Source organism: Pseudomonas sp. SWRI18 (assembly GCF_014268345.1).
Taxonomy (GTDB): Bacteria; Pseudomonadota; Gammaproteobacteria; order Pseudomonadales; family Pseudomonadaceae; genus Aquipseudomonas; species Aquipseudomonas cedrina.
Window position 1 is genome coordinate 285,896 of sequence record NZ_JACCQQ010000001.1, and the last position, 55,496, is coordinate 341,391.

The following is a 55,496-nucleotide window of genomic DNA, read 5'->3' on the forward strand; positions in this document are numbered from 1 at the left end:
GCGAGCCACAATAAATGTACTCGCGACGTTTGCGTCGCTGTTTATCCAGGTAACGGGCGAAATCGTCCATTAGCTTGAACTTCTGGTTCAAGTCTTCATCGCCGTTCTGCCCCGAAGGAAGCAGCAAGGTCGCGATGCTGACCTTGTCGAAATCGGCTTGCAGGTAGCGCCCGTAGCGGTCGGCTGTCTCGAAGCCGAGGCCGCTGATGACCGCCTTGGGTTGCAACCGCGAATACAAAGCCACGCCACCTTGGGCGGGTACTTCGGCATCGCAGGCATAAAGGAAGTAGCCATCCAGTTGGAAGGCTGGGTCGTCCAGTTCAAAGGCGGAGGCGCGGGTATCCTGCAGGCAGATGACGTCGGCATTCTGGGCTTGCAGCCAACTGAGCAAACCACGCTCGACTGCAGCCTGAATACCATTAACGTTCACACTGATGATCCGCATAAATGGCCCCAAAAATCGCGTGCGTGTATGATACACGCCGTCCACCTAATTAGCTAAATCCGTGGTATCTGAGGCTTTTTTCATGCAGGCGTATCAACGCGATTTCATTCGTTTCGCCATCGATCGCGGGGTTTTGCGCTTCGGTGAGTTCACCCTCAAGTCCGGGCGCACCAGCCCGTACTTCTTCAATGCAGGCTTGTTCAACTCGGGTTCGGCCCTGGCTCAGCTGGGTCGTTTCTACGCGGCCGCCATTGTTGAAAGCGGTATTTCCTTCGATGTTCTGTTCGGCCCGGCCTACAAGGGTATTCCCCTTGCCGCCGCGACTGCCGTGGCCCTGGCCGAGCACCACGGGAAGGACCTGCCGTGGTGCTTCAACCGCAAGGAAGCCAAGGCCCATGGCGAAGGCGGCAGCCTGGTGGGCGCGCCGCTCACTGGCGACGTGCTGATCATCGACGACGTGATCACCGCCGGCACCGCCATCCGCGAAGTGATGCAGATCATCGCCTCCCAGGACGGTGCCAAGGCCGCCGGTGTGCTGATCGCCCTGAACCGCCAGGAGCGCGGCAATGGTGAGTTGTCGGCCATCCAGGAAGTGGAGCGCGATTTCGGCATTCCGGTGGTGAGCATTGTCTCGCTGAACCAGGTGCTGCAGTTCCTGGAAGACGATCCACAGCTCAAGCCGCACTTGCCGGCTGTGCGTGCGTACCGCGAGCAATTCGGCGTCTGATACAACAACTTTTGCAGGAGTGGGCTTGTGTGGGAGCGGGCTTGCTCGCGAAGGCTTCCATTCAGTGATATATGCGCTAACTGACACTCCGCTTTCGCGAGCAAGCCCGCTCCCACAGGGGATCTCCACTTTTCTGAAAAAATCAGCGTACACAAAAAAGCCCCGCTCAATTCGATTGAGCGGGGCTTTTCGATTGCAGCGTTTAAGGACGCTTGCGGTTACTGATCAGCGTGCCCATGCCGGTATCCGTGAAGATTTCCAGCAGTACCGCATTCGGTACCCGGCCGTCGATGATCAGCGAGCTGCCGACGCCGCCTTGCACCGCTTCGAGCGCGCAACGGATCTTCGGCAGCATGCCGCCGTAGATGGTGCCGTCGGCGATCAGATCGTCCACCTGTTGAGTGGTCAAGCCCGTCAGTACCTTGCCTTCCTTGTCCATCAGGCCGGCGATGTTGGTCAGCAACATCAGCTTTTCAGCTTTCAGTGCCTCGGCCACTTTGCCCGCCACCAGGTCGGCGTTGATGTTGTAGGACTCGCCGTTGGCGCCCACGCCGATCGGCGCGATCACCGGGATGAAGTCGCCCTTGACCAGCAGGTTCAGCAGGTCGGTGTTGATGCCGATCACTTCACCCACTTGGCCGATGTCAATGATTTCCGGCTGTGTCATCTCCGGCGTCTGGCGGGTCACGGTCATTTTTTTCGCGCGAATCAGCTCGGCGTCTTTACCGGTCAGGCCGATGGCGCTGCCGCCGTGGCGGTTGATCAGGTTGACGATGTCCTTGTTGACCTGGCCGCCGAGCACCATCTCCACCACATCCATGGTCTGCGCGTCGGTGACGCGCATGCCATCGATGAAATGACTCTCGATCGACAATCGCTTGAGCAAGTCGCCGATTTGCGGGCCGCCGCCATGCACGACGACCGGGTTGATCCCCACGGCTTTCATCATCACGATGTCGCGTGCGAAGCCGGTTTTCAGCTCCTCGCTTTCCATGGCATTGCCGCCGTACTTGATCACCAGCGTCTTGCCGACGTAGCGTCGAATGTAAGGCAACGCTTCGGACAGGACCTTGGCGGTGTTGGCAGCGGCTTCGCGTTCGAGGGTCATTCAGGGCTCCGGTAGAAAATCAGAACGGTAATTGGAGATCAGGGGCAACACGTTTCAACTGGGCGTGGAACACGTCCTTGATGCGCTGCAACTCGGCCTCGGTATCCGCCTCGAAACGCAGGACCAGCACCGGCGTGGTGTTGGACGCGCGAACCAGGCCCCAGCCTTTGGCGTAATCGACTCGCACACCATCAATGGAAGTCAGCTCGGCGCCTTCGCCCCATTGCGCATCGTGCAGTGCGTCAATGATGCTGAATTTGCTCTCTTCGGTCACATGGATATTGATCTCTGGCGTGGAAATATCGTTCGGGAAGGTCTGGAACAGCTCCTCGCACGTCGATTTTTCCTTGCTGAGGATCTCCAGCAGGCGCGCGGCGCTGTAAATACCGTCATCAAAGCCGAACCAGCGCTCCTTGAAGAACACGTGGCCGCTCATTTCACCGGCCAACAGCGCGCCGGTTTCCTTCATTTTCTTTTTGATCAACGAGTGACCGGTCTTCCACATCAGCGGGCGACCGCCATATTCCTTGATCAGCGGCGTCAGGCGGCGGGTGCATTTCACGTCGAAGATGATTTCGGCGTTGGGGTTGCGCGCCACCACGTCGCGGGCAAACAGCATCAGCAGGCGGTCCGGGAACACGATTTCGCCGGTTTCGGTCACCACGCCCACGCGGTCGCCGTCGCCATCGAAGGCCAGGCCCACATCAGCCCCGGTTTCCTTGACCTTGGCGATCAGGTCCACCAGGTTTTCAGGTTTGCCCGGGTCCGGGTGGTGGTTGGGGAAATTGCCGTCGACGTCGCAGAACAAGGGGATCACTTCGCAGTTCAGGGCCTCAAGCAACTGCGGGGCGATTACACCGGCCGCCCCGTTGCCGCAATCGACCACCACCTTGAGGCGGCGCGCGAGTTTGACGTCGCGGGTGATTTCGTCAGAGTAGCGCTGCAGGATGTCGACTTTGGTGACGCTGCCCTGGCCGCTGGTCAGGTCGTTGGTTTTGAGGCGCGTGTGCAGGGCCTGGATCTGTTCATTGGCCAGGGTGTCGCCCGCGATGACGATCTTGAAACCGTTGTAGTCCGACGGGTTATGGCTGCCGGTGAGCATCACCCCGGATTTGCCGGCCAGTACGTTGGCGGCGTAGTACAGCGCCGGGGTAGGCACCAGGCCCACGTCGCTGACGTGGCAGCCGCTGTCGGCCAGGCCCTGGATCAGTTGTTCCACCAGCTCGGGGCCGGAAAGGCGACCGTCACGGCCGACCGAGACGTTGGGCTCGCCCTGGGCCAGGCTCTGGGAGCCGATGGCGCGGCCAATCCAGTAGGCGGTTTCGGCGGTCAGCGTCTTGGGCACCACGCCACGAATGTCATAGGCGCGAAAGATGCTGTCGGGGAATGTCGGGGCTACTCGGGCTGCGGTACTCATCGCGGGGGGAAACTCCATCTGAAGGGGGCAAGGCTGGCCTTAATGACTGACCGGCAGGCTCAAACTGAAGGGTATGACGGTGTTTTCGGCAGAGAGTTCGTGGTGCAAAAATGCCATCGGAGCACGGGCTCCTTCTTGATGATTGCGTAACGCTTTGATTTTTAACGGAAAATATCACTGATAAAATCCACGCATTCTTCGTCCTGAAACGCCCGGAGGTGGCGTAAGGCCGGACTACGTCGTCCGGCCTGACTCAGCTCAGTCAGTGGCTGCCGGAATGCCCGAAACCGCCGGCGCCGCGTTGGGTTTCATCGAATTCCTGCACCAATTCGAAGCGCGCCTGCACCACCGGCACCAGCACCAACTGGGCGATGCGTTCACCCACGGCGATGTTGAACGCGGTCTGGCCACGGTTCCAACACGACACCATCAGCTCGCCCTGGTAGTCCGAGTCGATCAGGCCCACCAGGTTGCCCAGCACGATGCCGTGCTTATGGCCCAGGCCGGAGCGCGGCAAAATCAGCGCCGCGAGGCCAGGGTCGCCCACGTAGATCGACAGGCCGGTCGGAATCAGCAGGGTCTGGCCCGGCTCAAGGATGGTGTCTGCCTTGAGCATGGCGCGCAGGTCGAGGCCGGCGGAGCCTGGAGTGGCGTAGGCGGGCAGCGGGAATTCGGTACCGATGCGGGGGTCGAGGATCTTGGCTTGCAAAGCGTGCATGGAGATTAAACCTGGTTCAGCCGTTGGGCGATAAAAGAGATCAGTTGGCGGGCAATCTTGCCTTTGCTGGTCTGGGCGAAAAGGGTGGCGTGCAGCTCGCGGTCGATCACGCTGCAGGCGTTTTCCTCGCTGTTGAAGCCGATGCTCGGGTTGGCGACATCATTGGCAACGATCAGGTCGAGGTTTTTGTCTTTCAATTTGCGTGCCGCGTAGTCCAGCAAATGCTCGGTCTCGGCAGCGAAACCGACACTGAACGGACGGTCCGGACGCGTGGCGATGGTGGCCAGGATGTCCGGGTTGCGCACCATTTGCAGGAGCAGGCCGTCACCGCTTGTAGGGTCTTTCTTGAGTTTGTGCGGGGCGACAACTTCAGGTCGGTAGTCCGCAACCGCTGCCGAGGCGATAAAGAGGTCGCACGGAATGGCCGCCTCACAGGCCGCCAGCATGTCGCGGGCGCTGACTACGTCGATTCGCGTAACCCGGTCCGGGGTCGGCAAATGCACCGGGCCGGTGATCAGGGTCACGCGTGCGCCTGCCTCGACCGCCGCTTCGGCCAGGGCGAAGCCCATTTTCCCTGAGCTATGGTTGGTGATGTAGCGCACCGGGTCGATGTTCTCTTGGGTCGGGCCCGCCGTGATCAGCACGTGCTTGCCGGTCAGGGCCAGGTGCTGGAAGCATTCGGCGGCGCACAGCGCCAGGTCGGTGGCTTCGAGCATGCGGCCCATGCCGACATCGCCGCAGGCCTGGCTGCCGGACGCCGGGCCGAACACCTTCAGGCCACGACTTTGCAGCAGTTGCGTGTTGGCCTGGGTGGCCGGATCGCGCCACATGGCCTGGTTCATGGCCGGGGCAATGGCGACGGTGGCGTCGGTGGCGAGTACCAGGGTGGTCAGCAGATCGTCGGCGATGCCCTGGGCCAGGCGCGCGATCAGGTCGGCGGTGGCCGGGGCGATCAGCACCAGGTCGGCCCATTTGGCCAGTTCGATATGGCCCATCGCGGCTTCGGCTGCCGGGTCCAGCAGGTCCAGGTGAACCGGATGCCCGGACAAGGCCTGCATGGTCAGTGGCGTGATGAACTCACTGCCGCCGCGAGTCATGACCACGCGCACCTCGGCGCCGTGGTCGAGGAGCCTGCGGACCAGCTCTGCGCTCTTGTAGGCGGCAATGCCGCCGCCAACGCCGAGAACGATGCGTTTCCGATACAGACGCTGCATTGGTTTGCCTTTCCAGTTCAGTGATGCCGGTTCAGTGACGCCTGCGATGCCCCCTCCCCAGGGGAAATCACATGCAAAAAAGAGGGCCTACGATAACACAGCGTCCGTGAGGCAACAGCGCTGCACGTGGCGCATAGGGAGAGGGAGTCAGGATGAGTATTCGCGATTGGCCGGTGGCAGAGCGGCCGCGAGAGAAACTTTTGGAGTGGGGAGCGGCAAGTCTGTCGGATGCCGAGTTGCTGGCGATTTTCCTGCGCACGGGGGTTTCTGGCAGGAGCGCGGTGGACCTGGCGCGTCACCTGTTGGCGCAATTTGGCGGTTTACGCCCGCTGCTGGAGGCCAGCCAGACGCTGTTCAGCCAGCAATTGGGGCTGGGGCCGGCGAAGTTTGCCCAGTTGCAGGCGGTGCTGGAAATGTCCCGACGCCATATGGCCGAACGCCTGCGCACCGATTCGGTGTTGGAAAGCCCGGTGGCTGTGCGCGATTATCTCAAGGCATTGCTGCGCCATGAACCCCACGAGATCTTCGGTTGCCTGTTTCTTGATTCAAAGCATCGGGTGCTGGGTTTCGAGGCGTTGTCCCAAGGCACCATCGACGCCGCCGTGGTCTACCCTCGACAGGTGGTCAAGCGTGCCCTGGCGTATAACGCCGCGGCGTTGATCCTGTGCCACAACCATCCTTCCGGCAGCGCCGAGCCCAGTGCAGCTGATCGAAAATTGACCAAGGTGCTGCAGAAGGCCCTGGAAGTGGTGGATGTGCGGGTGCTGGATCACATTATCGTCGGGGATGGCGACCCGTTGTCGATGGCGGAATATGGCTGGATGTAGGCCCGCCCCGAAGGCGGGCCTGGTGCTCAGGGCTTGACGCTGACTTTCGAAAAGTCCTGGCGCCCGAACGGGCTCACCTGATAGCCCTGGACACTCTTGCGCGCCAGGGCAAACGCCGTTGGGTGTGCCAACGGCAGCCACAGCGCCTGCTGCTGGATCTGTGCCTGGGCCTGTTGATACAGCTTGCTGCGCACCCCTTGCTCGCTGGTGGTCTTGCCGGCGCTGATCAGCTTGTCCAGGGCCGGGTCGCAGTAACGGGCAAAGTTGGTGCCGGACTTCACCGCCGCGCACGAGAATTGCGGGGTGAGGAAGTTATCCGGGTCGCCGTTATCGCCGGCCCAGCCCATGAACAGCAGGTCGTGTTCGCCGGCCTTGGCGCGGCGGATAAGCTCGCCCCATTCGATCACGCGAATCTCGGCCTGGATGCCGACCTTGGCCAGGTCAGCCTGCAGCAGCTGTGCGCCCAGGTTCGGGTTGGGGTTCAGCAAGCTGCCGGTGGGACGGGTCCAGATAGTGGTCTTGAATCCCTCTTTGAAGCCGGCACGGTCGAGCAGTGCCTTGGCCTTGGCGATGTCCTGTGGGTAACCCGGCAGGTCCTTGGCGTAGCTCCAGGTGTTGGGCGGGAACGGCCCGTTGGCCGCTTCGGCAGTCCCTTCGAATACGGCCTTGAGGTAGCTGCCTTTGTCGAAGGCCAGGTTGATTGCCTGGCGCACTTCGGGCTTGTCCAGGGGCGGGTGCTGGCTGTTGATGGCCACGAAGGCCGTCATGAACGCGGCGGTTTTTTCCACCTTGAGCGCCGGGTCCTTTTCGGCCGCGCCCACATCCAGCGGCTTGGGCGACAGGGCGATCTGGCATTCGTTGCGGTGCAACTTCTGCAGGCGCACGTTGGCATCCGGAGTGATGGCGAAGATCAAGTTATCCACAGCCGGTTTGCCAGCGAAATAGTCCGGGTTGGCCTTGTAGCGCACCACGGCATCTTTCTGGAAACGGCTGAAAATGAACGGCCCGGTGCCGATCGGCTGGCTGTTGAGCTTCTCCGGCGTGCCGGCCTTGAGCAGCTTATCGGCATATTCCGCCGGATAGATCGAGGCAAAGCCCATGCTCAGGGCCGCGAGGAAGGTAGAGTCGGCGTGATCCAGGGTGAAACGCACGGTCAGCGGGTCGAGGGCGTCTATTTTCTTGACCAGGGTGGGCAGCTGCAGGGACTGGGCGTGAGGGAAACCGCTCTGGGCGATTTTGTGCCACGGGTTGGCGGGGTCGAGCATGCGTTCGAAGCTGAAGCGCACGTCTTCGGCGGTGAGGGTACGGCTTGGCGTGAAGTAGTCGGTGCGGTGGAATTTCACATCCGCGTGCAGCTTGAAGGTATAGGTCAGGCCATCCGGCGAGACTTCCCAGCTGTCGGCCAGGCTTGGCACCAGCTTGCCGCTGGCTGCGTCATAGTCCACCAGGCGATTCATCAGCACATCGGCGGAGGCGTTGGTGGTGGTCAGCGAGTTGTATTGCACCACATCGAACCCTTCCGGGCTGGCCTCGGTGCAAACGCTCAGGTTGGTGGCCGCAAACGCCGCCGGAGCGATAAATAGAGGGGCAAGCAAGAGCGGTAGGGCAGCGAGGCGCATATTCGGTTTCCTTTGCAGATCGAAGGCCCATCTGCGAGTGCAGTCTGGAAAAGTCCTACCGTAGTGGTCTGATTGCTAAATGACTAGCCCATTTTTGCCTGTGCTTTTGCCTCAAATGCTGTTTTGATGGCGCCTCAGCGCGTTTGGTCGCGCACTTCACCGTGCACGCAGGCGCTGTAAATCATTCTGTGCGACGAGCGGTCGGCTGCGACAGCGGCCCCTCCTGGCAACGGCTCAGGCGTCTATCGCCAAGATTTACGCCAGTAAAAACACACGGGCTGTTGTTGCACCTGGGTCTTTCTGGTATAAAGCAGCGCTCTTTTCTAGGGGCCCGGTTCCTTCGCTTGTAGGTGTAGCCGGTAAGACCCTAAAGAAACGCGGCGCCTGGCGCCAAATGACTGAGAGATTAAGCGGCCAACCCATGCCGGGTTGGGCATGTGGTTTTAGAGGGCTGAGGCATGTCGAGAGTCTGTCAAGTTACCGGTAAGGGTCCGGTGACTGGGAATAACATTTCCCACGCAAATAACAAAACCCGTCGTCGTTTCCTGCCGAACCTGCAGCATCACCGCTTCTGGGTTGAAGAAGAGAAACGTTTTGTTCGCCTGCGTGTATCTGCCAAAGGCATGCGTATTATCGACAAGCGTGGCATCACTGTCGTGCTGGCCGAAATTCGTGCCGCCGGCAAGATCTAAGGAGCTCTATCATGCGTGAATTGATTCGAATGATCTCTAGCGCCGGTACTGGTCACTTCTACACTACCGACAAGAACAAGCGTACTACCCCGGACAAGCTCGAAAAGAAAATGTTCGACCCGCGCGTTCGCAAGCACGTGATCTACAAAGAAGGCAAAATCAAGTAATTGATTTTCTTCCTTGTGAAAAAAAGCCCGGTTCTCACGATCCGGGCTTTTTTTTGTCTGATGGTTCCCACGCTCTGCGCGGTAACCCCGCCCCGGACGCTCTGCGCCCCGCTGTAACCTCAGGCTTTCTGTTCGAACACTACGTAGATCTTGCGGCAGGGCTCCAGCACCTCCCAGGTGCCGCTGAACCCGGCGGGGATCACGAAGCGGTCGCCGGCGCGCAAGGTCTTGGCATTGCCGCCGGCATCGCGCAGCACGGACACGCCTTGCACAATCTCGCAGTACTCATGCTCGGTGTAGTTGACCGTCCATTGCCCGACCTCACCTTCCCAGACGCCGGCATTCATCTGACCGCACGGACTGTTGTAGTGGTTGTAGACGGTTTGCTCGGGATCGCCCTTGAGGATTTTTTCGGCATCAGGGCGGTAGCGTTCGGGGGCGGTGTTGGCTTGGCTGAAGTCGACGATATCCTGGATGCTCATGTGCGTGTCCCGTCTGGCCTGCGATTGGAGAGCCCAAAGTCTATGTTTATTAAAATGCACACCGCAAGGGCGTTTGCCGGCGCTGTGTCAAATATATTGAAACATCCCCAGCCGCTGGTTTAGGGTGGCAGCTGCCTTGAGCCTAACAGCTGGCTGGCGGGGCAAAGCATTCTTGAGGCTGCCGGGGCACATCGCCTGGCCCTCGCATTCAATAAGAGGAGGACACTCGCATGACCACCCTGACCCGTGCCGACTGGGAACAACGCGCCAAGGACCTGAAGATCGAAGGCCGCGCCTACATCAATGGCGAGTACACCGCCGCCGTTTCCGGTGACACTTTCGAATGCATCAGCCCGGTCGATGGCCGCCTGCTGGCCACTGTTGCCAGCTGTGACGCTGACGACGCCCAGCGCGCCGTGGAAAACGCCCGGGCCACCTTCAATTCCGGCGTCTGGTCGCGCCTGGCGCCGGCCAAGCGCAAATCCGCCATGCTCCGTTTCGCCGCGTTGCTCAAGGCCAATGCCGAAGAGCTGGCGCTGCTCGAAACCCTGGACATGGGCAAGCCGATCAGTGACTCCCTGAACATCGACGTACCCGGCGCGGCGAATGCCCTGAGCTGGAGCGGCGAGGCCATCGACAAGATCTACGACGAAGTCGCCGCGACCCCGCATGACCAGCTTGGTCTGGTGACGCGCGAGCCTGTTGGTGTTGTCGGCGCTATCGTGCCGTGGAACTTCCCGCTGATGATGGCCTGCTGGAAACTGGGGCCTGCGTTGTCGACCGGTAACTCGGTGATCCTCAAGCCGTCCGAGAAATCCCCGCTGACGGCCATCCGCATCGCGGCCCTGGCGGTTGAAGCCGGTATTCCCAAAGGCGTGTTCAACGTGCTGCCGGGCTACGGTCACACCGTGGGCAATGCGCTGGCGCTGCACATGGACGTCGATACCCTGGTGTTCACCGGTTCGACCAAGATCGCCAAGCAACTGTTGATCCGCTCCGGCGAGTCGAACATGAAGCGCGTGTGGCTGGAAGCGGGTGGCAAGAGCCCGAACATCGTGTTTGCCGATGCGCCGGACCTGCAAGCCGCCGCCGAATCCGCCGCCGGTGCCATCGCCTTCAACCAGGGCGAAGTCTGCACTGCCGGTTCGCGCCTGCTGGTGGAGCGCTCCATCAAAGACACCTTCCTGCCGCTGGTGATCGAGGCCCTCAAAGGCTGGAAACCCGGCAACCCGCTGGACCCGGCCACCAACGTGGGCGCGCTGGTGGACACTCAGCAAATGAACACCGTGCTTTCGTACATCGAAGCCGGCCATGCCGATGGCGCCAAGTTGGTCGCCGGTGGCAAGCGCACCCTGGAAGAAACCGGTGGCACTTATGTGGAACCGACGATTTTTGACGGTGTGACCAACGCGATGAAAATCGCCCAGGAAGAGATTTTTGGCCCGGTCCTGTCGGTGATCACTTTCGACAGCGCCGAGGAGGCGGTCAAGATCGCCAACGACACGGTCTACGGCCTGGCTGCAGCGGTGTGGACCGCCGATATCTCCAAGGCGCACCTCACCGCCAAGGCGCTGCGTGCCGGCAGTGTGTGGGTCAACCAGTACGATGGCGGCGACATGACCGCGCCGTTTGGTGGCTTCAAGCAGTCGGGTAACGGTCGCGACAAGTCGCTGCATGCGTTCGACAAGTACACCGAACTCAAGGCGACCTGGATCAAGCTGTAAGCAGCACCGCAAGCCAAATGTGGGAGCGGGCTTGCTCGCGAATGCGGTATGACAGTCGCGGATGTATTGACTGGCACACCGGCATTCGCGAGCAAGCCCGCTCCCACACTGTTTTGCGTGACCTTCAAAACTATCCACAGGAGCACGGAATGCGTTGGGCGACTTATTTCGCCGTGCTGGCCTCGGTACTCAGCGTTGGCCTGGCCCTGGGCGTCAGCATGCCGCTGGTGTCCTTGCGCCTCGAAAGCTGGGGCTACGGCAGTTTCGCCATCGGGGTGATGGCGGCGATGCCGGCCTTTGGTGTACTGCTCGGCGCCAAGGTGTCCAGTCGCATGGCGTCATGGCTCGGCACGGCCAATCTCATGCGCCTGTGCCTCTGGGCCGGCGCGGTGTCCATCGGCTTGCTGGCCATCCTGCCCAACTACCCGGTGTGGCTGGTGTTGCGGTTGATGATCGGGGTGATCCTGACCATCGTGTTTATCCTCGGCGAAAGCTGGATCAACCAGTTGGTGGTGGAGCAGTGGCGTGGCCGGCTGGTGGCGCTGTATGGCTGCAGTTATGCCTTGAGCCAACTGTCGGGCCCCTTGTTGCTGGGACTGATCGGCACCGACCATGACTACGGGTTCTGGGTCGGCGTCGGCCTGTTGATGGTGGCGCCCCTGCTGCTGCTGGGTCGTTCCGGCGCGCCGACCGCCGAGGCCTTCAGCGTGACCTTCGCCGACTTGTGGCGCTTCTGCCTGAGTCTGCCGGCCATCGCCTGGGCGGTGGCCTTGTTCGCCGCATTCGAAGCGATGATCCTGACGTTGCTGCCGGTGTATTGCCTGCAACAAGGTTTCACTGCCGAGGTCGCCTTGGCGATGGTCAGCACCGTGGTGGCCGGCGATGCGCTGCTGCAACTGCCGATTGGCGCGCTGGCTGACTACCTGCCACGGCGCACGCTGTTCCTCAGTTGTGCGGTGCTGTTGCTGGTGTCGAGCCTGGCCGTCCCGTTGTTGATGCATACACCGCTGATCTGGCCGGTATGGGTGGTGTTCGGCGCCAGCGCCGGCGGGCTGTTCACCCTGTCGCTGATCCTGATTGGCGAGCGTTACCGCGACGATGCGCTGGTGCGCGCCAATGCCCACATTGCGCAGTTGTGGGGGATCGGGTGCCTGATCGGCCCGCTGGTGGCCGGTGCCGGCAGCCAGTGGATCAACGGGCATGCGCTGGCGCTGTTGATGGCGGCCGGTGCGTTGGGGTTGGTACTGCTGTTATTGCGTCAGGGTGCATTTGGCGCAACACAGCCAGTCTCAACTTGAAATGATCTTCGCTATTCCTACAACATGCGTTCCAGCCCGACAGAGGTAGCGAACCAGGCATTAAACCTGCGCCACCAACTGCCTGGCTCATTGGTCAGGGTATGCAATTGGCCGTTATCTTCGGTCACCCACACCACTTGCCCATCCTGCAATTTCGCTTCATAGCTCAACGCCGGCGCCATGCCTTGCAGCGCCAGGTTGCGCACGTGTTCCGCCAACTCGGGACTGTCCACCAGCACGCCGACTTCGGTGTTCCACAGCACTGAACGTGGATCGAAGTTGAACGACCCGATAAACGACTTCGTGCGATCGAAGATTATCGCCTTGCTGTGCAGGCTGGAATCCGAGCCACGAAACGAGCTGCGTCGAAACAGGTGCGGCCCGCTACCTGCGCTGGGGTCACCGGGTTGGCGGCGCAATTCGTAGAGTTTGACCCCGTGTTCCAGCAGTGCCTTGCGATAGGGCGCATAACCACCGTGCACGGCCGGTACGTCAGTGGCTTCCAGGGAGTTGGTCAGCAGGCTGACCGACACGCCGGCATCGGCGCGGCCGGTCAGGTACACCAGCCCCGGTTGCCCCGGCACGAAATACGCCGAGATCATCATCAATTCATGGGTGACCCCGTCCAGTTCCGGCGCCAGTTGCGTGGTGAGCAACAACCGAGGATCCGGGTCGGCCTTGGCCAGCACTTTGCTCGGTGCGTCCCACAGCGCCTGGTTCCAGGCCCAGATCAGCTCCCGGCGCCAGGTGTCCATGCGCGGTTGGGTCTGGTAGGTGCGCAAGCGGTTGTACAGCGCGTGGTTCTGCTGGCGCGACTCGGCCAGGGAGGCTTCCAGGCGCACGCGCGCAGCGGCCAGGTCGCCTCTGGACGGTGTAATGGAGACGAAGTCATCAATCGGCTTGCTCAGCGCACTGTTCCAGTACTGGTCGAAACTGTGCCCCAATTGCTCGGCCACCGGCCCCACGCTGAGCATGTCGATATCGGTGAAGTTCAGGTTGGGCTCTGCATCGAAATATTCGTCCCCCAGGTTGCGTCCGCCGACGATGGCCACGCTGTTGTCCGCCAGCCACAGCTTGTTGTGCATGCGCCGATGTTGCAGCGACAGGTTGAACAGGCGGCCCATGGCCCGCGTCACGCCGGTGCTGCGCCCCAGGTGCAAGGGGTTGAACAGGCGGATCTCGATGCTGGGATGGGTAGCGAGGGTGGCGATGACCTGGTCGAGGCCGTCGCTGGTGGTGTCGTCCAGCAGGATGCGCACGCGCACGCCACGGTCGGCAGCCTTGAGCAGTTCGTCCACCAGCATGCGGGTGCTGATACCGTCATGCACGATGTAGTACTGCAGGTCGAGGCTGGTCTGGGCGTTGCGGATCAACTCGGCGCGGGCCATGAACGCCTCGCTGCTGTTGGGCAACAGGCGGAAGCCCGAACGGCCCTGGTACGGCGCGGCCTGGGCCTGGATCGAGCGGCCGAACGACGACTGCGCGGCGGGCAGGGCGTCGCTGGGGATTCGCGGTGCGTGCACTGTGGCGCAGCCGCCCAGGGCCAGGGCTCCCAACAGGAAAAACGGAAATAGCCGTTGAATCATCAAGGGAGTTGCTTCCAGATCAGGGCGGTTGTCGGTATATGACGGCTATTTCCCTGGAAAGGTCAGTCGACCGCTTCGGCCATCAATTTGCTCGCGGCCGCACCGACCTTGCGCACGGCTTCTTCGATTTGAGCGGTTGGCTTGGCAGCGTAGTTCATGCGCAGGCAGTTGCGGTATTTGCCCGACGCAGAAAAAATGCTGCCCACCGCGATCTGTACGCCTTGCTCCACCAGCATACGGTTGAGCTTGAGGGTGTCGAAGCCTTCGGCCAGTTCTATCCACAGCATGAAGCTGCCTTGGGGGCGGCTGGCGCGGGTGCCCGCAGGGAAATAACGGCTGACCCAATCGAGCATCAGGTCGCGGTTGCGCTGGTATTGGCTGCGCATCCGGCGCAAATGGGGCTCAAAATGCCCACCCTTGAGAAATTCGGCGATCGCGATTTGTGGCTGCGTGGCGGTGCAGCCGGTGCTGATGTACTTCATGTGCAGCACCCGTTCCAGGTATCGGCCGGGCGCGACCCACCCGATGCGCAGGCCGGGCGCCAGGGTTTTCGAGAAGGAACTGCACAACAAGACACGGCCGTCTTCGTCGAAGGACTTGATGGTGCGTGGGCGCGGGTAGCTGTAAGCCAGTTCGCCGTATACATCGTCTTCGATAATCGCTACGTCAAAGCGCTGGGCCAGGGTCAGCAACGCACGTTTGCGCGCCTCCGGCATGATGTAGCCCAGCGGGTTGTTGCAGTTGGGCGTCAGCTGGATGATTTTGATCGGCCACTGCTCCAGGGCCAATTCCAGGGCTTCAAGGCTGATGCCGGTGATCGGGTCGGTGGGAATTTCCAGGGCTTTCATGCCCAGGCCCTTAAGGGTCTGCATCGCGCCGTGGAAGCTCGGCGAGTCCACCGCGACGATATCGCCAGGTTCACAGATAGCGTGAATGCTGGCCGACAGCGCCTCATGGCAGCCGGTGGTGATCACAATGTCCTCGGCTGTGAGCTGGCAGCCGGAATCCAATGACAGTCGCGCAATTTGCTCACGCAATTCCATACAGCCGAGGATGTTGTCGTAATACAGACCGGGCAAGTCCTGGCGGCGACTCACCCGCGCCAGGCTGCGCAGCAGGGGCTTGAGGGTGGGCGACAATACATCCGGCATGCCGCGACCCAGCTGTATGACATCTTTGCGCGGGACCGCGCGGATCAACTCCAGCACCTGGTCCCACTGGGAAATCTCCACCGGCCGTTGAGCCGGGCGGCCAACCTCGGGCAGCGCGGGCAGCTGGCGACCGACCGGTACGAAGTAGCCGGATTTCGGTTTGGGCATCGCCAACCCATTGTCTTCCAGCAAACGGTAGGCCTGCTGCACGGTGCTCAGGCTGACCCCATGCTCCACGCTCAAGGCCCGTACAGAAGGCAAGCGATCACCGGGGCGGTAGAAGCCCTGTTCGATGCGCGTGCCCAGTAATTCGGCGAGGTTCACATAGAGGGTCATGGCGGTTGCTCCCGGAGCACCAGTACAGATAAGCGCAAAATACAGGATTCAGCCGCTCATAGGCAGCGTCTGTATGGATTTAATAAAGTTAGGTTGAATCTGTAATGGTTTTTGCCGCACGCCCATGCTGCTCTCTCATGGCAACACAGCAAATGAGGGGCAATAAACATGAACGGAATAAGCGATGTGCGGCTGGCGTTACACAGCCAGGAACTGGAGGCTGGACAGGAACGGGCGACGGCGCCGCGCCATAACAGCGGCTGGCGTCTGTTCTGGCAGCGTCGTCACACGCGCAAGGCGTTGCTGCACCTGAGCCGCGAGCAACTTCGCGACGTCGGGCTGAGCGCCGAACAGGCACGCCAGGAAGGCTTGAAGCCCTTCTGGCGCAGCTGACTTACACCAACTCTTTGAGACGATGCCAGAGCATTCCCAGGGCCAGCAGCGGCGAGCGCAGGTGCTTGCCGCCGGGGAAGGTCATGTGCGGCACTTGGGCGAACAGGTCAAAGCGACCCTGTTGCTGGCCGCTGATCGCTTCGGCCAACAACTTGCCCGCCAGATGGGTGGCGTTGAGGCCGTGGCCAGCGTAGGCCTGGGCGTAATACACGTTGGGTTGGTCGGCCAACCGGCCAATCTGCGGTAGGCGGTTCGCCCCGATGCCGATCATGCCGCCCCACTGGTAATCAATCTTCACCTCGGCCAATTGCGGGAACACGCGCAGCATTTTTGGACGCATATAGGCGCCGATGTCCTGGGGATCACGGCCGGAATAGTGGCAAGCACCGCCGAACAGCAGGCGACGGTCGGCGGACAGCCGGAAGTAGTCCACCGTGACACGCTGGTCGCACACCGCCATGTTCTGCGGCAACAGGCGGGTAGCCTGGGTTTCGCTCAATGGCTCGGTGGCGATGATGTAGCTGCCGGCAGGCAACACTTTGCCGCTCAGGTGAGGGTTGAGGCCATTGAGGTAGGCATTGCACGCCAGCACCAGGGTCTTGGCGCGCACGTTGCCCCGGGCGGTGTGCACGTTGACTTCAGCACCGTAGTCGATGCGCGTGACTTCGGACTGTTCGAACAGCTTCACGCCCAGTTGCTGCGCCGCGGCGGCTTCACCCAGGGCCAGGTTCAGCGGGTGCAAGTGGCCGGAGCCCATATCGATCATGCCGCCTACATAACGCTCGGAACCGATCACGCTGCCCATTTCGCTGGCTTGCAGCAGGCGTACTGCATGCCGGTAACCCAGGCTGCGCAGTTCTTCAGCGTCTTCGGCCAAACCCTGCAGGTCACGCGGTTTGTTGGCGAGGTCGCAGTAACCCCAGGTCAGGTCGCACGGGATGCGAAAGCGCTCGACGCGCTCACGCACAATCTCCACCGCTTCCAGGCCCATCAGCTTCATCTGGCGTACGCCGTCGGTGCCGATCGCATTGGCGAACTGGTCCAGGCCATGGCCGACACCGCGAATCAATTGGCCGCCGTTACGTCCGCTGGCGCCCCAGGCGATCTTGCGCGCTTCGAGCAACACCACGCTGAAACCGCGTTCGGCCAGCTCCAGTGCCGTGTTGAGCCCGGAAAATCCCCCACCGACCACGCACACGTCGGCCGTCACTTCGCCCTTAAGGGCAGGGTAGTCGGGCTGCGGCAGGCTGCTTGCGGCGTAGTAAGACGCGGTGTGCTGGGCGCTGGCGGTCATGGGGCATGCCTGTTTGGAAAATTTGACGCAGGATACAACGGTCGGACGAAGCTGTCTGCGCAGCTCATTTTGCGGCAGACTCCACGCTTATTCGCCGTTCGGTATGGGTTTCGATGAGTTGCAACAGTCAGAAAATCAGCGCGCTGCGTCGGCAGATACCGTCGTTCGAATGCGTCTCAGGTTGTCACGATTGCTGCGGGCCGGTGACCACCTCGCCCGAGGAGATGTCACGCCTGCCACGTAAGACCGCCGCCGAGCAGGATGCCGCCATGGATGAGCTGAACTGCGTGCACCTGGGCCCCCATGGCTGCACGGTGTACGACGAAAGGCCGCTGATCTGCCGGCTGTTCGGCACCACCAAGAGCTTGCCGTGCCCCAATGGGCGGGGGCCGGTTGAGCTGATTCACCCGCGGGTGGAAAAGCAGATTCACGAGTACATGGCGAGCACGCGGCAAGTGTTGGTGTAACGGGTGTACGCGTTCAAAATGTGGGAGCGAGCAAGTCGAATCGTCGCACCGCCGCTCCCACATTGACCGTGTTGTGTCAGTGGGTCAGTCAGGGATTGGCAGGTTCAGGCTCTCCTTCACCTCTTCCATCACGATATAGCTCTTGGATTCCCGCACATGGGGCAGTTTGAGCAGGATATCACCGAGCAGTTTGCGGTAAGACGCCATCTCGGAAATTCGCGCTTTCACCAGGTAATCAAAGTCCCCCGACACCAGGTGGCACTCCAGTACATGGGGCAGTTTCAACACGGCGCGGCGGAATTCCTCAAAGGTGTCGCCGGACTTGTAATCGAGGCTGATCTCGACAAATACCAGCAAGCTGCCCTTTAAATGCTGGGGGTTGAGCCGCGCGTTGTAGCCCATGATGATCCCCTCGCGCTCCAGCCGGCGCACCCGCTCAGTGCACGGCGTGGTCGACAGCCCAACCTTTTCTCCCAGCTCCGTGAACGAAATACGCCCATCGGTTTGCAGGATGCGCAGGATATTGCGGTCGATCTTGTCCAGCTCCCGCTTGGTCTGGGTGTTGGTACGCATAGGGGATACGCCTCTGTGAAAAGGGTTTTTGCCGAGAATTGTCGCCAAATATAGGCACTTATATAGTGAATTGCACTGGCTATAGTTTTTTACACTGCGCTCATCATTGCTCGAATAACACACGTCAGCGGCCTTGCCCGCGATGAGGATATAAAATGCGCGTTCTGGTCTTGGGTAGCGGCGTCATTGGTGTGACCAGTGCCTACTATTTGGCGCGGTCCGGCTTTGACGTGGTCGTGGTCGACCGCCAGCCCGCCGCGGCCATGGAAACCAGTTTCGCCAACGCCGGCCAGGTGTCCCCAGGGTATGCGTCGCCATGGGCCGCGCCGGGTGTGCCGCTCAAGGCCATCAAATGGCTGTTGCAGCGCCACGCACCGCTGGCGATCAAGGCCACCGCCGATATCGATCAATACCTGTGGATGGCGCAGATGCTGCGCAACTGCACCGCCAGCCGTTACGCGGTGAACAAGGAGCGCATGGTGCGTCTGTCCGAGTACAGCCGCGATTGCCTCGATGAACTGCGCGCCGAGACCGGCATTGCCTACGAAGGCCGCAGCCTAGGGACTACCCAACTGTTCCGCACACAGGCCCAGCTCGATGGCGCGGCCAAAGACATTGCGGTGTTGAAGGAGTCCGGCGTGCCGTTCGAACTGCTCGACCGCGCCGGCATCGCCCGCATCGAGCCGGCCCTGGCCAGTGTCACGGATATCCTCGCCGGAGCCCTGCGCCTGCCGAACGACCAGACGGGCGACTGCCAGATGTTCACGACCCGCCTGGCCGACATGTGCAAGCAATTGGGTGTGCAATTTCGTTTCGAGCAGGATATCCAGCGCCTCGATTACGCCGGCGACCGCATCAACGGCGTGTGGATCGACGGCAAGCTGGAAACCGCGGACCGCTACGTGCTGGCCCTCGGCAGTTATTCGCCGAAATTGCTCAAGCCGCTGGGGATCAAGGCGCCGGTCTACCCGCTCAAGGGTTACTCGCTGACCGTGCCTATCACCAACCCGGCGATGGCACCGACTTCCACCATTCTGGACGAGACCTACAAGGTCGCGATCACCCGTTTCGACAACCGCATCCGCGTCGGCGGCATGGCTGAAATAGCCGGTTTTGACCTGTCGCTCAACCCGCGCCGACGCGAAACCCTGGAGATGATCGTCAACGACCTTTATCCTCAGGGCGGCGATTTGACCGAAGCCACGTTCTGGACCGGCCTGCGCCCGACCACACCCGACGGCACGCCAATTGTCGGAGCCACCCCGTTCAAGAACCTGTTCCTGAACACCGGTCATGGCACGCTTGGCTGGACCATGGCCTGTGGTTCCGGGCGCTTGCTGGCCGACCTGATGGCGAAAAAGACGCCGCAGATCAGCGCCGCAGGCCTCGATATTTCCCGTTATGGCAACCACCAGGAGTCCGCAAAACATGTCAATCCAGCGCCAGCTCACCAATGAGCGCATGAGTCAGATCGTTGTCCACAGCGGTACCGTGTACCTGGCCGGGCAGGTCGGCGACGACATGAGTGCCGGGATTGAACAACAGACCCGGGAGACCCTGGCCAACATCGAGCGTCTGCTGGACCTGGCCGGTACCGACAAGACCAAGCTGCTGTCGGTGACGATCTACCTCAAAGACATTGATGCCGATTTTGCCGGCATGAACCGCGTATGGGACGAGTGGCTGCCCAAAGGCGTTGCGCCGGCTCGCGCCACCGTTGAAGCCAAGCTGTGCGAACCGCAAATCCTGGTAGAACTGTCCGTCGTGGCGGCCATGCCTTAACCCTTAACAAAGATCCCTCTCCCGGCGCTGACGTCATCTGTCGGTGCCGATTTTTCACTCTGCCGCCTAGAAGCCCGCCGCCATGCGTCCAGCCCGTGCCCTCATCGACCTTAAGGCCCTGCGCCACAACTACCAACTGGCTCGCGAAGTCACTGGGGCCAAGGCCCTTGTCGTGATCAAGGCCGATGCCTACGGCCATGGCGCCGTGCGCGTGGCCCAGGCGCTGGAGGCTGAGGCAGATGGGTTTGCTGTGGCCTGCATCGAGGAAGCCTTGGAGCTGCGCGCCGCTGGCATTCGCGCGCCGGTGTTGCTGTTGGAAGGTTTTTTCGAAGCTGACGAGCTGCCGCTGATCATCGAGCATGACTTGTGGTGCGTGGTGCATTCGTTGTGGCAACTGGAGGCCATCGAACAGGCCAGGCTGGGCAAACCGCTGACCGTCTGGCTCAAGCTCGACTCGGGCATGCACCGCGTTGGCCTGCACCCCAAGGACTACCACGAGGCTTACCAGCGCCTGCTGGCCAGCGGGAAAGTGGCCAAGATTGTATTGATGAGCCACTTTGCCCGCGCCGATGAACTCGACTGCGTACGCAGTGATGAACAGGTGGCGGTATTTGAGGCGGCGCGCAAGGGCTTGTCGGCCGAGGTCAGCCTGCGCAATTCGCCATCGGTGATGGGCTGGCCGAAGGTGTCCAGTGATTGGGTGCGCCCCGGCATCATGCTCTACGGCGCCACGCCGTTCGGCGAAGAGCAGGCGGTGGCTTCGCGTCTGCAACCGGTGATGACCCTGGAATCCAAGGTTATCTGCGTACGAGAGCTGCCGTCCGGCGAGCCGGTGGGTTACGGTGCCAAATTCATCACGCCAAAACCGATGCGCATCGGTGTAGTGGCCATGGGTTACGCCGACGGCTACCCGCGCCATGCACCGACGGGCACGCCGGTGTGGGTGGCCGGGCAACGCAGTCAGTTGCTGGGGCGCGTGTCCATGGACATGCTGTGCATCGACCTGACCGACGTGCCGCAGGCCGGCCTCGGTTCCACGGTGGAGCTGTGGGGCAAGCATATCCTCGCCAGTGACGTCGCGGTCGCCGCCGATACCATTCCCTACCAGCTGTTCTGCAACCTGCGCCGCGTGCCAAGGCTCTATTGCGGCGCTTGAGCGCCAGGCACGAACGCCACTGCTTGGGATTTAGGCCCAAGTGTTGTAAATACTGAACGCTGTCGCCATGATAACGCTCAATTACAACAAAGCCTGAATCCTAGGAGGCACCTGCATTGGACGTCGGCGAACGACTGCAATCCATCCGTAAACTGAAGGGTCTTTCCCAGCGCGAGCTCGCCAAGCGCGCGGGTGTCACCAACAGCACCATTTCGATGATCGAAAAAAACAGCGTCAGCCCCTCGATCAGCTCCTTGCGCAAGGTGCTGGGCGGCATCCCCATGTCGATGGTCGAGTTCTTTTCCGAGGAGATCCTCCAGGAAATACCGACGCAGATCGTCTATAAAGCCAATGAGCTGATCGATATCTCCGACGGTGCCGTGACGATGAAACTGGTCGGCCGGGCGCACCCGAGCCGGGCGATCGCGTTTCTCAACGAAATCTACCCGCCGGGTGCCGATACGGGCGAAGAAATGCTCACCCATGAAGGCGAGGAAACCGGGATTCTGGTGGAAGGCCGTCTGGAGTTGGTGGTCGGTCTCGAAACTTTTGTGCTCGAAGCCGGCGATAGCTACTACTTTGAAAGTACCAAGCCCCATCGTTTTCGCAATCCGTTCGACGTGCCGGCGCGACTAATCAGCGCAGCCACCCCCGCGAACTTTTAACAAAAGAGGCGTCCTGCCAGCGTTGCAGAGACCCCCGTGCAGTATCCGCGAGACGGAATCTCCCTTTATTTAATAGGGTTGTTTCGGCCAGGCGGGCTAACCGTTATACTTTCGCCGCCTGCGAAACCGTGGCCGCAGGCGTGAATAGCCACCATGAGGGTGAACGCGTGAACCTAATTATGAAAATGCTGGCTGCACCAGCAACCGTACTGGCCCTATGGGCTGTCAGCGCTCAAGCTGCGACCAATGATGACATTGCCAAGCGCCTGGAGCCTGTGGGCCAGGTTTGCGTACAGGGCCAGGAATGCAAGGGGATGGAAGTCGCAGTGGCGGCGGGCGGTGGCGGGGGGGCCAAGACCCCGGACGAAGTGATCGCCAAGCACTGCAACGCCTGCCATGGCACTGGCCTGCTGAACGCCCCGAAAATCGGCGATACCGCGGCCTGGAAAGAGCGCGCCGACCACCAGGGCGGCCTCGACGGCATTCTGGCCAAGGCCATCACGGGTATCAACGCCATGCCGCCCAAGGGCACGTGTGCGGATTGCTCGGATGAAGAACTCAAGGGTGCAATCCAGAAGATGTCGGGTCTGAAATAAACCGATCTTCGTAAAAAAGCCGCTGATCAGCGGCTTTTTTGTGCGCTTAATTTGTGTTTCCAGGCTGTTCTTTGCAGCAAAGACCCGCCACGCTCTGTCCAAGCCCCAATCATGGAATGTTCAGGAGGGTCGGATGGTGCAGTTGTGTTCAATCGAGCAAGCAGTTGACGACGTACTGGCGCGCTTGCCGGCGCATATCCACATGGGCATGCCGCTTGGCCTGGGCAAGCCCAACCTGTTTGCCAACGCGCTGTACCGCCGTGTCGCCAAGTTGCCGGAACGGTCGTTGACGATCTATACCGCGTTGAGCCTGGGCCGACCCACACTGGGCGACGGCTTGCAGAAACGCTTTCTCGAGCCCTTTATCGAACGAGTATTCGGCGATTATCCCGAACTGGATTTCCTCGCCGACCTGCACAAAGACCGTCTCCCGAAAAACATCCACGTGCAGCAGTTCTTCATGCAGCCCGGTAGCCTGCTCCACAGCGAGTCGGCCCAGCAGGATTACGTCAGCAGCAACTACAGCCACGCTGCCCGCGACATCAATGCCGCAGGCCTGAACCTGGTGGCGCAATTGGTGGCGAGCAGCCCGGAACACCCTGATCGTCTGAGCCTCAGCTGTAACCCGGATATTTCGCTGGATCTGTTGCCGATGATTGCCAAGCGACGTGATGCCGGGGAAACCATCCTGATCGTAGGCCAGGTTCACACCGAGTTGCCCTATATGCCGGGTGATGCCGAATTGGGCATGGATGCCTTCGACTACCTGATCGACGAAAAAGACAGCACCACGCTGTTCTCCACGCCGAACATGCCGGTGGGCTTCCAGGACCACTTTATCGGCCTGCATGCCAGCACCCTGGTGCGTGACGGCGGCACCTTGCAGATCGGCATTGGCTCCATGGGCGATGCGCTGACCGCCGCGCTATTGGCGCGCCAGGCCGACAACGAAGCCTATCGATTGCTGCTCACCGACCTCGACGTGTACCAATGGGCGCCGCTGATCAGCCGTGAAGGCGGGGTCGACCCCTTCGCCCGCGGTCTTTATGGTTGCAGCGAGATGTTCGTCAACGGCCTGTTGGTGCTGGCGGACGCGGGAATTATCCGCCGCAAAGTCTACCCCGACGTGGCGACCCAGGCGCAGGCCAACGCCGGCACCCTCGATGATGCGGCACAGCCCGACGGCATCTCGATCCACGGCGGTTTCTTTCTCGGTCCGCGCAGTTTTTACCAGCGCCTGCAGGAAATGACCCACGCCAAGCGTCTCGAATTCAACATGACCCGCATCAGCTATATCAACGAGCTCTACGGCCAGGAAGAGCTCAAGCGCCTGCAACGCCTGGATGCGCGGTTTATCAACAGCGCGATCATGGTGACGCTGCTCGGTGCGGGCGTGGCTGACCAACTCGAAGATGGGCGGGTGCTCAGCGGCGTGGGCGGGCAGTACAACTTCGTTGCCCAGGGCCATGCGCTGGAAGGCGCGCGGTCGATCCTGATCCTGCGCAGCTGGCGCGAGTCGGCGGGGGAGGTCAGTTCCAATATCGTTTGGGATTATGGTCACTGCACGATTCCTCGGCACCTGCGCGATATTGTCATCACCGAGTACGGAATCGCTGATCTGCGTGGCCAGACGGATGCCAAGGTAATCGAGGCGTTGCTTAACATCACCGACTCACGCTTCCAGCATGATTTGATCGAGCAGGCGCAGAAGGCCGGCAAGTTGCCCAAGGATTTTCAACTGGATCCGCGCTTTGCCGACAACACGCCCGAACGGCTACAGGCTATTCAAGCGCGCCATCGCCGGTTGTTTACGGAGTATCCGCTGGGCAGTGATTTCACGGATGAGGAGCGGGACCTGTTGCGCGCGCTGAACTGGCTAAAGAGCAAGTTCAAGCTGACGGAGATCCTGGAGTTGGGCAAGGCGGCGCTGGATGCACCGGAGCCGGAGGCGTTTCCTGGGCATTTGAAGCGGATGCAGTTGGATAAGCCGCAGGGTTTGAAAGAGGATCTGTATCAGCGCCTATTGCTGGCGGGTTTACAGGCAACCGCGCACTAACAGACACCACAAAACCAAATGTGGGAGCGGCGGTGCGACGATTCGACTTGCTCGCGAATGCGCAGTGTCAGTCAATACATCATTGACTGACAGACTGCATTCGCGAGCAAGCCCGCTCCCACATCTTTAACCGTGCTCGCACCAGATACGTGCGAGGTCGCGATTAATCGATAAAGGTAACGACGCCACCCGCCAGCGATTTAACCCGCGCCAGCGACTCGACCCGATAACCCTGCGCATCCAGCTCCGCGCGGCCACCCTGGAACGACTTCTCGATCACGATCCCCAGGCCCGCGACCGTCGCGCCCGCCTGCTTGATGATCGAAATCAACGCCTGGGACGCTTTGCCGTTGGCCAGAAAGTCATCAATTACCAACACGCGGTCGCTGCTGGTCAGGTGGCGCGGGGAAATCGCCACGGTGCTTTCGACCTTCTTGGTGAAGGAATACACCGTCGCCGACAGCAGGTTTTCGGTCAGGGTCAGGGATTGCTGCTTGCGCGCGAAGATCACCGGCACGCCAAGGTTCAGCCCCGTCATGATCGCCGGTGCAATGCCCGAGGCCTCGATGGTGACGATCTTGGTGATGCCCGAATCCTTGAACCGCGCGGCGAATTCGTCGCCGATCAGCTTCATCAGCGCCGGATCGATCTGGTGGTTCAAAAAGGCGTCGACCTTGAGAACCTGATCGGAAAGCACGATGCCTTCTTCGCGAATTTTCTTATGCAGTGCTTCCACGGAAAGCTTCCTCTAATGGCGGGTGTGCGCCGAAAGTAGATTAAAAAGTAGTCGATTCTAGCGTTTTAACATGGCGCGTATATCCGCCAGGGCGGTGTTGCCGCGAACGGCCTTCACCTCGGTGGGCGTGTCGTCATTGCCTTCCCAGGCGAGGTCGTCCGGCGGCAGCTCATCGAGGAAGCGGCTGGGGGCACAGTCGATGATTTCGCCGTATTGCTTGCGCTTGGCGGCAAAGGTGAAGGCCAGGGTCTGACGCGCGCGGGTAATACCCACGTAGGCCAGTCGGCGTTCTTCTTCAATGGTGTCGGCCTCGATGCTGGAGCGGTGCGGGAGAATTTCCTCTTCCATGCCCATGATGAACACGTAGGGAAATTCCAGGCCCTTGGAGGCATGCAAGGTCATCATCTGCACGCCCTCGGCGCCGTCTTCCTCTTCTTGCTGGCGCTCGAGCATGTCGCGCAGCACCAGCTTGCCGATGGCGTCTTCGACGGTCATTTCGCCGTCTTCGTCTTTTTCCAGGGTGTTCTTCAGCGCTTCGATCAGGAACCAGACGTTGCCCATGCGGTAATCCGCGGCCTTGTCGCTGGAGCTGTTGGTGCGCAGCCAGTTCTCGTAGTCGATGTCCATGACCATGCTGCGCAGGGCGCTGATCGGGTCTTCGCCGGCGCATTGCTCGCGCACCTTGTCCATAAAGCGCTTGAAGCGCGACAGGCGATCGGTGAAACGCGTGTCCAGATGTTCGCCCAGGCCGATTTCATCGGTGGCGGCGTACATCGAGATCTTGCGTTCAGTGGCGTAGTTGCCGAGCTTTTCCAGGGTCGTGGAGCCGATTTCCCGACGGGGCACGTTGATCACGCGCAGGAAAGCGTTGTCGTCGTCCGGGTTCACGATCAAGCGGAAGTAGGCCATCAGGTCCTTGACTTCCTGGCGTCCGAAAAAGCTGTTGCCGCCTGACAAGCGATAGGGAATCTGATGGTGCTGCAGTTTCAGCTCGATCAACTTGGCCTGGTAGTTGCCCCGGTACAGGATGGCGAAATCGCTGTAGGGCCGGTCGGTGCGCAGGTGCAGGCTGAGGATTTCCACGGCCACGCGCTCGGCTTCGGCGTCTTCGTTGCGGCAGCGGATCACACGGATTTCGTCGCCGTGGCCCATCTCGCTCCACAGTTGTTTTTCGAATTCGTGGGGGTTGTTGGAGATCAGCACGTTGGCGCAGCGCAGGATGCGGCTGGTGGAGCGGTAGTTCTGCTCCAGCATCACTACTTTCAAGGACGGGTAGTCGACCTTGAGCAGCATCAGGTTTTCCGGGCGCGCGCCGCGCCAGGCGTAGATCGACTGGTCGTCATCGCCCACCACGGTGAACTGGTTGCGCGTGCCGATCAGCAGCTTCACCAGCAGATACTGGCTGGCGTTGGTGTCCTGGTATTCGTCCACCAGCAGGTAGCGCACCTTGTTCTGCCACTTCTCAAGGATGTCGGCGTGTTCCTGGAACAGCTTGACCGGCTGCAGGATCAGGTCGTCGAAATCCACTGCGTTGAACGCTTTAAGCGTGCGCTGGTAGTGGGTGTAGACGATGGCGGCGGTCTGCTCCTTGGGGTTGCGTGCGTTTTCCAGGGCCTGGGCGGGCAGGATCAGGTCGTTTTTCCAGGCGCCGATCATGTTCTTGATCTCGTCGACGCCGTCGTCGCCCGCGTATTCCTTCTGCATGATGTCGGTCATCAGGGCCTTGACGTCGGTCTCGTCGAAGATCGAGAAGCCCGGCTTGTAGCCCAGCCGCGCATGCTCCTTGCGGATGATGTTCAGGCCCAGGTTGTGGAACGTGCACACAGTGAGGCCACGGCCTTCGCCACCCTTGAGCAGGGTGCCGACGCGCTCTTTCATCTCGCGCGCGGCCTTGTTGGTAAAGGTCATGGCGACGATGTACTGGGCGCGGATGCCGCAGTTCTGGATCAGGTGCGCGATCTTGCGGGTGATCACGCTGGTCTTGCCGGAGCCTGCACCGGCGAGCACCAATAGAGGGCCGCCGACGTAGTTCACGGCTTCTTGCTGCCGGGGGTTGAGTCGGGACATACGCAGTTCAGGGAGTCGTTATTCAAAAGGGCGGGCATTTTAACAGGCTGGCAGGATTCTGCCCTGTCAGAACGACAGTGTGACGTACCACTCGATCTAAATTTGCCGGTTTTGCTACTTTGCCGCAGGATGTGGGGGTTATATGAGACTAATCTTTACAGTTCGCGTGTTTGGTAAGCCCTATCATTGGTGATTATCGGGGCGCAGGTCATAATGCCCGCCGCCAACGAAATCTTGCAGAGTCTAGGGAGCTAGCTTGTCTACGCCTGTCGAACCCTTGCGTTTGCTGCTGCTGGCCGATGAGCCAGCGTGGGCAGCGTTGTTGCGCGAGTGCCTGGCGCCGATGGGCGATGGGGCTGTGCTGATCAGCGCGCCAAACTGGGCGTCCGTGAGTCGTCTGTTCGATGACGACCACAGCGCCGTGCTATTGACCACGCCCAGCCTGCAACCCGGCCCTGGCCGTTGCAGCTTGCCGTGCGTGTTGCTGCTCGAGCAGGAACCGCTGGTAGCACCCCTTGGCGTCAGCGATTGGCTGGTCCGTGATGGATTGAACGCCGATACGCTGCGCCGCTGCCTGCGCCACGTGCGCGAGCGCGGGCTGCTGGAAAACACCCTGCAGCGCCTGGCCGAACAGGACCCGCTCACCGGCATCGCCAATCGCCAGGGCTTCCAGACCCTGCTGACCGCGCGCCTGGCCGAGAACGAAGGCCGCGGCCTGGCCCTTGGTCACCTGGACCTCGACAACTTCCGGCATGCCAACGACGCCCTTGGCCACCAGGCTGGCGACCGGTTGATCCTGCAAGTGGTCTCGCGGCTCAAGAGCCAGCTCGAAGCCGGGGACCAACTGGCGCGCCTGGGCAGCGACGAATTCGCCCTGTTGATCGACACCCGTCGTGCGCCCCAGCGTGCCGAGTGGATGGCCGAGCGCATCACCGAAGTCATGGCCGAAGCCTATTGGGTGGATGGCGAAAGCCTGCTGATCGGTTGCAGCCTGGGCGTGGCGCATGCCCGCGCCCGTGCTGGCGCCGACCCGTTGATGTGGCACGCCCATATCGCCATGCAACAAGCCAAAAGCACACAGGGCTGCACCTTTCATATCTTCAACGAACGTATCAACCGCAACGCGCGCAGCCTCGCCGACCTGGAAAGCGAGCTGCGCCGTGCCTTGCGTCGTGACGAGCTGGAGCTGCATTACCAGCCGCGGCTGGACCTGGACGACGGGCATATCGTCGGCCTGGAAGCCTTGGTGCGCTGGCGCCATGGCGAGCGTGGCCTGTTGCCGCCGAGCGAATTCGTGCCCTTGGCCGAGCAAAGCGGCCTGATTGTCCCTTTGGGCTACTGGGTTATCTCCCGCGCCCTGCGCGACATGCAGGACCTGCGCGAACGTGGCCTGCCGCCTTTGCACATGGCGGTCAACCTGTCGTTCCGACAGTTTCAGGACAGCCAGTTGCTCTCGACCCTTAGCCGGCTGATTGCCGAGCGTGGCGTGGAGGCGCAATGGCTCGAGTTCGAGCTCACCGAAACCGCCGTGATGCGCCGCAGCGACCTGGTCAAGCAGACCATGGACGCCCTCGGCCGTCTCGGTGTGCGGTTTTCACTGGATGATTTCGGCACCGGCTTCTCGTCGTTCGTGCACCTCAACAGCCTGCCGATTGCCTTGTTGAAGATCGACAAGAGCTTTGTCGGCGGCATGGAAGAGCGCGAAGAGAACCGCAAGTTGGTGCATGCCATGATCAACCTGGCCCACAACCTCAATCTGGAAGTGGTTGCCGAGGGTGTGGAAACCCCTGAGCAGCTTGCGTTGTTACGCTTGTTCGGGTGTGACCAGGCCCAGGGTTATTTGATCAGCAAGCCACTGCCGTTGCCGGAATTGGTCGATTACCTGACGTTCGCGAAGGGCCAACAGGCTCTGCTGGGCTAAGTTGCAAACCCGATCGAATGTGGGAGCTGGCTTGCCTGCGATAGCGGTGGCCCAGCCAGCAAATTCTTGGCTGACACACTGCAATCGCAGGCAAGCCAGCTCCCACACTGACCGCGTGCATCCTTCAGTCCGGCTGGGCAGCCTGTAAGGTGCTGTAGGTTTCGGGCTCGCGCCGAATCATCCGCTTCATCTTCGCCTCGAACGCCCAGGTCAGGCTGACCGCCGCGCACGCCAAGCCCAGGGCCAATCCCCACCACACGCCGGTCGGCCCCCAGTCCAGGGTGAAGGCCATCAGCCAGGCCGACGGCGCGCCAATCAGCCAATAGCAACCCGCACCGATCAGGAAGGTGGTCTTGGCGTCCTTGAGCCCGCGAATACAACCCATGGCGATGGTTTGCACGCCGTCGAACAGTTCGAACCAGGCGGCAACGGCGAGCAGGCTGACGGCCAGGACAATCACGTCATGGAACGCCGGGTCGTTGTGGTCGATTAGCAGTCCGATCAGCGGATCGGAATAAAGCCACAGCACGGCGGCAAATCCCAACATCACCGCTGCGCCAAAACCGATGCCGACGCGCCCGGCCATGCGTGCCTGCAACAACTGCCCGGCACCGTAATGCTGGCCGATGCGCATGGTGACCGCGTAGGACATCCCCGCCGGCACCATAAAGGCCACCGAAACGATCTGCAGTGCGATCTGATGCGCCGCCAACTGCGTGCTGCCCATGGTGCCCATGCACAACGCCGCGAAGGCGAACAGGCCGACTTCCACCGCGTAGGTGCCGCCAATCGGCAGGCCGAGGCGCCACAGCTCGCGCAGGTACCGGGTATCGAGGCGCAGCAAACCGGCGCTCAGTGGGTAAGCGGCGTAGCTGCGGTTGCTGCGGATATACCACATCAGAGCCAGCGCCATGCCATTGGCGACGATGGCGGTGACCAGGCCGATGCCCATCAGGCCAAGTTTGGGCAGGCCGAACATGCCCTCGATCAGCGCGTGGTTGAGCAGGTAGTTAAGCACCGTGCCACCGAGGCTGATCACCATCACGGGCGTCGCCTTGCCGATGGCGCTGGTGAAGCCGCGCAGGGCCATGAAACTCAAGTAGCCGGGCAGGGCGAACGGCAAGATCGTCAGGAACTGCCCTGCCGAGTGCACGTTGGTTTCGGTCTGGCCAAACATCAGCAGCAGCGGTTCGAGGTTCCACAGCAGCAGGCCGGCCGCCAAGGCCATCAGCCAAGCCAGCCATAGCCCGGCCTGGGTCAGGCGAGTGGCGCCTTCGATATCACCCGCGCCGTGACGAATGGCAACCAGCGTGCCCACGGCGGCAATCACACCAATGCAGAAAATCGACACGAACGAGTAGCTCGCCGCGCCCAGGCCGCCACCGGCCAAGGCTTCGGGGCTCAGGCGAGCCATCATCAAGGTGTCGGTCAGCACCATCAGCATGTGCGCCAACTGTGAGGCAATCAACGGCCCTGAAAGCCGCAGGATTGCCCAGAGTTCGGTACGTGCCGGATGCTGCATGATCATCACGCTCGAAAAGTCGGAGGGTTAAGGAAGGGTTGATTCTCGGCGCTCCCAGCCCATTGCACAAAGGGATAAATGCGATCGTTCACATGACTTAAACTCATGCTAGTGTGCGGAATTGCCTTGTGGGAGGTTTCTATATGTCGCGTCGTCTTCCTCCGCTTTATGCCTTGCGTGCCTTCGAAGCCGCTTCTCGGCATAACTCCTTTACCCGCGCGGCGGAGGAATTGTCCATTACGCAAAGTGCGGTGAGCCGACATGTCCGCACGCTGGAGGAGCACTTCGCTTGCCGCCTGTTCCAGCGCAACGGTCGAACCTTGCAGCTCACTGAAGCGGCGCGCCTGTTGTTGCCGGGCGTGCGCGAAGGCTTCGCCGCACTGGAACGCGCCTGCCATACCCTGAACGCAGAAGATGACATCCTGCGCATGAAGGCGCCGTCGACCTTGACCATGCGCTGGCTGTTGGCGCGGCTCAGTCGCTTCCGGGCCTTGCAGCCGGGCAATGAGGTGCAACTGACCAGCGCCTGGATGAGCATTGACGAAGTGGACTTCAACCAGGAACCCTTCGATTGCGCGGTACTGTTGAGCTTCGGGCATTTTCCGGCGGACTGGGAGGCGTGTTATCTGTTCCCGGAGCTGCTGATTCCCGTGGGCGCGCCGAACCTGTTGGAGGATGGCCCCTGGGACGCGGCCCGCCTGGCCACTGCCGAATTGCTGCACCCCACGCCCGATCGTCGCGATTGGCGCAACTGGCTGGAGCGCATGGGGCTGTCGTCCCAGGTGTCGCTCAAGGGTGGTCAGGTATTCGATACTCTCGAGCTCGGCATGATCGCCGCGGCCCGAGGCTACGGCGTGTCCATGGGGGACTTGCTGATGGTGGCCGAAGACGTGGCCCAGGGCCGGCTCAGCCTGCCATGGCCAACCGCCGTGGCCAGTGGCGAAAGCTACTACCTGGTCTGGCCGAAAACCCGCCCCGGCGGCGAGCGTTTGCGGCGGCTGGCGGAGTTTCTTCAGGCGGAAGTCAACGCCATGGATTTGCCTCAGGTGGAACGCCTCAATCAGGTGCGGGCAATACCGTGATGCAATCGTTTGCGAGATATCCCTGTGACGCGCTCAAGTATTGTCTCTGCCAGCCGAAGAAGGTGTGTTGGAACAGTCGTGCACCAACGATTCCTCACTAGATAATTAGCCGAGTAGCGATGAGATCAGGATGATCCTGGCCTCGGCCAGGAGCTGTCATGTCTCAACCTCGCGCTCGGATCGCCTCTCAATTAGGTATCGCGCTCGCCGTGATCCTGGCTGTCGCCATTGGTGGCAGCACCGTTTTTGCCCTGCGTTCGCTGGACGCCGCCAACCTCGCTACGCGTGAGGAGCACTTGGCCAGCGAGGCGCGACTGCTCGCTGACCAGCTCAATACGTTCCACAGTACGCTGCGCGAGAGTACCGAGCGTCTGACGGGGCTGTTCGAGAAGCGCTTCAGCGCCGGCTTGAGCGTGCGGGCGGACCAGCCAGTCGCCGTCGCCGGTGTACAGACGCCGAGCCTGTACTTGGGCAGCGAGGTCCTGAATAACAACTTCGACAAAGTCGACGAGTTCAAGCAGATGTCCGGCGGCGTGGCCACGGTATTCGTGCGCAGCGGCGACGACTTCATCCGCGTCAGCACCTCCCTGACCAAGCAGGATGGCAATCGCGCCATCGGCACCGTGCTCGATCGCAATGGGCCGGCGTATCCGCGTGTTTCCAGCGGGCAGACCTACATCGGTCGTGCGGTGTTGTTCGATCGCTCCTACATGACTCAATACAGCCCGGTGCGCGACGCCAGCGGCAAAGTGATTGCGGTGTTGTTCATCGGTTTCGACTATACCGACGCTCAGAACACGCAGTTCGAAAACCTCAAGCGTTTCAGGATCGGCCAGACGGGTTCTCTGGCGCTGCTGGATGAGCAAAAACGCTGGCTGGTGCCGCCCGCCGGCGTGCAGACGCCTGACCAGGCGGTTCCAGTGATGCTGGACTTGGCCAAGACCCCGGGTGTGGGCCGCTTCTGGGCCGACAAAAGCGAAGACTTTTATAGCGTCTCGGTCCCTTTCGAAGGCGGACCCTGGGCCGTGGTAGCCAGTATGCCCAAGGCCGAGATTCGCTCGGTGACCTGGGATGTCGGCCTTCGCCTGGTGATCGGCAGCGTGCTGGCGATGCTGTTGGCGGTCGGCGCCACGGTGTGGCTGCTGCGCAGCAAGCTGGCACCGTTGAGCGATCTGGTGCGCCAGGCCGAAGCCTTGGGCGCGGGTGACTTGAGCGCACGCCTGAACGTGTCCAGCCATGACGAAATCGGCCAACTGGCGCGCAGTTTCAACCAGATGGGTGAAGCGTTGTCGACCATGGTCTCGCACATTCGCACGGCGGCCGAACAGGTCAACAGCCGCGCCCAGGCGTTGTCCGGCTTGTCTGGCGGCGCCTATGAAGGCATGGAGCAGCAGTCCGGCGAAATCACCAGCATGGCCGGCGCGGTGGAAGAGTTCAGCGCCACCTCGCTGAACATCGCCGACAACATGGGCGCCACCGAGCGCCTGGCCCAGGAGAACGCTCAGCAAACCCGCATCGGGCGTAACTCGATGCAAGAGGCCTCGTCGTCCCTGGAACACATCGCCGCCGCCCTGAACAGCACCGCTGCGGTGATCAATACCTTGGGCCAACGCTCCCAGGAAATCGGCGGCATCGTCGGGGTGATCACGTCGATTGCCGAACAGACCAACCTGCTGGCGCTCAACGCCGCCATTGAAGCCGCACGGGCGGGTGAGCAGGGGCGTGGTTTTGCCGTGGTCGCCGACGAAGTGCGCAACCTGGCTTCGCGCACACGCCAGGCCACCGATGAAATTTCCGGGATGATCCAGAGCATCCAGCAGGAAACCGGCAACGCCATCAGCACCATGGAGCAGGGTAACGCGCTGATGCAGGAAGGCCTGTCGCGCAATGCCGATGTCGCTTCGGCGCTGGCGCGCATCGACGAACAAAGCCGCTCGGCCGGTCAGCAGTTCGCTGCGATCACCACCGCCACCCAGGAACAGAGCAGCACCGCGACCTTGCTCAGCAGCAACCTGCAGAGCATTGCGCTGGCCAACAGCGAACAGCGTGAGGTGGTGTCCAACCTGGCGATTACGGCCAAGGAACTTGAAACGTTGGCGGCGGGCTTGCGGCATGAGGTAGACCGCTTCCGCTGAAATACTGCCGTTCAGTGTGGGAGCGGGCTTGCTCGCGAAGGCGGTGGATCAGTCAACTAGTCCGGCGACAGACACACCGCATTCGCGAGAAAGCCCGCTCCCACATTGGGGACTGTGTAAGGCTCACGTGATCGCCGCCGGGCGGTATTGCAAAGCCTCCTTGAGATGGTCTCGGGTGATGGCATCCACTTGATCCAGATCCGCCAGGGTACGTGCCACCTTGAGCAGGCGATGGGCCGCGCGCAACGACAACGTCAGTCGCTCGCAGGCGGTCTCGAGCCAGCCTTCATCCACCTTTACCAGCTTGCAGTGCTTGCGCAGCCCGGGCAGATCAAGGAAGGCATTCGCACAACCCTGACGCCGCTCCTGGCGTTCCCGGGCCTTGGCCACCTCTGCCGCCGCCTTTGCCGTGTTATCACCAGCCTGTTGGGTTGGATTCAACGCAGTGGCTTCCCGTGCGACGGTCAGATGCAGGTCGATACGATCCATCAACGGCCCGGACAGTTTGTTGCGGTAGCGCTGAATCTGCTCCGGTGTACAGCGACAACGCCCGCTGGGTTCGCCCAGGTAGCCGCAAGGGCAGGGGTTCATGGCGGCCACCAGTTGGAAGCGTGCCGGAAAGCTCACGCGGTCACGGGCGCGGGAAATCACGATATGCCCCGATTCCAAAGGCTCGCGCAGTACTTCCAACACCTTGCGATCAAACTCCGGCAATTCATCCAGGAACAGTACGCCGTGATGGGCCAGGGTAATTTCCCCCGGTTGCGGCTTTGATCCACCGCCCACCAGCGCCGGCCCTGATGCCGAGTGGTGTGGCTGGCGAAATGGCCGGTGCGGCCAATGGCTCAGCGGCGCAAGACTGACCACCGACTGTATCGCGGCGACTTCCAGGGCTTCCTGCTCACTCAACGGTGGCAGCAGGCCGGGCAGCCGGCTGGCGAGCAAGGTCTTGCCGGTACCGGGCGGCCCGCTGAACAACAGGTTATGCGCACCCGCCGCGGCGATCAGTAATGCGCGCTTGGCCGCCAGTTGGCCCTGGACCTCACTCAGATCCGGGTAAGGTTTATTCAGATACAGCAAGCCATCGGACTTGTAGGGCTCAATCGGCACATGCCCGTTCAGGTGTGCCACGACCTGCAGCAAGTGATCCACGGCAATCACCCTCAACCCCGACGCCAGGCACGCTTCCTCGGCATTCGCCCGAGGCACTATCACGGTGCGCCCGGCCTTGCGCGCCGCCAGCGCGGCAGGCAACACACCCTTGACTGCCCGCACCTCGCCGGACAGCGCCAACTCACCCAGGCATTCCACATCATCAAGCATCAACGCCGGCACCTGGACGCTGGCCGCCAGGATCCCCAGGGCAATCGCCAAATCAAAACGCCCGCCGTCCTTGGGCAGGTCGGCGGGCGCGAGGTTGAGCGTGATGCGGCGGGCCGGGTATTGCAGGGCCGAATTGAGGATGGCGCTGCGCACGCGGTCTTTGCTTTCCTTGACCGCCGTTTCCGGCAGGCCCACGAGTGTCAGGGACGGCAAACCATTGGCCATGTGCACTTCGACAGTGACGGCGGGGGCTTCGACGCCGATCTGGGCGCGGCTATGGACGATGGCGAGGGACATGCTCGTTCCTTGAAAGGGGAGGCCGCTTCCTGCGGTTTTTCAAGGGTAGACGAGGTGGGGGAAAGCGCTGCGGGGGAGGTTTTACAGAACGTATCCGTGAGCGTGCGCAGGACCCGTGTGGGAGCAGGCAAGCCAGCTCCCACATTGAACGCGTTTATTCAGTAATAGTGGGTGTGAGCCTGGCTTCCAGTTCGGCCACTTTCGCCTCCAGGCTCTCCAACCGTGCACGGGTGCGCGCAAGCACCACCATCTGGCTATCAAACTCTTCGCGGCTCACCAGGTCGAGTTTGCTGAAGCCGCTTTGCAGCAGCGCCTTGAACTGGCTTTCGATTTCATTGCGAGGCAATTGGGTTTCACCGCTGAACAAGCGAGAGGCGTGGCCGCTCAGGGCGTCGAGGAGGTCTTTGGGCGCGAGCATGGGAAATATTCCGGAATAACTGTTGGCGGGCAGTGTATCACGCAGCGTCTATAGTCTTTTCACGGTGGCGAGTGCACGGTTTTCGCGCGGGGTGCCGGGCGCAGGCGCACTGTTTTTGTGCGCATTGGCGCCGCCGGAAAGCTTCGAGGGTGGGCATAAGTGAGCAAAGCACTGATTTCAGTGGTTTTTACGGAGCTGGCAAGGTTTCTGCTTAGACGATCATGACCCATGCACTGATGCAGTCGCTGTGACGAATGCAGTGCGCCGACGGATCAGGGGTACAGGTTTCGTCACCAGTGGTTCGCTGGCGTCGCAAAGGCAAATGCCGAGGCGACGATGCGTTACAAAGCCAGGCACTGCGCTTAGACTTGAGACGGGTTTGTTTTCCTGGGGCAAGTCCACCAATTCGGGAGAGAGTTTTCATGAAGCTAGTCACTGCCATCATCAAGCCGTTCAAGTTGGACGATGTACGCGAGTCGTTGTCCGAGATCGGCGTGCAGGGCATTACCGTTACTGAGGTCAAGGGCTTCGGTCGGCAGAAGGGTCATACCGAGCTGTATCGCGGCGCGGAATACGTGGTCGATTTCCTGCCGAAGGTGAAGATTGATGTCGCCATTGACGACAAGGATCTTGACCGGGTTATCGAGGCGATAACCAAGGCCGCCAACACCGGCAAGATTGGTGACGGCAAGATCTTCGTGGTCAATCTGGAACAGGCTATTCGCATCCGTACCGGCGAAACCGATACCGACGCAATCTAAGCCGCCAAACCCCAACGCCCCAGGAGAAAACAATATGACTCTGCGTAAATTCGCAGGGCTCGGAGCCCTGTTGTCCATCGTAATGCCAAGCCTGGCCATGGCGGCAGACGAAGTGGCTGCTCCAGTCCTCAATTCCGGCGACACCGCGTGGATGCTGACCGCCACCGCTTTGGTGCTGTTCATGACCATCCCCGGCCTGGCGCTGTTCTACGGCGGCATGGTTCGCTCCAAGAATATTCTGTCGGTGATGATGCAATGTTTTGCCATCACTGGCTTGATCAGCATCCTGTGGGTTGTCTACGGCTACAGCATCGCGTTCGATACCACCGGTATGGAACAGGGTGTGGTCAACTTCAATTCCTTCTTCGGCGGCATGGGCAAGGCGTTCCTGGCGGGCGTTACCCCGGCCAGCATCACCGGGCCTGCGGCGCTGTTCCCGGAAGCGGTGTTCATCACCTTCCAGATGACCTTCGCCATCATCACCCCGGCACTCATCGTCGGTGCGTTCGCCGAACGCATGAAGTTCTCCGCGATGCTGATCTTCATGGCTATCTGGTTCACCCTGGTCTATGCGCCAATCGCGCACATGGTGTGGAGCGGTAACGGTGGCTTGATGTGGGACTGGGGCGTGCTGGACTTCGCCGGTGGCACCGTGGTGCACATCAACGCCGGTGTGGCTGGCCTGGTAGCGTGCATCGTGCTCGGCAAGCGTAAAGGCTTCCCGACCACCCCGATGGCGCCGCATAACCTCGGTTACACCCTGATCGGTGCGGCCATGCTGTGGATCGGCTGGTTCGGCTTCAACGCCGGCTCCGCCGCCGCGGCCAACGGCACTGCCGGCATGGCGATGCTCGTCACCCAGATTGCGACCGCTGCCGCAGCGCTGGGCTGGATGTTCGCCGAGTGGATCACCCACGGTAAGCCAAGCGCACTGGGCATCGCCTCGGGCGTAGTGGCCGGCCTGGTTGCAATCACTCCGGCCGCTGGCACCGTGGGCCCGATGGGCGCCCTGGTGATCGGTCTGGTCGCCGGTGTGATCTGCTTCTTCTGCGCGACCAGCCTCAAGCGCAAGCTGGGCTACGATGACTCCCTGGACGCATTCGGCGTGCACGGTATCGGCGGTATCGTCGGTGCGATCCTCACCGGTGTGTTCGCAGCGCCTGCATTGGGCGGCTTCGGCACGGTGACGGACGTCGCCGCACAGGTCTGGATCCAGTGCAAAGGCGTGGGCTTCACTGTGCTCTACACAGCGATCGTGACCTACGTCATCCTCAAGGTACTGGACATGGTCATGGGCCTGCGGGTAACCGAAGAGGAAGAGGCTGTCGGCCTCGACCTGGCGCAACACAACGAGCGCGGCTACAACTTGTAAGTACGCGAAAAAAAATGCCCGGCTTGCCGGGCATTTTTTTGCCTGGCGTTTGTCAGTCATAACAATCCGTGCCGGTTTTGCGCCGCATTTGTGATGGGATGCATACGGCACTTTCAAGGGTGCGAATGTCTTACAGGCATGTGGGCATATTCGGCACTTTGTTTTTTTCCAGAGCGCGCTAGAATGCGCGCCGATGGGCGGAGAACTGTATGTGGCAACAGACCCTGATTACCCTGCGGGCCAAGCCTCGGGGCTTTCACCTGGTGACCGATGAGTTGCTGGCCGGCCTGCCTGAATTAAAGGCGTGTCGCGTGGGTCTGTTGCATCTATGGCTGCAGCACACCTCGGCCTCGTTGACGATCAACGAGAACGCCGACCCGGCGGTTCGCCGTGACTTCGAGCGTTTTTTCAACTCGCTGGTGCCGCAAGGGCGTGCAGGGTTCGAACACAACGACGAGGGTCCGGATGATCTGCCGGCGCACTTCAAGGCCAGTCTCCTGGGCTGCCAGCTGAGTTTGCCGGTCAAGGCCGGCCGCTTGGCGATGGGGACCTGGCAAGGTGTTTATCTGGGCGAGCACCGCGATCATGGCGGTGCCCGTAAAGTCCTCGCCACCTTGCACGGTGATGGGGCATAAGCCACTGGGAATCCTGTGGACGTTGATTTTTTCCGGCTGCCTCGACAGAGGGTGAAGCTGGGCTATAACTAATCTGCTTTTCGCAAGTCATGAGGTAGAACATGAGCGACGATGATCTGGAAAACGACGACCTTGAAGTAGGTGACGAAGAGGACACTGAAGAAAGTCTTGAAGTGGCGGCTGATGACGTTGCTGAAGACCTCGATGACAGTGCTGGCGATGATGCGGCTCCCAAAGCCAAAGGCAAAGCCAAGGCTGCCGTTTCGGTAGACGAACTGCCCAGCGTTGAGGCCAAGAACAAAGAGCGCGATGCCCTGGCCCGTGCGATGGAAGAATTCCTCGCCAAAGGCGGCAAAGTGGTCGAAGTCGAGCCCAATGTGGTTGCGGATCCACCGAAGAAGCCGGACAACAAGTACGGCAGCCGACCTATTTAAGGTTTGCCTCCCGCTTGCCGAAAAGGCCCGCCGTCGCTGCGGGCTTTTTCATGGCTGGTGCAAAACTGCTGGCTTGCCCCAATTCCCACATGGGGTCAGCGTTGATTCCAGCTACTCAGTAATGGCGGCAACTCAGTGAGGCTGCGAATTTGCGCATCTGGGGCTTTATCCCCTTCCCACGCCTTGCCCGTCGGGTTGAACCACACCGCCCGCAGCCCGGCCTGCTGCGCCCCGGCAATGTCATCCCCGGGATGGTCGCCCACATGCACCGCCGCACCGGCATCCACCCCACCACGTTGCAACGCCTCCTGAAACAAGCGCGCATCCGGTTTGGAGATGCCGATATCTTCGGCACGCAGGGCAAAGTGGAAATAGTCCGCCAGGCCCACGCGCTGCACATCGGCATTGCCGTTGGTGATCACGCCCAGCAAAAAGTGCTGGCGCAGGGCCTTCAACATCGGCTCGGCTTCAGGAAATACAGTGAGTTGATGCCGCGCATGAATGAACGCTTCGTAGCACACATCCGCCATTTGCGTGGCTTCAGGCTGTGGATAACCGGCCTCTTCAAACGCATGCATCAACACCCGGTGACGCAGCAGGCTGATGCGGTGCTTCAGCTCGGGATAACGCTCCAGCACCTGCTGACGCAAACTGGCGAAATGCTCCAGGGGCAGGTCGCCCACCTTGGTGGCGTGGACCGCCAGCCATTCGCGCATCGACGCTTCGGCGCTGATGATGACGGGTACGTTGTCCCAGAGTGTGTCGTCCAGGTCGAAGGTGATCAGCTTGATACTCATGAGTCGCCGCCCTTGATGCGTTTGGCCCGTGGATGGGCGCTGTCGTACACCGTCGCCAGGTGTTGGAAATCCAGGTGGGTGTAGATCTGTGTGGTCTTGATGTCGGAGTGGCCGAGCAACTCCTGCACCGCGCGCAAGTCCTGGGACGACTCCAGCAAATGGCTGGCAAATGAGTGTCGCAGCATGTGCGGGTGCAGGTTCTGCCCCAATTCGCGCTCGCCGGCTGCCTTGACGCGCATCTGAATCGCCCGTGGCCCCAGGCGCCGACCTTGCTGGCTGACAAATACCGCGTCATCCGCCGGGTTGGCCAGCAATCGCAGCGGTAGCCAGCGCTGCAAGGCTTCCTGCGCCTTGCGGCCAACCGGCAGCACGCGGGTCTTGCTGCCTTTGCCGAGCACTTGCACCAGGCCGTCCGCCAGGTCCAATTGATCCAGGTTCAGGCCGGTCAGCTCCGACAGGCGCAGGCCCGAAGAATAGAACAGTTCCAGGATCGCCTGGTCACGCTGGGCCAGGAAGTCATCCTCGACGGCGCCATCCAGCAATTGCAGGGCGCGGTCGGTGTCCAGGGTCTTGGGCAGGCGCCGCTCGCCCTTGGGCGGCGACAGGCCGTTGGCCGGGTCGTGGTCGCACAAGCCTTCACGGTTCAGGTAATGATAGAGCCCACGTACCGCCGAGAGCAGGCGCGACAGGCTGCGCGAGGACTGGCCCGCCTGGTGCAGGCGCGCGACCAGGCTGCGCAGGCTCTGGATATCCAGGGCTTTCCAGCTGGTGATCTGGTGTTTCTCGCAGAACGCCAGGACCTTGTTCAAGTCCCGGCGGTAGGCTTCCAGGGTGTGGGGCGACACCTGGCGCTCGTTGCGCAGGTGAGCGCAGTAAGCGTCCAGTTGCCGTTCCATGGCTAGCGCACCGCGCGCAGGGCAGTGGTGAAACGCGGCAATACGCGGCCGAGTACTTCGGCGATATAGGTCAGGAACAACGTGCCCACCGAGCTCTTGTAGTGCGCGGGATCGCGGCTGGCGATGGCCAGCACGCCATGCAGGCCTTGATGGCTGAGGGCGACCACGGCGGTTGAGCCGATCTGCTGGCGCTGCTCGGCGCCAAACAGGAAGTCCAGTTCATGCTCGCGCAAGGTGCCGCTGATGGTCTTGCCCTCGGACAGCAAACCACCGATGGCAGTCTGCGCGTCGCTGCCGCTGACCCAGCGACCCACCGGCATCGGGTTGTCGCTGAACAGGATCAGGCTGACAAAGGGCACCTGGAAATCCTGACGCAGGCTGTCTTCCACGGCGATGACCGTTTCTTCCAGGCTGCTGGCGTCCATCAGGGTCAGGATCAGTCGGCGCGTCTTGTCGAACAGGCGGTCGTTGTCGCGGGCGACGTCCATCAGGTGCGAGAGCTTGTGGCGCATCTCGATATTGCGCTCGCGCAGGATCTTCATCTGCCGCTCCACCAGCGACACGGTGTCGCCGCGCTGGTGCGGAATGCGCAGGGCCGCGAGCAACTCTTCGTGTTCGACGAAGAAGTCCGGATTAGCCTCAAGGTACGCCGCGACGGCAGCGGCCTCCAGGCTATCGCTCGGGTTGGCGTGTGCGGGTACTTGAGGCTTATCGGTCATTGGCTTGACTCACTCATAGACGGACCTGTCCTTCGTATACGCGCGAGGCCGGCCCAGTCATCATCACTGGGTGGCCAGGGCCTGCCCACTCGATGGACAAGCGTCCGCCGGGCAGGTCGATCAGCAGCGGCGAATCCATCCAGCCCTGGCTGATCGCGGCCACGGCAGCGGCGCAGGCACCGGTACCGCAGGCCTGGGTTTCGCCGGCGCCGCGTTCCCACACACGCAATTGCGCGCGGGAACGGTCGATCACCTGCAGGAAGCCCACATTGACTCGTGCCGGAAAGCGCGGGTGGTGTTCGATCTTCGGCCCCAGTTCATGCACGGGCGCGTTGTTGATGTCGTGGACCCGCAGCACGGCGTGGGGGTTGCCCATGGACACGGCGGCGATATCCACGGTCTTGCCGTCCACGTCCAGCGCATAACTGAGGGCCTGCTCGGGCGCCTGGAACGGAATGTCCGCTGGCACCAGGCGTGGCGCGCCCATGTTGACGCTGATCTGGCCGTCACTGCGGATGTCCAGTTCGATCACGCCGCCCTTGGTCTCGACGCGAATCTGCCGTTTGGCGGTCAGGCGCTTGTCCAGCACAAAGCGTGCGAAGCAGCGCGCACCGTTGCCGCACTGTTCCACTTCGGAACCGTCGGAGTTGAAGATCCGGTAGCGGAAATCCACCTCCGGGTTGGTCGGCGCTTCCACCAGCAGCAATTGGTCGAAACCGATGCCGGTATGACGGTCGCCCCACTGTTTAGCGTGTTTGGGCAGGATGTGCGCGTGCTGGCTGACCAGGTCGAGGACCATGAAATCATTGCCCAGCCCGTGCATCTTGGTAAAACGCAGCAGCATGGCTTACTCCGGCAGCAGGCTTTCGCCAGCATACAACTCGGCTACCGTCTCGCGGCGACGCACTTCAATCGCTTGATCACCGTCCACCAGCACCTCGGCGGCACGTCCGCGGGTGTTGTAGTTGGAACTCATGACAAACCCATAGGCACCGGCCGAATGCACGGCCAGCAGGTCACCTTCTTCCAGGGCCAACTGACGCTCCTTGGCCAGGAAGTCGCCGGTCTCGCAGATCGGGCCGACGATGTCATAGACGCGCGCTTCGCTGTCGCGAGGCGTCACGGCGGTGACGTTCATCCAGGCCTGGTACAGCGCCGGGCGGATCAGGTCGTTCATCGCCGCATCGACGATGGCGAAATCCTTGTATTCGGTGTGCTTGAGGTACTCGACCTGGGTCAGCAGTACGCCGGCGTTGGCGACGATATAGCGGCCCGGCTCGAACATCAGCGCCAGGCCACGGCCCTCGGTACGCTCGCGCACGGCGCGGATGTAATCGGCGATCAGCGGCGGCTCTTCGTCGCGATACTGCACGCCCACACCGCCACCCAGGTCGATATGCTGCAGGTAGATGCCACACTCGCCGAGACGGTCGGTCAACGCCAGCAGGCGGTCGAGCGCATCGAGGAAGGGCGGCAGGCTGGTCAGTTGCGAGCCGATATGACAGTCGACGCCCAGTACTTCAAGGTTCGGCAACTGCGCGGCGCGGATGTACACGTCCTCGGCGTCGGCAATGGCGATGCCGAACTTGTTCTCTTTGAGACCGGTGGAAATGTACGGGTGGGTGCCAGCATCGACGTCCGGGTTGACGCGCAGCGAGATCGGCGCGCGAACGCCCATCTCGGCGGCCACGACCTGCAAGCGCTCCAGCTCGTCGGTGGACTCGACGTTGAAGCAATGCACACCCACTTCGAGGGCGCGGCGCATGTCATCGCGGCTCTTGCCGACGCCGGAGAAAACGATCTTGTCAGCCTTGCCGCCGGCAGCCAGTACACGTTCCAGCTCGCCACGGGACACGATGTCGAAACCGGCGCCCAGGCGCGCCAGGACATTCAGTACACCCAGGTTGGAGTTGGCCTTGACCGCGTAGCACACCAAGTGCGGCACGCCGTCCAATGGGTCGGTGAAGGAACGGTATTGGGCTTCGATATGTGCACGGGAATACACATAGGTCGGGGTACCAAAGCGCTCGGCAATCGCGGACAACGCCACGCCTTCCGCGAACAGCTCGCCGTCCCGGTAGTTAAAAGCGTCCATGGAGTTCCCTTATTCGTAGGTATCGTGCTTATGTGCTTTTGACGGCTTTTGCGACGATTGCGCCTGCTCATTCGGGTCTTTGCTGTCATCGGGCAGGTACAACGGGCCTTTTTGACCACAGGCACTAACGAGGCAAGCGACCGCGACGAGCGCAGCAAGGGAAGAGATCAGGCGCTTCATGGCGAAATCCTTGAATATGCATTAATTGCGCCCGAGTATACCGACCACCCGGCAGCTTGCCTATGCGCTGGAATACCCGTCCGGCGGGGGTTTGCCGAGATAGCCGAGAAGCGGGCTACGCTGCTTGAGGATATTTCACACCGTCAATCGTGTTGAAATCGGTATCCTTTGCAATCGGCGGGGCTCGTCCGTATCGTGCGGCGCTTGAGCAAAACCAGACACTTTTGAGGTTGCCACAATGAGTTTGACCGAAGCCCGTTTTCACGACCTGGTGGATGCGACCCAGCAGGCGCTGGAAGATATTTTCGACGACAGCGGCCTGGACGTGGACTTGGAAAACTCGGCCGGCGTGCTGACCGTCAAGTTCGAAAGTGGCCAGCAACTGATCTTCAGTCGCCAGGAGCCATTGCGTCAGCTGTGGCTGGCGGCGCGTTCCGGTGGCGTGCACTTTGACTACGACGAAGAAAGCGGCAAATGGCAGTGCGACAAGAGTGAAGAGTTGCTGGGCGAGATGCTTGCGCGCCTGGTTCAGGAATATACCGGCGAAGAGCTGGACTTCGACGAGATTTGACCGTGACCCAGCCTGCGTCCGTACGCCCGCCCAAGCCACTGTTCAGTAATGTCAGCCCGGCGGTGCCGTCACCTTGTATCAGTTTGTGTCGCCTGGATGAGCAGAAAGTCTGTCTCGGCTGCTTCCGCCATGTGGAAGATATCCGCGAATGGCGCTCTGCCGACGATGAGCGGCGCCGCGTGATCTGTGCCCAGGCCCAGCAGCGCCGGGCCCACGCCTGAGGTCGTCTTGTTTATTTGTGACGCTGTGGTAGTGTCCGGGTACGCCTCAACTCATCGAGGCCCGTGAGAACCCCGCCTTTTCCTGGCGGGGTTTTGCTTTTTTGTGCAGAAAAAAGGAGTCTGCCTGAATCATGACCACCGCACCGTCCATCATCCTCACCCGTCTTGACGTGCAGCGTCTGGAGCAACTGATCGACCGCCTGGGCGACGAGTTTCCCGGCGTCGAAGCGTTGCAACACGAACTCGACCGCGCCGAAGAAGTGGTTGGCCACGATGAAGTGCCTGCAAGTGTCGTGACCATGAACTCCAGCGTGCATTGCCGTGAGCAAGGCAGCGGCAAGGATTACCACCTGACCCTGGTTTACCCCAAGGACGCCAACGCCGACGAAGGCAAGATTTCGATTCTGGCGCCGGTGGGCAGTGCGCTGCTCGGCCTGCAAGTGGGCCAGCACATCGACTGGCCAGCACCCGGCGGCAAGACCCTCAAGCTGGAACTGCTCAGCGTCGAAGGCCAGCCTAAGGATGGCGGCGCGTTCCCTCTTTAAATCGACATTGTAGTGAGCGGGCTTGCCCCGCGCTGGGTGGCGAAGCCGCCCCAAACCAGGCGACCTGGTTTTACCTGGAGATCGGCGGTGCCTTTAGTGGGGCCGCTGCGCAGCCCAGCGCGGGCGGTGCGACGATTCGACAAGCCCGCTCACTACACATGCGTAGATACACATGCTCTTTATATCTGGCTCAACGCCTCGTTCAGCGACAGCTCCAGCTCGGCCTTGTAACGCAGGTACAGGTTACTCGGGCTCTGCACATCACCGATCAGTCCGGACAGGTCCAGGTCGGTGATGTAGCAGCGGTAACGTTCGGTTTCCCGGCGTTGCCCGACGATTTCCCGGGCGACCACTGCAAACAGTTGGTCGCCAAATTCCAGTTCGGAAAATTCGCGCTGATCGCAATACAGGGTAATGCCCACCTGGCCAGGCGCGGCCTTGCCGATAATCGCCTGCACGTCATAAAACGGTTTGTTCGCCGGGTTCATCGGCACCGGGCGCGGTTCGATGCTGCGAGCGCGGCCACTGCCCGACGGCACTAGCTGGTAAAACAGGGTTTGCACTGCGCCCAGCGGTTGCTGCGGGTCCAGCGGCGACAGCGCCTCCCGGCGATAGATGATCGATTGCACAAAGCGCTGCAATGGTGCCAGCAGGCTTTGCTCATCATGGAATGGCAGGCGTTGCTGCCAGAGCGCGTTGAATTCATCCAGCACATACAGCTCGGCGAAACCTTCGTTGACCCGATAGAACACCTGCACGCAATCGGCCAAGCCCATCGGCAGCAGCAAAGCCAGATCGTGATCTTCCAGGGCCATGGCATCCAGGTGCAGCGGGCTGTAGCTGGCCAGTTCTTCGCTGAGGTAGGCGATCAGTGCATCCTGGGTCGGCAGCGACACATGGGTGGCCTGGCCCGGCATCAATTCCATCACGTGATAGTGCCGTTGCACCTGCAACAGGTAGCGATGGTTGGACTGACCCAGCAGCAGGTTCTGCGCCGTGTCGAAAATTTCTTCCACGCGCTGCGCGATGAACTGCGCACGGTTGTGACAGAAGCAGCGCACCCGCAGCCGTGGCAAGTGATCCGGCGGCAACTGGTTGAGGTAGTCGCGCAGGCAGTCGAGCAAGGCGTGGGGGCCGTCATAGCGGTTAACCATCACCTCGTTCCAACTGTTGAGCGTGACCTGGTCCAACGTGAGTACAAGGTTGTCGCGCACGCCGGCATAACTCAGCGAGTCCGTGCGCTCGGTGGTCATCAGGATATTCAGGTCGCGGTGATGCTTGAGCGGGTCGACGCCGACATTGATCAGCAGCAATACCGCTTCGGGCACCGCCGAACGCAGCAGGCGCTCCTCATCAACGGTGGCCAAGGGCAGGGCGACGGTCTGTTGCAGGCTGCCCAGCAGGTTGAACAGCTCGAATTCGGTCATGTCGCTGGTGCCCGGATGCAGCGCCAGGCGGGTGCTGCTGTCGATCACGCCGTTGCGATGGCACCAGGTGAGCATTTCCAGCAGGTCGCGGCTGCGCTTGATCGGCGCGAAATGCTCCCATTCCAGGGCGGTGAGGTTGCCGTTGTACAGGCCCCAGTGGTGCTGGCCCGGCTCCTTGCGATTGGGCGACTGAACCAGCGTCAGGGTGTCTTCGGCCAAATCCGGGGCGATGCCGGGGTTGATGAATTCGACTTTGCCGGCCTTGCGTTCGAAGGCGGCGTACAGGCGCCGGCCCAGCACGTTGAGGTCGCGCTTGTTGATCAGGCTGACGGTTTGCTCGGTGCGCGCGAACTGGGTCAGGAAGCGGTAGCTGTAATTGAGCTCATTGACCAGCGCCCGGCGCTCCGAGGCGACCTGGCGCACTTTCCATTGGCTGCGACTGTCCAGCAGCGCCAGCTGACGCTGGTCCCAGCCCCACTCATGGGCCAGGCGCTCCAGTAACAGCCGTTGCCAACTGGTGGTGCGCTGGCCGGCGCTGAGCTTGCGGTTGACCTTCAGGTACAGCGCACGACGCACCAGCTCCAGGCGTTCGGGCTCGTTGCGGGCCTTGAGGTACTCCTCGATGCGGCGGTACACCACGATGTACGGGTCCAGCTCGTCCAAGTCCATCTGGTTGGCAAACACCGCCCGCTTGAAGCGCAGGCTCAGGCACTGCACATGCGGGTGTTCGCTGGCGTAGACCTCGGTCAGCAGCAATTTGAGCACCGACTTGTAGGGTGACTCGATGCCTTTGAACAGTTGCCACAGCCCGGCGCCGATGAATTCGCCGGGAGGGATGTGCGCCAGGTGACCAAGGTCGAGGGTTTCATCGGCGCGGATGAAGCGCTTGCTGATCAGCGTGTGGGTGAACTCGGCATAGCGGGTTTCCTCATACACCGGCACCAGCCACCAGATCGGCGTACGCCCGGCCAGCCAGATGGCGGTGCGGTAGAACTCGTCCAGCAGCAGGTAATGCTGGGTGGTGCCGCAGTCATCCGAACTGAGCTGGGTGTCGCGCTCGCCGAGCACGAAGCGTGTCGGCTCGATGAGGAAGAAATGCGCCTCGGCGCCCATGCTCAGCGCCCAGGCTTCCAGCAACTGGCATTTCTTGCGCAGCTCGGCCAGTTCATTCTCGCTCAGGTTGGCGGCGTGGCAGACCCAGACGTCCATATCGCTCTGGTCGGCCTGGGCCAATGTGCCAAGGCTGCCCATCAGGAACAGGCCGTGGATGGGCGTTGGCGGATTGCCGCGGCGTGGCTTGTAGGAGAACGAGCGGGTCAGGCGCTGGGCTTCGGCCAGGGCCTGGGTGTCGGGTTCGAAATTCGACAGCCCGGCTGGTGTACTGCCCGACACATAGCCGGGCAGCAGTGGATGGTTGACGTGGAAGAACAGCGGCAGCAGGGTCAGCACGCTTTGCTGGCGCGGCGTCAGCCCTTCGATCGCCCGGGCCATGCGCCCATCGTTGAGGGCCATGAAACGCGCGCGCAATTGGGCCAGCACCTTGCGGTCGATGCCTTCGTCCAGGTCGGGGCGGATTTCATGGGTGCGGGTCATGTCGAACTCGGTGGCTCGCAGGGCCCGACGTGGGCGGCCGTGTAGGAGTTTACAGCCAGTAGCGTAGGAGTTTTAGCGGGAAATGGATTTAGACGTCAGAATTTTCGCTGTTGCACGGCAAAGCCCTCGGAGTCCGCACAGGGCGGACTCCATGGGCGTATCAGGTGTCAGGCGGCTTCTTTGGTCGAGGCGGTGGTCAAGATAGTCAGCAAGGTTTGGGCTTGCTCTGCGGCGTCCCGGCCAAGGCTGGTCAGGTAGCCTCCGTCCGGCTGGTCGATCAATCCTTTCGCGTGGAGGCGTTTGGCAGCAGCGATAGCAGTGGGCGCGGCGGTCTGATGGACTTTCAGACCTTCCTTGGTGCTGTCCAAGGGGAAGAGTACAAGGATTTCCAGTTCGGCAACCAACTCAGGGGTATACGACATAAGGACTCCAGACTTTCTAAAATTTATTAGAGGCTAGCAGGCCATAAGGTGAACGCACTTTGCCGAACTGTCCAGCGTGTTGCAGCGCGGCTGGATTATTCCTTTTCGGGCGGCAGCTCCGGCAGTGCTCGCAACGCGGTTTCATACCATTGGGTATCGAACGCCCGGTCCTCATCCAGCATCGCGTCGATCTCGAAGGCCAGCACGTGGGCCATCAGGTTCAATATCTCTTCGCGTTCGTAGCCCACCAGTGTCAGCTTGTTGAACGTGGCCTTGGCCGCCGGCGGGTTGTCGCTTTCGATCTGGTTCTCGATGGCCTGGACCAGCGTGCTTTCGGTGAATTCTTCTTCGTCGTTGTCGATATCGGTCGGCTCGCTCATGGCAGGCTCCTCAAGGAAAAGGGCATCAGTCTACCGCCATTCAGGCAGGTGATGCTGCTGGTCAGGACGCGCCAGGGCATCTATAACGCTTGCAGCCAACCCCGCACACGGCCTGGAGGCTTTGCGATGCTCAAGCTCTATGGATTTTCGGTAAGTAACTACTACAACATGGTGAAACTGGCGCTGCTGGAGAAAGGACTGCCGTTCGAAGAGGTGCCTTTTTATGCCGGGCAAACGCCGGAAGCGCTGGCGATAAGCCCGCGTGGCAAGGTGCCGGTGCTGGGCGTCGAGCAGGGGTTCATCAACGAAACCAGTGTGATCCTCGAGTATATCGAGCAGACCCAGCAAGGGCCCGCGCTGCTGCCCGCCGAGCCGTTCGAGCGTGCTCAGGTGTTGGCGTTGTGCAGGGAGATCGAGCTGTACATCGAGTTGCCTGCGCGTGCGTGTTTCGCCGAAGCGTTTTTTGGCATGACGGTGCCGGAGGCGATCAAGGAAAAATCCAGGGCGGAGTTACTGCTCGGGATCGGTTCGCTGGGAAGGCACGGCAAGTTCGCGCCGTACGTGGCGGGAGACAGCTTCACCCTTGCCGATCTGTATTTCATGTACAGCCTGAACCTGGCCCTGGGGGTTGGCGAGAAGCTGTTTGGGCTGGATCTGTTGGCTGAGTTGCCAAAGGCCAAGGCATTGCTGGGGCGTTTGAATGAGATGCCCAATGCGCAGAAGGTGGAAGCGGACAGGCTGGCGGCAATGCCGGGTTTTATGGCGAAGATTGCCGCCAGGAAATAGGATTTGGGTGTCTGTGATGACGCCTTCGCGAGCAAGCCCGCTCCCACATTTTGAAATGCATTCCAAATGTGGGAGCGGGCTTGCTCGCGAAGCTTTTAGCGGCTGGCGAGCAGCTCCTGACCACGCACAACAGCGGCCTTCACCTGCGCTGGCGCAGTGCCGCCGATGTGATTACGGGCATTCACCGAGCCTTCCAGGGTCAGTACCGCAAACACATCCTGCTCGATCTGGTCGCTGAACTTGCGCAGTTCCTCCAGGCTCATCTCCGCCAGGTCCTTGCCGGTGTCCACGCCATACTTCACGGCGTGGCCGACGATTTCGTGGCAGTCGCGGAACGGCAGGCCACGGCGCACGAGATAGTCCGCCAGGTCCGTCGCGGTGGAGAACCCACGCAGCGCCGCTTCACGCATGATCGCGTGTTTGGGTTTGATCGCGGGAATCATGTCGGCAAACGCACGCAGCGAGTCGCGCAGGGTGTCGGCGGCGTCGAACAGCGGCTCCTTGTCTTCCTGATTGTCCTTGTTGTAGGCCAGAGGCTGGCCCTTCATCAGGGTCAGCAGGCCCATCAGCGCGCCGAACACACGGCCGCTCTTGCCACGTACCAGTTCAGGCACGTCGGGGTTTTTCTTTTGCGGCATGATCGAGCTGCCCGTGCAGAAACGGTCCGGCAAGTCGATGAACTGGAATTGCGCGCTGGTCCACAGCACCAATTCCTCCGAGAAGCGCGACAGGTGCATCATCGCGATACTGGCGGCGGCGCAGAATTCGATGGCGAAGTCACGGTCCGACACACCGTCCAGAGAGTTGCCGCCAACGGCGTCAAAGCCCAGCAGTTGCGCGGTGTATTCGCGGTCGATCGGGTAGGTGGTGCCGGCCAGCGCGGCGCTGCCCAGCGGCATGCGGTTGGCGCGCTTGCGGCAGTCCACCAGGCGCTCGTAGTCGCGGCTGAGCATTTCGAACCAGGCCAGCAAATGGTGGCCGAACGTTACAGGCTGCGCGGTCTGCAGGTGAGTGAAGCCAGGCATGATAGTGTCGGACTCACGCTCTGCCTGTTCCAGCAGGCCTTTTTGCAGGCGTGTGATTTCGGACAGGATCAGGTCGATTTCGTCACGCAGCCACAGGCGGATATCGGTGGCCACCTGGTCGTTACGGCTACGGCCGGTGTGCAGTTTCTTGCCGGTCACACCGATGCGGTCGGTGAGGCGGGCTTCGATGTTCATGTGCACGTCTTCCAGGTCGACGCGCCAGTCGAAGGTGCCGGCTTCGATCTCGCCACGGATAGTGGTCAGGCCGTCGATGATGCTGTCACGCTCGGCGTCGGTCAGCACGCCGACCTTGGCCAGCATCGTCGCGTGGGCGATGGAGCCCATGATGTCGTGGCGGTACAGGCGCTGGTCGAAGGTGACGGAGGCGGTGAAGCGGGCGACGAAGGCGTCGACGGGTTCACTGAAGCGGCCGCCCCAGGACTGGTTGGTCTTGTCGGTGCTCATGGATTCGCTCGTGATCTGCTTAATAAGAGACAGGAAAGTGTGCCGGCGATAATAACAGGGTTGCCTGTTGAGGCGGTGCTGTGGGTTGTCGGCATTTTATTTGCGCAAAGGATGGCTAAGTGCCTTGCCGCCGACCGCGTCCAGGACGAGACTGGGCGCAGGTGCTTTTGAAACCATATTTATCGATTGAGCAATGTCGTCTCGGTGAGCGTCTACAGTTGGACTGACCGTGCGTGGAATGCACCAAAGTCGGGTGACGCGGTCAGAGCCCAGACTATCCATTAAAGAAGGGGGGATTCGGATTGTGTATCAACAAACCCTACGACGATGCCCGCAGGCACCAGGTCTTGGGCGCTATTGAACAGGTCCGGGTAAATATGGGTGCCACTCCCAGGGCACTTTTTGCCGCTCGCGCTAGTCTTAGCGTGGATCGCTGTGACGCAAGTCACCGCACCTGTCTACGCTATCCTTGTGCGAGACTCACGCAGGAATCCAGCGCTATATGAATGTCCTGATCGTTGATGACGAACCCCAAGCCCGCGAGCGACTGAGTCGTTCAGTCAGTGAAATCGAGGGTTATACCGTACTGGAGCCAAGCGCCACCACGGGCGAAGAGGCGTTGACGCTGATCGACAGCCTCAAGCCGGATGTGGTGTTGCTCGATATCCGTATGCCTGGCCTTGATGGCCTCCAGGTTGCTGCCCGACTGAGCGAGCGAGAGTCGCCGCCGGCCGTGGTCTTCTGCACCGCGAGCGACGAGTTCCCCGCACAGACGCTTGAAGCCAGTGGTGTCAGCTTCCTCACCAAACCGGTGGCGGGCGATGCTTTGCTCAAGGCCTTGAAACAAGCCGAGCGCCCAACCCGCGTCCAGCTCGCCGCGCTGACCCAGCCAGCGGCTCAAAGCGGCAACGGGCCGCGCAGCCATATCAGCGCGCGTACACGCAAAGGCATTGAGCTGATCCCTCTGGGCGAGGTGGTCTATTTTATCGCTGATCACAAGTATGTGACCCTGCGCCATCAAGGCGGTGAAGTGCTGCTGGATGAGCCGCTCAAGGCGCTTGAGGATGAATTCGGTGACCGCTTTGTGCGTATCCATCGCAATGCGTTGGTAGCCCGCGAGCGAATCGAGCGTCTGCAACGCACCCCTCTGGGGCACTTTCAGTTGTTTCTGAAAGGCCTTAACGGCGACGCGTTGATCGTCAGCCGGCGGCATGTCGCTGGTGTGCGCAAGATGATGCAGCAGCTTTAGCCCGAGGGCTGTGCAGAGGCCTGCATTCCTTATCCCGGTGCGACGTGGCCAGGGAGGCCTCGCACTTGCTGATTCAAATCAAAGCGTATTTGCCTGAGCTGTTATTATCTGCCGTATCTATTCAGTACGGATTGTTCCATGTCCTCTCGCGAAATCCGCATCGCCACCCGTAAAAGCGCCCTGGCCTTGTGGCAGGCCGAATACGTCAAAGCACGCCTGGAGCTGGCGCATCCTGGTCTCAAGGTGTCCCTGGTGCCCATGGTCAGTCGCGGCGATAAGCTGCTCGACTCGCCGCTGTCGAAGATCGGCGGCAAGGGGTTGTTCGTCAAGGAACTGGAAACCGCGCTGCTGGAAAACGAAGCCGACATCGCTGTGCATTCGATGAAGGACGTGCCCATGGACTTCCCCGAAGGCCTGGGCCTGTTTTGCATCTGCGAGCGCGAAGACCCGCGTGATGCGTTCGTTTCCAACACGTACGCGTCTCTCGATGAGTTGCCTTTGGGCAGCATCGTCGGCACGTCCAGCCTGCGCCGTCAGGCGCAGTTGCTGACCCGTCGCCCGGACCTGCAGATCCGCTTCCTGCGTGGCAACGTCAACACCCGCCTGGCAAAGCTGGATGCCGGTGAATATGACGCGATCATTCTTGCGGCGGCCGGCCTGATCCGCCTGGGTTTCGAAGACCGTATCACCTCGGCCATCAGCGTCGAGGACAGCCTGCCAGCCGGTGGCCAGGGTGCCGTTGGCATCGAGTGCCGTACCGCCGACAGCGAAATCCATGCCCTGCTCAAGCCCCTGGATCACCACGATACCGAAGTGCGCGTCACGGCCGAGCGTGCCCTGAACAAGCACCTCAATGGTGGCTGTCAGGTGCCGATCGCCTGCTACGCCGTGCTGGAAGGTGAAAACCTGTGGCTGCGCGGCCTGGTGGGCGACCCCGACGGCGGCACGCTGTTGACCGCCGAGGTGCGTGGCCCGCAGCGTGACGCCACGGCGCTGGGCGTGCAGGTGGCTAAAGCGCTGCTGGAGAAGGGCGCCGGGGCCATTCTGCAGAAAGTCTACGGCGAGGCCGGCCCGCAGTGACCCAATGGCGTGTGCTGCTGACGCGGCCTGCCGAGGAATCGACGGCCCTGGCGGCGTCGTTGTCCGAAGTTGGCATCTTCAGCAGCAGCTTGCCTTTGCTGGATATCGAGCCACTGCCCGTTACCGCTCAACAGCAGGCGGTCTTTCATGATCTGGGTCGCTACTGTGCGGTCATCGTCGTCAGCAAGCCCGCCGCGCGCCTGGCCGTGCAACAGCTGGACCGAGCATGGCCGCAGTTGCGATGGTTCAGCGTCGGCGCCGCCACCGCCCACGTACTGGCCGAGCACGGTCTGGAAGTTAAGCATCCCCCTACTGGCGACGACAGCGAGGCCTTGCTTCAATTGCCTGCACTGCGCGAGGCTATCGCATGCGCCGATCCCCGGGTGCTGATTCTGCGCGGCGAGGGCGGCCGCGAGCTGCTGGCGGAGCGTTTGCGCGAGAGAGGTGCTAGTGTCGACTATCTGGAGCTGTATCGTCGGCTCCTGCCGGCTTACGACGCCGGGGTACTGATGCGACGCATCCAGTTGGAACGCTTGAACGGCCTGGTGGTCAGCAGTGGGCAAGGTTTTTTACACTTGCGAGCCCTGGCCGGAGCCGATTGGCCACAGGTGGCACAGCTGCCGTTGTTCGTGCCGAGCCCGCGAGTCCAGGAGATGGCGCGGGCCGCCGGCGCAGAAAAAGTTGTGGATTGTCGCGGTGCGAGTGCCGCGGCTTTGTTAGTGGCGATACGGAGCTATACCGTTCCCACTCTCTGATACGCAAAGGACGGATACGTGAGCGAAACAGCCTTGCCTAAAGATGAAGCTCAACCCGCACTTGATGCGCAGGTTGCACCGGCCCCCGCGCCGCGCCGTGGCAATGGCCTGGCAATCGTCGCCCTGCTGCTGGGCGCTGCCGGCGTTGCCGCCGGCGGTTGGGGGATCTGGCAGGTCCGCGCCCTGCAAGCCAGCAGCCAGCAACAGTTGGGTCAGGTGCAGACCCTCGATGAGCAATCCCAGTCCCTCAAGCAAAGCCAGCAACAATTGGCTGCGCGGCTGGCGCAATTGCCCGTCGCGGATGAGCTGGAGGAGCGTCGCCGCCTGGTGGCCCAATTGCAAGGCGATCAGCAGCGCCTGAGCCAGCGCCTGGAAACCGTGCTGGGTTCCAGCCGCAAGGACTGGCGTCTGGCCGAGGCCGAACACCTGATTCGCCTGGCAAGCCTGCGCCTGTCGGCCTTGCAAGATATCAACAGCGCCCTGGCGCTGGTCCAGGGGGCCGACGAGATTCTTCGCGAACAGAGCGATCCGGGCGCCTACGCTGCCCGTGAGCAATTGGCCAAGAGCCTCGTCGCGCTGCGCAGTACCGAGCAGCCTGACCGCACCGGGCTGTACTTGCAGTTGGCGGCCTTGCGCGATCAGGTTGTGCAATTGGCAGCCATTGCCCCGGAATATCAACTGACCGAGCCCGCCTCCCAGGGGCGCTCGACCATCGACACGGACAGCCGTTGGAGTCAGTGGTGGGAGCAGATTTCCCGATACTTCCGCATTGACTTCAACCCGGACGACAACATTCGCCCTCTGTTGGCCGGCCAGGGCCTGAACCAGGTTCGCCTGGCCTTGAGCCTGGCCCTGGAGCAAGCGCAATGGGCGGCGCTCAATGGCGAGTCGGCAGTGTATAGCCGCTCACTCGGCGAGGCGCGCAGCGTGTTGCAGAACAACTTCAACCAGGACAACCCGCAAAGCAAGGCGATGCTGGCGCGTATTGCCGAGCTTGAGCCCAAGGCGGTGTCGGTGGTGACGCCGGACCTGGCCGCAAGCCTGGCTGCCGTGCAGGCCTACCTTGAGCGTCGTCATCTGTCTGCCGACGAAGC

54 protein-coding genes and 1 pseudogene (2 of these 55 running past the window's edge) are annotated in these 55,496 nt (G+C 61.5%); 29 read left to right on the plus strand and 26 right to left on the minus strand.

Annotation, left to right across the window (positions count from 1 at the left end):
* Positions 1-445, minus strand: partial view of an exodeoxyribonuclease III gene (locus H0Z09_RS01260; RefSeq protein WP_003176915.1) — the 5' portion only. It extends 335 nt beyond the left edge of the window; the window shows 445 of its 780 coding nt (coding positions 1-445); the start codon lies at positions 443-445; its stop codon lies off the left edge, out of view.
* An 82-nt stretch (positions 446-527) separates the two neighbouring features.
* Here H0Z09_RS01260 and pyrE point away from each other — a divergent pair, with 82 nt between their 5' ends.
* The gene (gene pyrE / locus H0Z09_RS01265; protein ID WP_186686347.1) at positions 528-1,172 is read left to right on the plus strand and encodes an orotate phosphoribosyltransferase; all 645 of its coding nucleotides are present in this window, start codon (positions 528-530) and stop codon (positions 1,170-1,172) included.
* A gap of 202 nt (positions 1,173-1,374) precedes the next feature.
* Here the strand turns inward: pyrE and argB are convergent, their stop codons facing one another.
* The 4 genes and pseudogenes from argB to coaBC form a co-directional block, all read right to left on the minus strand.
* Positions 1,375-2,280, minus strand: a complete 906-nt coding sequence (gene argB, locus H0Z09_RS01270) for an acetylglutamate kinase (RefSeq protein WP_076952040.1) — start codon at positions 2,278-2,280, stop codon at positions 1,375-1,377.
* A gap of 19 nt (positions 2,281-2,299) precedes the next feature.
* Positions 2,300-3,721: pseudogene (locus H0Z09_RS01275) on the minus strand (phosphomannomutase/phosphoglucomutase); the annotation flags it as partial.
* Positions 3,722-3,959: 238 nt separating this feature from the next.
* The gene (dut, locus tag H0Z09_RS01280; RefSeq protein WP_186686351.1) at positions 3,960-4,415 is read right to left on the minus strand and encodes a dUTP diphosphatase; all 456 of its coding nucleotides are present in this window, start codon (positions 4,413-4,415) and stop codon (positions 3,960-3,962) included.
* A gap of 5 nt (positions 4,416-4,420) precedes the next feature.
* Positions 4,421-5,629 (minus strand): bifunctional phosphopantothenoylcysteine decarboxylase/phosphopantothenate--cysteine ligase CoaBC, encoded by a 1,209-nt coding sequence (gene coaBC, locus H0Z09_RS01285; protein WP_076952037.1) that lies wholly within the window; start codon positions 5,627-5,629, stop codon positions 4,421-4,423.
* Positions 5,630-5,781: 152 nt separating this feature from the next.
* Here coaBC and radC point away from each other — a divergent pair, with 152 nt between their 5' ends.
* Positions 5,782-6,456: a DNA repair protein RadC gene (radC, locus tag H0Z09_RS01290; RefSeq protein ID WP_076952036.1), complete on the plus strand. Its 675-nt coding sequence runs from the start codon at positions 5,782-5,784 to the stop codon at positions 6,454-6,456.
* A gap of 26 nt (positions 6,457-6,482) precedes the next feature.
* On the opposite strand, the gene H0Z09_RS01295 is transcribed toward radC, so the two are convergent.
* Positions 6,483-8,075 (minus strand): ABC transporter substrate-binding protein, encoded by a 1,593-nt coding sequence (locus H0Z09_RS01295; protein ID WP_186686353.1) that lies wholly within the window; start codon positions 8,073-8,075, stop codon positions 6,483-6,485.
* Positions 8,076-8,533: 458 nt separating this feature from the next.
* Between H0Z09_RS01295 and rpmB the strand changes: the two genes are divergently transcribed.
* A complete protein-coding gene (gene rpmB / locus H0Z09_RS01300; protein ID WP_003176907.1) occupies positions 8,534-8,767 on the plus strand; it encodes a 50S ribosomal protein L28 in 234 nt (77 codons plus the stop codon).
* A gap of 11 nt (positions 8,768-8,778) precedes the next feature.
* Positions 8,779-8,934 (plus strand): 50S ribosomal protein L33, encoded by a 156-nt coding sequence (gene rpmG / locus H0Z09_RS01305; protein ID WP_003176906.1) that lies wholly within the window; start codon positions 8,779-8,781, stop codon positions 8,932-8,934.
* Positions 8,935-9,053: 119 nt separating this feature from the next.
* Here the strand turns inward: rpmG and H0Z09_RS01310 are convergent, their stop codons facing one another.
* A complete protein-coding gene (locus H0Z09_RS01310; RefSeq protein ID WP_186686355.1) occupies positions 9,054-9,416 on the minus strand; it encodes a cupin domain-containing protein in 363 nt (120 codons plus the stop codon).
* A 230-nt stretch (positions 9,417-9,646) separates the two neighbouring features.
* On the opposite strand from H0Z09_RS01310, the gene H0Z09_RS01315 reads away from it, so the two are divergent.
* Both H0Z09_RS01315 and H0Z09_RS01320 read left to right on the plus strand, forming a co-directional pair.
* Complete coding sequence (locus tag H0Z09_RS01315) at positions 9,647-11,140, plus strand: aldehyde dehydrogenase (protein WP_186686358.1); 1,494 nt, start codon at positions 9,647-9,649, stop codon at positions 11,138-11,140.
* Between the two features lie 149 nt (positions 11,141-11,289).
* A complete protein-coding gene (locus tag H0Z09_RS01320) occupies positions 11,290-12,438 on the plus strand; it encodes an MFS transporter (protein ID WP_186686361.1) in 1,149 nt (382 codons plus the stop codon).
* Between the two features lie 17 nt (positions 12,439-12,455).
* On the opposite strand, the gene H0Z09_RS01325 is transcribed toward H0Z09_RS01320, so the two are convergent.
* A complete protein-coding gene (locus tag H0Z09_RS01325; RefSeq protein WP_186686363.1) occupies positions 12,456-14,024 on the minus strand; it encodes a phospholipase D family protein in 1,569 nt (522 codons plus the stop codon).
* Between the two features lie 62 nt (positions 14,025-14,086).
* Complete coding sequence (locus H0Z09_RS01330; RefSeq protein WP_076952030.1) at positions 14,087-15,511, minus strand: PLP-dependent aminotransferase family protein; 1,425 nt, start codon at positions 15,509-15,511, stop codon at positions 14,087-14,089.
* 168 nt (positions 15,512-15,679) lie between these two features.
* On the opposite strand from H0Z09_RS01330, the gene H0Z09_RS01335 reads away from it, so the two are divergent.
* The gene (locus H0Z09_RS01335) at positions 15,680-15,904 is read left to right on the plus strand and encodes a DUF1127 domain-containing protein (protein ID WP_186686365.1); all 225 of its coding nucleotides are present in this window, start codon (positions 15,680-15,682) and stop codon (positions 15,902-15,904) included.
* Position 15,905: 1 nt separating this feature from the next.
* Here the strand turns inward: H0Z09_RS01335 and H0Z09_RS01340 are convergent, their stop codons facing one another.
* Positions 15,906-17,198 carry an FAD-binding oxidoreductase gene (locus H0Z09_RS01340; RefSeq protein ID WP_186686367.1) on the minus strand — a complete coding sequence of 431 codons (1,293 nt, stop codon included), beginning with the start codon at positions 17,196-17,198 and terminating at the stop codon, positions 15,906-15,908.
* A gap of 113 nt (positions 17,199-17,311) precedes the next feature.
* Here H0Z09_RS01340 and H0Z09_RS01345 point away from each other — a divergent pair, with 113 nt between their 5' ends.
* Entirely contained in the window at positions 17,312-17,665 is a 354-nt protein-coding gene (locus H0Z09_RS01345; RefSeq protein ID WP_186686369.1) for a YkgJ family cysteine cluster protein, read from the plus strand.
* Between the two features lie 84 nt (positions 17,666-17,749).
* Here H0Z09_RS01345 and H0Z09_RS01350 read toward each other — a convergent pair whose 3' ends face one another.
* Positions 17,750-18,238: an Lrp/AsnC ligand binding domain-containing protein gene (locus H0Z09_RS01350; protein ID WP_003176896.1), complete on the minus strand. Its 489-nt coding sequence runs from the start codon at positions 18,236-18,238 to the stop codon at positions 17,750-17,752.
* Between the two features lie 155 nt (positions 18,239-18,393).
* Between H0Z09_RS01350 and dadA the strand changes: the two genes are divergently transcribed.
* The 6 genes from dadA to H0Z09_RS01380 all read left to right on the plus strand — a co-directional run bounded on the left by dadA (position 18,394) and on the right by H0Z09_RS01380 (position 24,493).
* Positions 18,394-19,695 carry a D-amino acid dehydrogenase gene (gene dadA, locus H0Z09_RS01355; RefSeq protein ID WP_186686371.1) on the plus strand — a complete coding sequence of 434 codons (1,302 nt, stop codon included), beginning with the start codon at positions 18,394-18,396 and terminating at the stop codon, positions 19,693-19,695.
* Positions 19,667-20,020, plus strand: coding sequence for a RidA family protein (locus H0Z09_RS01360; protein WP_186686373.1), 354 nt, complete (start codon positions 19,667-19,669; stop codon positions 20,018-20,020). The genes dadA and H0Z09_RS01360 overlap by 29 nt, the downstream gene beginning before the upstream one ends.
* 82 nt (positions 20,021-20,102) lie before the next feature.
* Complete coding sequence (gene alr / locus H0Z09_RS01365; RefSeq protein WP_186686375.1) at positions 20,103-21,176, plus strand: alanine racemase; 1,074 nt, start codon at positions 20,103-20,105, stop codon at positions 21,174-21,176.
* Positions 21,177-21,292: 116 nt separating this feature from the next.
* Complete coding sequence (locus tag H0Z09_RS01370; protein ID WP_003176893.1) at positions 21,293-21,841, plus strand: cupin domain-containing protein; 549 nt, start codon at positions 21,293-21,295, stop codon at positions 21,839-21,841.
* A gap of 179 nt (positions 21,842-22,020) precedes the next feature.
* Entirely contained in the window at positions 22,021-22,437 is a 417-nt protein-coding gene (locus tag H0Z09_RS01375) for a c-type cytochrome (protein ID WP_186686981.1), read from the plus strand.
* A 133-nt stretch (positions 22,438-22,570) separates the two neighbouring features.
* Entirely contained in the window at positions 22,571-24,493 is a 1,923-nt protein-coding gene (locus H0Z09_RS01380) for an acetyl-CoA hydrolase/transferase family protein (protein WP_186686378.1), read from the plus strand.
* 163 nt (positions 24,494-24,656) lie between these two features.
* Here the strand turns inward: H0Z09_RS01380 and H0Z09_RS01385 are convergent, their stop codons facing one another.
* Together H0Z09_RS01385 and rep are read right to left on the minus strand one after the other, a co-directional pair.
* Positions 24,657-25,229 (minus strand): xanthine phosphoribosyltransferase, encoded by a 573-nt coding sequence (locus H0Z09_RS01385; RefSeq protein WP_186686393.1) that lies wholly within the window; start codon positions 25,227-25,229, stop codon positions 24,657-24,659.
* 57 nt (positions 25,230-25,286) lie between these two features.
* Positions 25,287-27,296: a DNA helicase Rep gene (gene rep / locus H0Z09_RS01390; RefSeq protein ID WP_076952021.1), complete on the minus strand. Its 2,010-nt coding sequence runs from the start codon at positions 27,294-27,296 to the stop codon at positions 25,287-25,289.
* A gap of 256 nt (positions 27,297-27,552) precedes the next feature.
* On the opposite strand from rep, the gene H0Z09_RS01395 reads away from it, so the two are divergent.
* Complete coding sequence (locus H0Z09_RS01395; protein ID WP_076952020.1) at positions 27,553-29,217, plus strand: bifunctional diguanylate cyclase/phosphodiesterase; 1,665 nt, start codon at positions 27,553-27,555, stop codon at positions 29,215-29,217.
* Between the two features lie 124 nt (positions 29,218-29,341).
* Here H0Z09_RS01395 and H0Z09_RS01400 read toward each other — a convergent pair whose 3' ends face one another.
* The gene (locus tag H0Z09_RS01400) at positions 29,342-30,745 is read right to left on the minus strand and encodes a NorM family multidrug efflux MATE transporter (RefSeq protein ID WP_186686396.1); all 1,404 of its coding nucleotides are present in this window, start codon (positions 30,743-30,745) and stop codon (positions 29,342-29,344) included.
* 137 nt (positions 30,746-30,882) lie between these two features.
* On the opposite strand from H0Z09_RS01400, the gene H0Z09_RS01405 reads away from it, so the two are divergent.
* Positions 30,883-31,821, plus strand: a complete 939-nt coding sequence (locus tag H0Z09_RS01405) for a LysR substrate-binding domain-containing protein (protein ID WP_186686399.1) — start codon at positions 30,883-30,885, stop codon at positions 31,819-31,821.
* Positions 31,822-31,979: 158 nt separating this feature from the next.
* Positions 31,980-33,956, plus strand: coding sequence for a methyl-accepting chemotaxis protein (locus H0Z09_RS01410; protein WP_186686402.1), 1,977 nt, complete (start codon positions 31,980-31,982; stop codon positions 33,954-33,956).
* A gap of 123 nt (positions 33,957-34,079) precedes the next feature.
* On the opposite strand, the gene H0Z09_RS01415 is transcribed toward H0Z09_RS01410, so the two are convergent.
* Positions 34,080-35,576, minus strand: coding sequence for a YifB family Mg chelatase-like AAA ATPase (locus H0Z09_RS01415; RefSeq protein ID WP_186686405.1), 1,497 nt, complete (start codon positions 35,574-35,576; stop codon positions 34,080-34,082).
* A gap of 154 nt (positions 35,577-35,730) precedes the next feature.
* On the minus strand, positions 35,731-35,994 hold the full coding sequence (locus H0Z09_RS01420; protein ID WP_186686408.1) for an accessory factor UbiK family protein: 264 nt from the start codon (positions 35,992-35,994) through the stop codon (positions 35,731-35,733).
* Positions 35,995-36,416: 422 nt separating this feature from the next.
* Here H0Z09_RS01420 and glnK point away from each other — a divergent pair, with 422 nt between their 5' ends.
* The 4 genes from glnK to sutA all read left to right on the plus strand — a co-directional run bounded on the left by glnK (position 36,417) and on the right by sutA (position 39,196).
* The gene (glnK, locus tag H0Z09_RS01425) at positions 36,417-36,755 is read left to right on the plus strand and encodes a P-II family nitrogen regulator (protein WP_002555808.1); all 339 of its coding nucleotides are present in this window, start codon (positions 36,417-36,419) and stop codon (positions 36,753-36,755) included.
* 34 nt (positions 36,756-36,789) lie between these two features.
* Positions 36,790-38,127: an ammonium transporter gene (locus H0Z09_RS01430; RefSeq protein ID WP_076952014.1), complete on the plus strand. Its 1,338-nt coding sequence runs from the start codon at positions 36,790-36,792 to the stop codon at positions 38,125-38,127.
* Between the two features lie 209 nt (positions 38,128-38,336).
* Complete coding sequence (locus H0Z09_RS01435) at positions 38,337-38,762, plus strand: secondary thiamine-phosphate synthase enzyme YjbQ (protein ID WP_017845176.1); 426 nt, start codon at positions 38,337-38,339, stop codon at positions 38,760-38,762.
* A gap of 101 nt (positions 38,763-38,863) precedes the next feature.
* Positions 38,864-39,196, plus strand: coding sequence for a transcriptional regulator SutA (sutA, locus tag H0Z09_RS01440; RefSeq protein ID WP_169374915.1), 333 nt, complete (start codon positions 38,864-38,866; stop codon positions 39,194-39,196).
* A gap of 95 nt (positions 39,197-39,291) precedes the next feature.
* Here the strand turns inward: sutA and H0Z09_RS01445 are convergent, their stop codons facing one another.
* Genes H0Z09_RS01445 through H0Z09_RS01470 form a run of 6 tightly spaced genes read right to left on the minus strand, consistent with a single transcriptional unit; the run spans position 39,292 to position 43,883 of the window.
* On the minus strand, positions 39,292-39,993 hold the full coding sequence (locus tag H0Z09_RS01445) for an HAD-IA family hydrolase (protein ID WP_186686411.1): 702 nt from the start codon (positions 39,991-39,993) through the stop codon (positions 39,292-39,294).
* Positions 39,990-40,889 (minus strand): tyrosine recombinase XerC, encoded by a 900-nt coding sequence (xerC, locus tag H0Z09_RS01450; protein ID WP_076952011.1) that lies wholly within the window; start codon positions 40,887-40,889, stop codon positions 39,990-39,992. The genes H0Z09_RS01445 and xerC overlap by 4 nt, the downstream gene beginning before the upstream one ends.
* Before the next feature lie 2 nt (positions 40,890-40,891).
* A complete protein-coding gene (locus tag H0Z09_RS01455; protein ID WP_186686414.1) occupies positions 40,892-41,608 on the minus strand; it encodes a DUF484 family protein in 717 nt (238 codons plus the stop codon).
* A 13-nt stretch (positions 41,609-41,621) separates the two neighbouring features.
* A complete protein-coding gene (gene dapF / locus H0Z09_RS01460; protein WP_076952009.1) occupies positions 41,622-42,452 on the minus strand; it encodes a diaminopimelate epimerase in 831 nt (276 codons plus the stop codon).
* Between the two features lie 3 nt (positions 42,453-42,455).
* Positions 42,456-43,703 carry a diaminopimelate decarboxylase gene (gene lysA, locus H0Z09_RS01465; protein ID WP_186686417.1) on the minus strand — a complete coding sequence of 416 codons (1,248 nt, stop codon included), beginning with the start codon at positions 43,701-43,703 and terminating at the stop codon, positions 42,456-42,458.
* A gap of 9 nt (positions 43,704-43,712) precedes the next feature.
* Positions 43,713-43,883 carry a lipoprotein gene (locus H0Z09_RS01470; RefSeq protein ID WP_010207449.1) on the minus strand — a complete coding sequence of 57 codons (171 nt, stop codon included), beginning with the start codon at positions 43,881-43,883 and terminating at the stop codon, positions 43,713-43,715.
* Between the two features lie 238 nt (positions 43,884-44,121).
* On the opposite strand from H0Z09_RS01470, the gene cyaY reads away from it, so the two are divergent.
* The 3 genes from cyaY (at position 44,122) to rnk (ending at position 45,220) form a co-directional block, all read left to right on the plus strand.
* Positions 44,122-44,454, plus strand: a complete 333-nt coding sequence (cyaY, locus tag H0Z09_RS01475) for an iron donor protein CyaY (protein ID WP_076952007.1) — start codon at positions 44,122-44,124, stop codon at positions 44,452-44,454.
* Between the two features lie 2 nt (positions 44,455-44,456).
* Positions 44,457-44,675 (plus strand): DUF1289 domain-containing protein, encoded by a 219-nt coding sequence (locus H0Z09_RS01480; RefSeq protein ID WP_186686420.1) that lies wholly within the window; start codon positions 44,457-44,459, stop codon positions 44,673-44,675.
* Between the two features lie 131 nt (positions 44,676-44,806).
* Positions 44,807-45,220, plus strand: coding sequence for a nucleoside diphosphate kinase regulator (rnk, locus tag H0Z09_RS01485; RefSeq protein ID WP_076952006.1), 414 nt, complete (start codon positions 44,807-44,809; stop codon positions 45,218-45,220).
* Positions 45,221-45,399: 179 nt separating this feature from the next.
* On the opposite strand, the gene H0Z09_RS01490 is transcribed toward rnk, so the two are convergent.
* The 3 genes from H0Z09_RS01490 to H0Z09_RS01500 all read right to left on the minus strand — a co-directional run bounded on the left by H0Z09_RS01490 (position 45,400) and on the right by H0Z09_RS01500 (position 49,042).
* Positions 45,400-48,240 (minus strand): class I adenylate cyclase, encoded by a 2,841-nt coding sequence (locus H0Z09_RS01490; RefSeq protein ID WP_186686423.1) that lies wholly within the window; start codon positions 48,238-48,240, stop codon positions 45,400-45,402.
* A 167-nt stretch (positions 48,241-48,407) separates the two neighbouring features.
* Entirely contained in the window at positions 48,408-48,662 is a 255-nt protein-coding gene (locus H0Z09_RS01495) for a TIGR02647 family protein (protein WP_003195403.1), read from the minus strand.
* Between the two features lie 95 nt (positions 48,663-48,757).
* The gene (locus H0Z09_RS01500) at positions 48,758-49,042 is read right to left on the minus strand and encodes a hypothetical protein (protein ID WP_076952004.1); all 285 of its coding nucleotides are present in this window, start codon (positions 49,040-49,042) and stop codon (positions 48,758-48,760) included.
* A gap of 126 nt (positions 49,043-49,168) precedes the next feature.
* On the opposite strand from H0Z09_RS01500, the gene H0Z09_RS01505 reads away from it, so the two are divergent.
* Positions 49,169-49,828, plus strand: coding sequence for a glutathione S-transferase (locus H0Z09_RS01505; protein ID WP_186686426.1), 660 nt, complete (start codon positions 49,169-49,171; stop codon positions 49,826-49,828).
* A gap of 95 nt (positions 49,829-49,923) precedes the next feature.
* Here H0Z09_RS01505 and argH read toward each other — a convergent pair whose 3' ends face one another.
* Positions 49,924-51,318 (minus strand): argininosuccinate lyase, encoded by a 1,395-nt coding sequence (gene argH / locus H0Z09_RS01510; protein ID WP_186686429.1) that lies wholly within the window; start codon positions 51,316-51,318, stop codon positions 49,924-49,926.
* A 502-nt stretch (positions 51,319-51,820) separates the two neighbouring features.
* Here argH and H0Z09_RS01515 point away from each other — a divergent pair.
* From H0Z09_RS01515 to H0Z09_RS01530, 4 genes are all read left to right on the plus strand, one after another.
* Positions 51,821-52,567, plus strand: a complete 747-nt coding sequence (locus H0Z09_RS01515; protein ID WP_186686432.1) for a LytTR family DNA-binding domain-containing protein — start codon at positions 51,821-51,823, stop codon at positions 52,565-52,567.
* 138 nt (positions 52,568-52,705) lie between these two features.
* Complete coding sequence (hemC, locus tag H0Z09_RS01520; protein WP_186686438.1) at positions 52,706-53,647, plus strand: hydroxymethylbilane synthase; 942 nt, start codon at positions 52,706-52,708, stop codon at positions 53,645-53,647.
* Complete coding sequence (locus tag H0Z09_RS01525; protein WP_186686441.1) at positions 53,644-54,402, plus strand: uroporphyrinogen-III synthase; 759 nt, start codon at positions 53,644-53,646, stop codon at positions 54,400-54,402. Before hemC ends, H0Z09_RS01525 begins: the two co-directional genes overlap by 4 nt.
* An 18-nt stretch (positions 54,403-54,420) precedes the next feature.
* Positions 54,421-55,496: the 5' portion of a uroporphyrinogen-III C-methyltransferase gene (locus H0Z09_RS01530; protein WP_186686451.1), read on the plus strand. It continues 46 nt past the right edge of the window; the window shows 1,076 of its 1,122 coding nt (coding positions 1-1,076); it begins with the start codon at positions 54,421-54,423; its stop codon lies off the right edge, out of view.

What these genes read in the sequence shown, in the direction of transcription:
- pyrE (WP_186686347.1), top strand. Translation starts at nt 528, where the DNA reads ATGCAGGCGTATCAACGCGATTTCATTCGTTTCGCCATCGATCGCGGG.
- argB (WP_076952040.1), bottom strand. Translation starts at nt 2,280, where the DNA reads ATGACCCTCGAACGCGAAGCCGCTGCCAACACCGCCAAGGTCCTGTCC.
- dut (WP_186686351.1), bottom strand. Translation starts at nt 4,415, where the DNA reads ATGCACGCTTTGCAAGCCAAGATCCTCGACCCCCGCATCGGTACCGAA.
- coaBC (WP_076952037.1), bottom strand. Translation starts at nt 5,629, where the DNA reads ATGCAGCGTCTGTATCGGAAACGCATCGTTCTCGGCGTTGGCGGCGGC.
- radC (WP_076952036.1), top strand. Translation starts at nt 5,782, where the DNA reads ATGAGTATTCGCGATTGGCCGGTGGCAGAGCGGCCGCGAGAGAAACTT.
- H0Z09_RS01295 (WP_186686353.1), bottom strand. Translation starts at nt 8,075, where the DNA reads ATGCGCCTCGCTGCCCTACCGCTCTTGCTTGCCCCTCTATTTATCGCT.
- rpmB (WP_003176907.1), top strand. Translation starts at nt 8,534, where the DNA reads ATGTCGAGAGTCTGTCAAGTTACCGGTAAGGGTCCGGTGACTGGGAAT.
- rpmG (WP_003176906.1), top strand. Translation starts at nt 8,779, where the DNA reads ATGCGTGAATTGATTCGAATGATCTCTAGCGCCGGTACTGGTCACTTC.
- H0Z09_RS01310 (WP_186686355.1), bottom strand. Translation starts at nt 9,416, where the DNA reads ATGAGCATCCAGGATATCGTCGACTTCAGCCAAGCCAACACCGCCCCC.
- H0Z09_RS01315 (WP_186686358.1), top strand. Translation starts at nt 9,647, where the DNA reads ATGACCACCCTGACCCGTGCCGACTGGGAACAACGCGCCAAGGACCTG.
- H0Z09_RS01320 (WP_186686361.1), top strand. Translation starts at nt 11,290, where the DNA reads ATGCGTTGGGCGACTTATTTCGCCGTGCTGGCCTCGGTACTCAGCGTT.
- H0Z09_RS01325 (WP_186686363.1), bottom strand. Translation starts at nt 14,024, where the DNA reads ATGATTCAACGGCTATTTCCGTTTTTCCTGTTGGGAGCCCTGGCCCTG.
- H0Z09_RS01330 (WP_076952030.1), bottom strand. Translation starts at nt 15,511, where the DNA reads ATGACCCTCTATGTGAACCTCGCCGAATTACTGGGCACGCGCATCGAA.
- H0Z09_RS01335 (WP_186686365.1), top strand. Translation starts at nt 15,680, where the DNA reads ATGAACGGAATAAGCGATGTGCGGCTGGCGTTACACAGCCAGGAACTG.
- H0Z09_RS01340 (WP_186686367.1), bottom strand. Translation starts at nt 17,198, where the DNA reads ATGACCGCCAGCGCCCAGCACACCGCGTCTTACTACGCCGCAAGCAGC.
- H0Z09_RS01345 (WP_186686369.1), top strand. Translation starts at nt 17,312, where the DNA reads ATGAGTTGCAACAGTCAGAAAATCAGCGCGCTGCGTCGGCAGATACCG.
- H0Z09_RS01350 (WP_003176896.1), bottom strand. Translation starts at nt 18,238, where the DNA reads ATGCGTACCAACACCCAGACCAAGCGGGAGCTGGACAAGATCGACCGC.
- dadA (WP_186686371.1), top strand. Translation starts at nt 18,394, where the DNA reads ATGCGCGTTCTGGTCTTGGGTAGCGGCGTCATTGGTGTGACCAGTGCC.
- H0Z09_RS01360 (WP_186686373.1), top strand. Translation starts at nt 19,667, where the DNA reads ATGTCAATCCAGCGCCAGCTCACCAATGAGCGCATGAGTCAGATCGTT.
- alr (WP_186686375.1), top strand. Translation starts at nt 20,103, where the DNA reads ATGCGTCCAGCCCGTGCCCTCATCGACCTTAAGGCCCTGCGCCACAAC.
- H0Z09_RS01375 (WP_186686981.1), top strand. Translation starts at nt 22,021, where the DNA reads ATGAAAATGCTGGCTGCACCAGCAACCGTACTGGCCCTATGGGCTGTC.
- H0Z09_RS01380 (WP_186686378.1), top strand. Translation starts at nt 22,571, where the DNA reads ATGGTGCAGTTGTGTTCAATCGAGCAAGCAGTTGACGACGTACTGGCG.
- rep (WP_076952021.1), bottom strand. Translation starts at nt 27,296, where the DNA reads ATGTCCCGACTCAACCCCCGGCAGCAAGAAGCCGTGAACTACGTCGGC.
- H0Z09_RS01400 (WP_186686396.1), bottom strand. Translation starts at nt 30,745, where the DNA reads ATGATCATGCAGCATCCGGCACGTACCGAACTCTGGGCAATCCTGCGG.
- H0Z09_RS01405 (WP_186686399.1), top strand. Translation starts at nt 30,883, where the DNA reads ATGTCGCGTCGTCTTCCTCCGCTTTATGCCTTGCGTGCCTTCGAAGCC.
- H0Z09_RS01410 (WP_186686402.1), top strand. Translation starts at nt 31,980, where the DNA reads ATGTCTCAACCTCGCGCTCGGATCGCCTCTCAATTAGGTATCGCGCTC.
- H0Z09_RS01415 (WP_186686405.1), bottom strand. Translation starts at nt 35,576, where the DNA reads ATGTCCCTCGCCATCGTCCATAGCCGCGCCCAGATCGGCGTCGAAGCC.
- H0Z09_RS01420 (WP_186686408.1), bottom strand. Translation starts at nt 35,994, where the DNA reads ATGCTCGCGCCCAAAGACCTCCTCGACGCCCTGAGCGGCCACGCCTCT.
- glnK (WP_002555808.1), top strand. Translation starts at nt 36,417, where the DNA reads ATGAAGCTAGTCACTGCCATCATCAAGCCGTTCAAGTTGGACGATGTA.
- H0Z09_RS01430 (WP_076952014.1), top strand. Translation starts at nt 36,790, where the DNA reads ATGACTCTGCGTAAATTCGCAGGGCTCGGAGCCCTGTTGTCCATCGTA.
- H0Z09_RS01435 (WP_017845176.1), top strand. Translation starts at nt 38,337, where the DNA reads ATGTGGCAACAGACCCTGATTACCCTGCGGGCCAAGCCTCGGGGCTTT.
- sutA (WP_169374915.1), top strand. Translation starts at nt 38,864, where the DNA reads ATGAGCGACGATGATCTGGAAAACGACGACCTTGAAGTAGGTGACGAA.
- H0Z09_RS01445 (WP_186686411.1), bottom strand. Translation starts at nt 39,993, where the DNA reads ATGAGTATCAAGCTGATCACCTTCGACCTGGACGACACACTCTGGGAC.
- xerC (WP_076952011.1), bottom strand. Translation starts at nt 40,889, where the DNA reads ATGGAACGGCAACTGGACGCTTACTGCGCTCACCTGCGCAACGAGCGC.
- H0Z09_RS01455 (WP_186686414.1), bottom strand. Translation starts at nt 41,608, where the DNA reads ATGACCGATAAGCCTCAAGTACCCGCACACGCCAACCCGAGCGATAGC.
- dapF (WP_076952009.1), bottom strand. Translation starts at nt 42,452, where the DNA reads ATGCTGCTGCGTTTTACCAAGATGCACGGGCTGGGCAATGATTTCATG.
- lysA (WP_186686417.1), bottom strand. Translation starts at nt 43,703, where the DNA reads ATGGACGCTTTTAACTACCGGGACGGCGAGCTGTTCGCGGAAGGCGTG.
- H0Z09_RS01470 (WP_010207449.1), bottom strand. Translation starts at nt 43,883, where the DNA reads ATGAAGCGCCTGATCTCTTCCCTTGCTGCGCTCGTCGCGGTCGCTTGC.
- cyaY (WP_076952007.1), top strand. Translation starts at nt 44,122, where the DNA reads ATGAGTTTGACCGAAGCCCGTTTTCACGACCTGGTGGATGCGACCCAG.
- rnk (WP_076952006.1), top strand. Translation starts at nt 44,807, where the DNA reads ATGACCACCGCACCGTCCATCATCCTCACCCGTCTTGACGTGCAGCGT.
- H0Z09_RS01490 (WP_186686423.1), bottom strand. Translation starts at nt 48,240, where the DNA reads ATGACCCGCACCCATGAAATCCGCCCCGACCTGGACGAAGGCATCGAC.
- H0Z09_RS01495 (WP_003195403.1), bottom strand. Translation starts at nt 48,662, where the DNA reads ATGTCGTATACCCCTGAGTTGGTTGCCGAACTGGAAATCCTTGTACTC.
- H0Z09_RS01500 (WP_076952004.1), bottom strand. Translation starts at nt 49,042, where the DNA reads ATGAGCGAGCCGACCGATATCGACAACGACGAAGAAGAATTCACCGAA.
- H0Z09_RS01505 (WP_186686426.1), top strand. Translation starts at nt 49,169, where the DNA reads ATGCTCAAGCTCTATGGATTTTCGGTAAGTAACTACTACAACATGGTG.
- argH (WP_186686429.1), bottom strand. Translation starts at nt 51,318, where the DNA reads ATGAGCACCGACAAGACCAACCAGTCCTGGGGCGGCCGCTTCAGTGAA.
- H0Z09_RS01515 (WP_186686432.1), top strand. Translation starts at nt 51,821, where the DNA reads ATGAATGTCCTGATCGTTGATGACGAACCCCAAGCCCGCGAGCGACTG.
- hemC (WP_186686438.1), top strand. Translation starts at nt 52,706, where the DNA reads ATGTCCTCTCGCGAAATCCGCATCGCCACCCGTAAAAGCGCCCTGGCC.